Here is a 44,726-nt window from a genome sequence, read left to right on the forward strand (position 1 = left end):
CCTCGCTGACAGTCTGGATCGCGACGCGCCAGCCGCGCCCGAGCGAGCGCTCGACCAGACCCGGCAAGGCCTCGTCGAGTGTCGATTCCGTCAGATGGTAGAAGAGGATTTCCGCCATGCATTATCCGTTTCGGGAACGGGTGAAGAAATTGATTCCGCTTCTCCACCCATCCTGTTGTTTTAGCTTTCGAAATGATCCCGGACAAGACGGTCCAGCAGGCGCACGCCATAGCCGGAAGCCCATGTCTGGCTATATTCGCTGGCAGGCGACCCCATGGCCGTTCCCGCAACGTCGAGATGCGCCCAAGGAGTCTCACCGACGAAACGCTTGAGGAACTGCGCTGCCGTAATCGATCCGCCATAACGGCCAGAGCTGTTCTTCATATCGGCAAACTTCGAATCGATCATCTTGTCATATTCGGTGCCGAGCGGCAGGCGCCACAGCTTTTCGCCGGTCGACTGGCCCGCATCGTAAAGCTGGTCCGCAAGCTCGTCGTCATTGGAGAAGAGGCCTGCATGATACTGGCCAAGCGCGACCATGACCGCGCCCGTGAGCGTGGCCAGATTGATGATGAAGCGCGGCTTGAAACGGTCATTCGTGTAGTGCAGCGCATCGGCGAGAACGAGACGGCCTTCGGCATCGGTATTGATGACTTCAATCGTCTGACCGGACATGGATGTCACGATGTCGCCCGGACGCTGGGCATTGCCATCGGGCATGTTTTCGACAAGGCCGATCACGCCAATGGCGTTAACCTTCGCCTTGCGACCTGCCAGCGCGCGCATCAGGCCGGTGACAGCTGCCGCACCACCCATGTCGCCTTTCATGTCTTCCATGCCGCCAGCAGGCTTGATGGAGATGCCGCCCGTATCGAACACCACGCCCTTGCCGACGAAGGCAACCGGCTTTTCCTTGCTCTTCGCGCCCTGCCATTCCATGACGACCAACCGCGGGGGACGAACCGAGCCCTGCGCCACGCCCAGAAGCGCGCCCATGCCGAGCTTCTTCATTTCCTTTTCGCCCAGCACCTCGACCTTGACGCCAAGCTTTTCGAGCTTTTCAGCTTCCTGCGCGAACTCCACCGGACCAAGAATATTCGCAGGCTCATTGACGAGATTGCGCGCCTGGATCACACCGTCCGCGACCGCTTCTGCAACTTCGAAGGCACGCTTTGCCGTATGCGGGTCAGCAACGCAGATGCTGATCTTGGCCGCATGTTTCGGATCGCCGCCATTTTCCTCATTGTTCTTGCGCGTCTTGTAGCGTTCAAACTTGTAAGAGCGCAGGATCATGCCAAGCGCCAGATCTGCTGCTTCGTCACCGGCGATGGTGGTTTCAGGCAATGCCAGCGTTACAGTCGCGCGCTCCGCCTTGCCGATTCGCGAAAATGCAGCCCCACCGATCTTCAGCCAGTCGTCATTGCCAAGCTTGCCGGTTTCGCCAACGCCGACCAGAACGATCTTGTCCACGCCGCTGGAAGTTGTCTCAATCGCTTCCGCCGTCTTGCCGAGAGCGCCGGTAAAGCCGGAAATTTCGGCAATCCGCTTGATCTTTTCCGCACCGCCGACGGCCTCAGCCGCTTCATCCGCAAAACCACCGCCCTCGGCGACGAGAACGATGGATACGCCTTTTTCCGGTACTGCAAAATCGCTGAAAGAGATCGAAGGACGTTTAGACATGACAACTCCAAACTTGGTGTTGATTTGAGAATGACACGATTGTGTCGCGACTTTTCCCCACTCATGTGAGACGAATATGGCGAAACAGCAAGAGCAGATCCCAGATTGTTCCAGTTTTAGGTTGAGGAAAACCGTGCAATACACAATCGCAAATCCGTCTTCCCCACCGCTTGCAAAAACTGGTTGCCATCAGCCCACTCATCACCCATTAAGGGAAACAGCAGAGCTGGTGTCTTCATGATGCTTTTAGTAATCTGTTAACTGCGTTTATTGGGTCAATCTTAGCCAAGCGTCATTAAGTTTAGTGATTATCACGAGCATTGCAGCCTTTTCGGGCGCGTGCCCTTCAACGGAACCGGGATGTAGACTCCACCTATGCGATTGATCGAGTTATACATCTTGCGCCGGGTGGCGATCATGTTCCTCGCAGTGCTTGGGGCGGCAGTCGGTATTACCTGGACCGTGCAGGTGCTCCAGCGCATCGACTTTCTGACCACAAGCGGACAGACATTCCAGACCATCGTTCAGTTCAGTTCGCTGTTGATTCCATCGGCCATCCCGCTCGTGATGCCGTTTGCCCTGATTATTGCGATCACGCAGACGCTGTCCACCATGAACCAGGATTCCGAGTTGGTCGTCATCAATGCATCGGGCGCGCCGCGCAGCGCGGTGATGCGTCCCATCCTGATTCTTGCGGCCGTGATTTCCGTCGTCTCGTTTCTCGTCGCCAATTATGTCGATCCTTATGCGCGCATGAACATGCGCGCCATGATCGCCAATGCCAGCGCTGATCTGATGAATGTCATCGTTCAGGAAGGCAATTTCCGCAAGCTGGCGGATAATCTCTATATTCAGGTGGCGGAGCGGCGCGCCGACGGCAGCATTGGCGGGCTTTTCATCGCCGATTCCCGCGATCCGTCGCTCGATCTCATCTATTACGCTGCGGATGGCGCGATTGCGTCGACGCCGACCGGCGACATGCTGTTGATGCAGAATGGCGAAGTGCAGCGGCGTGATGTGTCCGATGGCACGGTTTCGATCATCAAGTTCAATTCCTATGCTTTCGATCTCAGCCAGTTCGCCTCAGCCGGTGACGATTTCGTCATCTATGCAAAAGACCGTCCGCTATCCTATCTGTTGAACCCGGACCCGAACGACCCGATCCTGCAAACCCGCCCGCTGCGCTACAAGGCCGAATTGCACCGGCGCCTGACACAATGGCTCTATCCGGTTGTCTTTGCGATGATTGCGCTGGCTTTTGCAGGCGATTCCCGTTCGCACCGCGAAGCACGTGTTTCGGCCTCCTTCTCGGCAATCAGTACTGCGCTTCTCGTCTATTGGGCGGGTTATTTCGCATCGGATCGCGCAGACAAGGACGCTGGCTATATCGTCGTCATGTACCTTGTCCCGCTCGCCGTCATTCTTGTGACGGGCTTTGCTCTCGCCACCGGGCGGCGGATCGGCCTGCCGGACAAATGGAACGACCGCATTCTCGACAATTTCGACAGTCTGAGAAACCGTGCCTCGGAACTTTATGCCCGTTTCACCGGGCGCTCGCGCAATAATGCCGGAGGCCAGGCATGATCGGTTGGACGCTCGGGCGCTATTTCTTCATCCGCTATGTGCAGATTACACTTTATTTTCTGCTCGGCATTTTTGCGTTGGCATTGCTTCTCGATTTCACCGAGAACGCCAGCAAGCTTTCCAATCTGCCGGACTATTCGGTGTGGGCGGCGCTTGCTCTTTCCGCCATGCGCGTGCCCTTCATCATGCAGCAGATGATCCCCTTCGTGGCATTGTTTTCCGCAATGGCAACGCTCATCTCGCTGAACCGGAAATACGAACTGGTCGTTGCGCGCTCCGTCGGCGTTTCGGCCTGGCAGTTCCTTTTGCCTGCCTGTTTCGGTGCTTTCCTGTTCGGTCTTGCCACGATCTTCATTCTCAATCCATTCGCCGCTTACGGCTTTGCCAAGGCTGATGAAATCGCGTCGACATGGAAGACCGGCAAGGTGACTGACGTTTCCGCCCTGCGCGATCCGTGGCTGCGCCAGAAGACCGATGAAGGCGAAACCATCATCGGCGCAAAAAGCATTCTGGATCAGGGTGCGACCCTTGCCGACGCGACATTCATTCAGTTCGATGAAAAGAAGAACATCAAGGAACGCTACGACGCCCGGACAGCACAGCTGAAGGACGGCTACTGGGAGCTTACCGATGTGACGCGATTCGCACGCGGCGAAGAACCCCAGAAAATGGCGAGTTTCCGGATAGAGACACAGTTGCGTCCCGAATATGTGGAAGAGAAGCTCGCAACGCCGGATACGATTCCGTTCACACAATTGCGCCACAAGATCGAAGTCGCGCGTTCCTTCGGTTACTCCGCAAACGCATTTGACATGCAATACCAGTCACTTCTGGCGTTGCCGGCATTGCTGATGGCAATGACTCTCATTGCTGCAACAGTATCGTTGAAATTTGTGCGATTTGGTCAGTCGGGAGCGATGATTCTGGGTGGCGTTATCGCAGGCTTCATGCTTTATGTCGTTTCGGTGCTGGTGAAGGCATTCGGGAATGCGGGATTCGTTCCGCCGTTCGTGGCTGCCTGGGTTCCGGTTGTTATCGCGACATTCTTTGGTGTCTCCTTTTTGTTGCATAAGGAGGATGGTTAGTGGGTTTGAGTAGCGCCCGCATGGTATTGCCCCATTCACTCTCGCGTCTTGCGCGCGGGACTGCCTTGGTGTGCGTCCTTGCTTCACCTTTCATTTCTGTCGCAGCCCTGCCCTCGCCTGCATTGGCACAGGACGCCCTGGCTTCCAATTACCAGAGTGATCCGAATGCGCGTATGCTTCTGCAAGCTGACGAGCTCGTCTATGACCGCGATGTGAATACCGTCACCGCGCAGGGCAAGGTGCGTATCGAATATGACGGCAATCGTCTCGTTGCCGACAAGGTCACCTATAATCAGCAAACGCGGCGCATGACCGCGACGGGGAATGTTGAAATCGTCGAGCGCGACGGCAACAAGATTTACTCCGACCATATGGACGTCACCGACAGTTTCCGCGACGGCTTTGTAAATGGCCTGCGCGTCGAGACGACGGACAACACCCGCTTCGCAGCCGAGAGCGCGGAGCGCAGCAATGGCGAGATAACGACGTTCAACAACGGCGTTTATACGGCCTGTGAACCCTGCGCGAAGAATCCGGACAAGCCGGTTCTCTGGCAGATCAAGGCACGCAAGATCATCTGGAACAGCACGACGAAAACGGTCCGCTTCGAACATGGCCGCTTCGAGTTATTCGGCATGCCGCTTGCCTGGTTCCCGGCATTCGAGATGGCCGACCCGACGGTGAAGCGCAAGAGCGGCTTCCTGTTTCCGGGTTTCGCCTACAAGGACGATCTCGGCTTCGGCATCAAGAACTCATATTTCTGGGCTCTCGCCCCGAATTATGATCTGACGCTATCCACGACTGCCTATACCAAGCAGGGCTTCCTGACCGAAGCCGAGTGGCGTCATCGCCTCGAAAACGGCACTTATAATCTTCGCATCGCGGGCATTCATCAAAGCAAGCCTGAAGAATTCAGCGCTGATTCCGTAGATCATTACGAAGACAATCGTGGCATGGTCGCCTCGAAAGGCGATTTCGATCTCAATTCGCGCTGGCGTTTTGGTTGGGATGTGATGGCACAGACCGACCGGAATTTCAGCCGCACCTACGGTCTTGAAGGCTATAGTGCCGAAACTCAGGTATCGAAAATATATCTTACGGGCATCAACAACCGTAATTATTTCGACCTGAATTTCTATCGCTTCAATGTGCAGGAATCTTTGCTCGCGAATAACCCGAACGAGATGCACTCGAAGCAGCCCTGGGTTTTCCCGAGCCTCGACTATTCTTACACATTGCCGGAACCGGTCTATGGCGGTGAACTGAACTTCAACGCCAATCTGCAGGTTCTATATCGACAGAATGCAAATTATACTCCAGCGATTAGAGATCTTAGCGGGAATCTTATTGGCCCACGATATCCCCGTGTTCCTGGCTTCGACGGAACCAATGCGCGCCTGACGACCGAAGCGGAATGGAAGCGTACCTTCATCACGCCTGCCGGTCTGGTCATCACGCCATTGCTGGCATTGCGTGGGGACGCCATCGGCGCCAATACGAACTTCAATCTGACAGATGCCGGCTATACGGATGCGCTTGTGCGTTCCGAAGCATTGCGGGCCATGGCAACCGCCGGGCTTGAACTGCGCTGGCCGATCCTGTTTTCGACCACGAGCTCGACCCATATCATCGAGCCGATCGCTCAGATTTATGTTCGCAACAACGAACGCTATGCAGGCGAATTGCCGAATGAAGACGCCCAGAGCTTTGTCTTCGACGCGACGAACCTGTTCTCGCGCGACAAGTTCTCCGGTTATGATCGTGTCGAAGGTGGCACTCGTGCCAATCTCGGACTGCGCTATTCGGGTAACTTCAATAATAGCGATTGGTCTCTGTACGCCCTCGGTGGTCAGTCGTTCCAGCTGGGTGGCGTAAACTCGTACGGCACGAGCGACTTCCTGAACATCGGCGCAGACTCCGGCCTGCAGGATGCGCGTTCCGACTATGTGGCTATGATTGGCACGTCCAACTCGACCGGTCTGGCCCTTGCAGCTCGCGGCCGCTTTGACAAGGACAGTTTCTCTGTTCAGCGCGGCGAACTTGAAGCCCAGCAGAGCTGGCAGAAGCTGACCGTCTCCGCGCAATATGCCTATATCGCCCCGCAACCGGCTTACGGTTATAATGATCTCCGTCAGGAAGTCACAGGGTCCGCTACGGCGCGTGTCAATACGAATTGGCGCGTATTTGGCTCGAGTACTTATGACATGGTATCGGAAACACTGGTTCGGGCCTCAGCCGGGCTTGCTTATGACGATGAATGCTTCACGTACTCGATGGCTTACGTGCAAACACGTAACCCGTCTCGCGATGGGATAGATGATAAGCCGTCCCATAGTATCGGCTTCAACATCTCGCTCCGCACTTTGGGTGACATTGGCAGCGGTAATCAGACTTTCTAAACTTGATGGACCGGAAGCATTGGAAATGCTTTCGGTCTTTCCATTACATTTGATAAAGAGATTTGCACCTCATAGCCTGATTTGGCTTCCTTTTTGCAGTATTCAAACGATACAAGCTTCCTAAAATAGCTTTAGGGTCATTGTTTCGCCGCACTGGGTCATCTATACAGGCAGCTTATGATCAGCCACTGATATGATTGCTTGCTGGGCTCAATAGTGGCAAAGACTATAACGGAATATGTCCGGTAAGGATTGTCGTTTGTCGGCCGGAAGGAATCGGGAAAGAAAGATGATGATTGCAAGACCTCTTTTCGCCTCCATGCTGAGCGCCGCAGTCTGCCTGACGACGCTTGGAACGGTTGCGGTTCCAGCATTTGCTGCGGGTGCAGGTTCCGAGGTTAAAGTCATCGTTTCCGGCAATGCCATCACGAACAGCGACATTCAGCACCGCGTTGCCTTTTTGAAGCTGCAGCGCAAGGGCGGCAATCTCAGCCAGATTGCCAGACAAGAGCTGACCGACGAAATGTTGAAGCGCATCGAAATGAAAACGCGCAGCATCAACATTTCCGATCAGCAGGTAGATGAGGCTTATGCCGGATTTGCCAGCCGCAACAAGATGAGCCTGGCACAGCTTAATCAGTTGATGAACCAGTCAGGCGTTACGCCGGATCATTTCAAGAAATACATCATGGTCCAAATGGGCTGGGGCCGCCTTGTCAGCGCCCGCTTCCGTGCAACCGGGATGGTCAGCGAACAGGAAGCGGTGCAGCGCATGTTGAAGGATGGCGGCAAAAAGCCTGTGGCAACCGAATATCGCCTCCAGCAGGTTATTTTCGTGGTGCCTGCCTCCAAGCGCTCTCCTGCCCTGCTTGCCAAGCGCAAGCAAGAAGCCAACGCACTCCGCTCGCGCTTCCAAAGCTGCGACACGACCCGCCAGCAGGCAAAAGGGATTCTGGACGTGACCGTTCGCGATCTCGGCCGCATCATCGAACAGCAGTTGCCGGGCGAATGGTCGAAGGCCGTCAAGGCAACCCCGGTCGGCCGCACGACCGCGCCGCAGGAAACCGAAAAGGGCGTGGAATTCCTGGCCGTCTGCTCCACCCGGCAGGTATCGGATGATCGCGTGGCCCAGCTCGTCTTTTCCATGGAAGGCGCGGATTCTCCTGGAGGCCAGGAGAAAAAGGCTGAACAGCTCAGCGAAAAATATCTGAAGGAACTGCGCGAAAAGGCGAAGATCGTAAATCGCTAAACCGATCTGACGGATTCATCCGCATTCATTGGAATATTGACGCGATGTCCGCAGCACCAGTTCCCCCTCTCGCCGTCAGCATTGGCGATCCATCCGGTATCGGCCCCGATGTTGCGCTCGCCGCCTGGTCGCGGCGCAATGAGCTTTCATTGCCGCCCTTCGCCTTGCTGGCAGACCCGGAACAACTTGCCGTCCGTGCGCGGCATCTCGGGCTTGATATCGAGATCGAGGCTGTTTCCGCGATTTCGGCGGCAGGCCATGTGTTTTCGCGAGCATTGCCGGTGCTTCCGCTCAACAACACATTGACGGAAAGTATCGGCACGCCCCTGGCGACCAATGCCGCAGGCATCATTGAAGCCGTTGAGCGAGCGGTCGAACTTACCCTGAATGGTGAGGCTTCGGCAGTTGTCACCAGTCCGATTTCAAAGAAGCCGCTTTATGAAGCCGGGTTCCGGCATCCGGGCCATACGGAGTTTCTGGCCGAACTGGCAAGCAAACACATCGGCAAGCCGGTCACGCCGGTCATGATGCTGGCCGGACCGCAGCTTCGCGCCGTTCCGGTCACGATACATATTCCGCTTGCCGAAGTGCCCGTCCGTTTGAGTACTGCCGATATCATCGAAGTTTCGCGGATCACCGCCGCCGAATTGCGGGAACGGTTCGGCATCCTGTCACCGCGTCTGGCCATATCGGGACTTAATCCGCACGCCGGTGAAGGCGGAGCCATGGGCAAAGAGGATGATACCATCATTCTGCCAGCAATCGAGGCGTTACGCCGTGAAGGAATAAACGCTCGCGGCCCCCTGCCCGCCGATACGATGTTTCATGCGACCGCCCGTGCGACCTACGACGCTGCAGTCTGCATGTATCACGATCAGGCTCTCATCCCCGCCAAGGCACTGGCTTTCGACGAGACTGTGAATGTGACTTTGGGGCTTCCTTTCATTCGCACATCGCCGGATCATGGTACGGCTTTCGACATTGCGGGCAAGGGCATCGCCCGCCCGGACAGTCTTGTCGCGGCCATTCGCCTCGCACAGGAACTGGCTGAGAACGCAGCCAACGGACATTAACGAGTATAGATGGCATGAGTATTGATGGCCTTCCCCCGCTGCGCGAGGTAATCGAACGGCACGATCTGATGCCGAAGAAATCACTTGGCCAGAACTTCCTTTTCGACCTCAACCTGACATCGAAGATCGCCCGACAGGCAGGCAATCTGCAGGATCAGCCCGTTATCGAAGTCGGTCCAGGCCCCGGTGGTCTGACCCGCGCACTTCTTGCGCAAGGCGCTCATGTTACGGCAATCGAGCGGGATGAGCGCTGCCTGGAGGCGCTCGCGGAAATCGAAGCGCATTATCCGGGTCGTCTGCGCATCATCTCCGGTGATGCACTTGAGCAGGACTTTTCGGCCTTGTTTCCAGATGGGCCGCAGCCGCGCATCGTTGCCAACCTGCCCTACAATGTCGGCACGCAGCTGCTGCTCAACTGGCTGCTTGTCGAGCCATGGCCACCCTTCTATTCGTCCATGACATTAATGTTTCAGCGGGAAGTCGCAGAACGTATCGTTGCGACACCGGATAGCGATCACTATGGGCGTCTCGGCGTGCTTGCCGGGTGGAGAACCGTGTCCAAGATCAGTTTCGATGTGCCGCCGCAAGCATTTACGCCGCCGCCGAAAGTCATGTCGTCGGTCGTCCATATCATTCCGCGTGAAGAGCCCCTGCCTTGCAATGCCGATGCTCTCGGACAGATCACACAGGCCGCTTTCGGGCAGCGCCGCAAGATGCTGCGCCAGAGCCTGAAGCCGGTTGGCGGAGCCGAACTTCTTGAAAAGACCGGCATTGACGGAACACGCCGCGCAGAAACACTCAGCGTCGAAGAATTTGTCGCGCTGGCAAACGCCTATCGCCCGATAAGGTAATTTTCAGCCCTTCGTCCGTCCCCGTCGATGTTCGACCAGCATCGACCACGTATAGAGCGCAAGCCCGGCCCAGATCAGCGCGAAAGCGCCGAGCTGTGCCGTTGAGAACGGTTCGTGGAAGATGAAGATCGCAAAGAAAAACAACATCGTCGGCGTCATATATTGCATGAGGCCCAGCGTCGTGTAGCGCAGAAGCTTCGCACCGCCTGCATAAAGGATCAGCGGAATGGCCGTGAAAGGCCCGGCCAAGAGCAGCATCGATACGTTAAAGGCGGGGCCGGTCGAGAAATGGTCCTGACCATTTGCCGCCAGCCAGAACACATAGCCCAGTGCCGGAATGCACAGGATGAGCACTTCAAGCGTAAATCCTTGCAGCGGCGGCATTGGCAGTGATTTGCGGAAGAAACCATAGAGGCCGAAGGTCAGCGGCAGCGCCAGCGATACCCATGGCAGACCGCCTGCATTGACAGTCAGCAATATCACTGCAGCGAAAGCCAGCCCCACGGCGACATATTGAACCCTGGTCAGCCTTTCCCCGAGGAACAGCCCGCCGAGAACGACATTGAACAGCGGATTGATGTAATAGCCGAGCGCTGCCCCCATCACCTGATCGTTGGCAACGGCCCAGACATAGATCGACCAGTTGATCGTGATAAGCCCGGCGGTCAGAGCAGCCATGGCCAACATGCGCGGCTGGCGCACGGCATTGAGAATATCCTTGAACTGCCCCAGCATCAGCAGGAGCAGCAGCGCGACCGGAACAGACCAGATCACGCGATGCGACACGACTTCCATGGCCGGGATATGGCCAAGCGCCTTGAGATAGAATGGCAGGGCACCCCAGAGCCCATAGGCTCCGATTGCCATCAGAAATCCGCGCGACCCGTCAGAAAGGCGCGTATCGGTGATGGTCTGATCGGACATGCCTCTCTCCTCGGCAAAACTAAAGAAGATGCCATGCGCCACTACAGCCGGCGAAGCATCCAACTTCACCTGCTATGCGCCCAACAATCCATAAAATCCATTCAATTAAACTGATCGAAGTATCAATTGCCGTGAACAGATGGGTTTATTCGGCAGCGGCCAGTCCGGTCATCGAACGGTTCTTCATCAGCTTGTAATTGACCGAATCCATCAGCGCCTGGAAGGATGCATCAATGATGTTGTCCGACACGCCGACCGTGCGCCAGCGAGCACCGGTCGCATCGCCGGATTCGATCAGGACGCGTGTGATTGCCGCCGTGCCGCCATTGAGGATACGCACCTTGAAATCGACCAGCTCAAGATCCTCGATCTCGGCCTGAAAGCGCCCCAGATCCTTGCGCAACGCGATATCGAGCGCGTTGACCGGACCATGCCCCTCAGCCACCGACATGCGAACCTCGCCATCGACCTCCACCTTAACCACGGCTTCGGAAACAGTCTTCAGCATGCCGTTGGCATCAAAGCGCCGCTCGACGAGACAGCGGAAGGATTCGACCTTGAAGAACTCAGGCTGCGGGTTCAGCATATTGCGCGCAAGAAGCTCGAAACTCGCATCCGCGCCTTCATAGGCATAGCCTTCGGCTTCGCGTTCCTTGACCACGGCAATCAACGTGTCGAGACGCACATCATCCTTCGCAACGCGGATGCCGCGGCGCTCCAGTTCGGCGATGAAATTGGACTTTCCGCCCTGATCCGACACCATGACACGGCGACTGTTGCCGACCGATTCCGGCGGAATATGCTCATAGGTCTGCGGCTCCTTGAGCAGCGCGGACGCATGAATGCCTGCCTTGGTTGCAAATGCAGAAGTGCCGGTATAGGGCGCCTGCTCCGTCGGCGGACGGTTCAGAATATCGTCGAAAGCGCGCGAGATTCGTGTGATCCCTTTCAGCGCGGCAGGTTTGATACCCAGTTCGAACCGCTCGGCCCAATAGGGTTTCAGCGCCAGCGTCGGGATCAGCGAAACGAGATTGGCATTGCCGCAGCGCTCGCCGATGCCGTTGAGCGTTCCCTGCACATGGCGAACACCCGCATCAATGGCTGCAAGCGAGACGGCAACGGCCTGCTCGGTATCGTTATGGGCGTGGATGCCAAGGCTCTCGCCTGGAACTACAGCCGTCACGGCGGCAACAATTTCGCCAATCTCCGACGGCTGCGTGCCGCCATTCGTGTCGCACAGCACGACCCAGCGTGCACCTGCGGAATAGGCTGCCCTGGCACAGGCGAGCGCATATTCTGGATTGGCCTTGTAACCGTCGAAGAAATGCTCGCAATCGACCAGCGCTTCCCGTCCTGCCATACGGGCTGCGGTGACGGAAGCCGTGATCGACTCCAGATTTTCCTCATTGGTGCAGCCAAGCGCCAGACGGACATGATAGTCCCAGCTTTTGGCAACAAAGCAAACAGCATCGGCAGAGGCTTGCAGCAGGCTGGAAAGGCCGGGATCGTTGGAGGCCGAAACGCCAGCGCGCTTCGTCATGCCGAAAGCCGCGAACTTTGCACGAGCGGTCTGGCGACGCTTGAAGAAGGCCGTATCGGTCGGATTAGCACCCGGATAGCCGCCTTCCACATAATCGACGCCCAGTTCTTCCAGCAGCGTGACAATCGACTTTTTGTCTTCTACGGAAAAATCAACGCCGGGAGTTTGTTGCCCATCCCGCAGGGTGGTGTCGTAGATATAGATGCGTTCGCGTGCCATTTTGCCTGCCTGTCGGTGGGTATGCAGTTCCGTCAACCTTGCTGTTGCGGCCAGCTTTCAGTGTCGTAATCGGGATGCTGATAGGAAATCATCGTTCTTACAAATTCGATGCTCTCCGGATCGCGTTCCGTTGCATAGCCGGGAAGGTTTGCAAGTCCGGCCACATAGGGAAGCTGCTTTTCGATGCCCCACTGAATCGTCGGCTCAATCTCCTCCGGCGCATCGAAAGCGCCGATGGCAAGCGCAATCCCGTCAGGCGCTTCATAAGTGAGAGGCGTGCCACACTCAGGACAAAAGCCCCGCTGCACATGATTGGACGAACGGAAACGCTTCGGCTCGTTGCGCGTCCATTCAAGCTTCGCATCACCCACCGACACCAGCGGCGCATAGAAATTGCCAAATGCTTTCTGGCACATGCGACAATGACAGATCGATGCGGAACCCATCGCGCCATCGACGCGAAAGCGCACCGCCCCGCACTGGCAACCGCCGGTATAGATCGGTTTGTTATCAAGCGTCATGTCGTCCTCCCTGCTCCAGAAGCTGGTTAACCTACCACATCCCAGGTCGTGATGCGCTCGCCTGTTGCCGGGTCCTTGCCATCCTTGAGTTGAACACCTTCGTGCAACAGTTCATCGCGAATGCGATCAGCCTCGGCCCAGTTCTTCTCGGCGATGAAGCGCAGACGCTCCGCAATCCGGGCTTCGATGGCTTTGCCATCCACCTCGACCTTGGCGAAAACCGGAATATCATCCGCCGAAACGAAATGTGGATCGAACAGGCCCATGAGCGCCATGCCCTCGCCCAATCCGGCGACATCGCGCGCCTTGAAAGCCTTGCGCAAAGCCGTGATCGCCGTCCAGCTGTTCAGATCGTCGGACAGGGCCTCCACGACCTCGCCCACGGCGGTCAGCGTTTGCGGCGCAGTGAAATTCCTGTCACGCAGCAGGCCATACCAGCGGTGCAGCTCGTCGGCGGATTCCGCCAGACGCTGCGCCGTCCAGTTGATCGGTTCGCGATAATGCGTCTGCAACATCGACAGGCGTGCCGCCAGGCCGACCCAGCGATCACGCGCATCGACGTCGTCCCACACGCCCAGTTGCGGCAGGCCTTCATTCAGCACATCGCGAATGGTGATGAAATTGCCGAGCGATTTCGACATCTTCTGCCCTTCGACCTGCAGGAAGCCATTGTGCATCCAGATGCTTGCCATCCGCTCGGTGCCGAATGCGCAGCATGATTGTGCAATTTCGTTCTCGTGATGCGGGAAGACGAGATCAATCCCGCCGCCATGAATGTCGAACTGGTTTTTCAGCGGATCGTCGCATTTCAAGCCACCGCCAAACGGCTCAAGCAGCTTGGCCATCGACATGGCCGAGCATTCGATATGCCAGCCCGGTCGGCCCAATACCGCGATCCCTGCCGGAGAGGCCCAGCCGGGTTCGCCCTCCTTCGACGGTTTCCACAGGACGAAATCCATTTCGTCGCGTTTATAGGATGCCACGTCGACGCGGGCGCCCGCCAGCATCTCGTCCAGCGAACGGCGGGCAAGCGCGCCATAGCGCGGTCCCTTCCGTTCATTCATGGCGGACGGCGAAAAGAGGACATGATCCTCCGCCACATAGGCCACACCGAGCTTCACGAGACGATCAATCATCGCCCGCATCTCGTCCATATGCTCGGTAGCACGCGGCTGGACGCTCGGGGCCAGATTGCCAAGCGCCGTCACGTCGGCCTGAAACTGCGCATTGGTGCTTTCCGTCACCCGGCGGATTGCTTCATTGAACGACAGGTCCGGGTAGTCGCGAGCAGCGCGGGCATTGATCTTGTCATCGACGTCCGTGATGTTGCGCGCATAGGTGACGTGCGCCGCGCCATAGACGTGGCGCAGCAAGCGGAACAGCACGTCGAAAACGATCACCGGACGGGCATTGCCGATATGCGCGAAGTCGTAAACCGTCGGTCCGCAGACATACATGCGCACATTGTCGGCATCGAGGGGAGAAAACTCCTCCTTCGTACGGGTCAGCGTGTTGTACAGACGCAAGTGCGGCGCATAAGCCATTGTAAATATTCCCCAAAGAGATCATTGAAATCAGTGCGCACCTGACCGCAGCCGACTGACCGGGGCGTTATCATCCAATTTTTATGAAAGGGAGACGAAAACGGCCGGGCCAGCAAGCTGCTAGCCAATAATAATCGCACAAATACAAATGATCGTGGTCGGCGTTTTCATGAGAGCACTTATCCTCAGCGGGAGTGCCCCCGTCAAGAACTTTCGCTAAGAGATTGATAGTTTAATCAGATCGCCGCTGATGTTGTATTTTTGCAACCTGCGGGCGCCCTCTTCAGCGTTAACCGGAAAACCGCAAAACCGGCTCCAAACAGCCTTCATTCGGTCTCAATCAATCACAAAATGGTGAGCAGGCATTATAGGAAGGAAGAACCAATGTCTAAGAGTGAACTGCAACCCCGCCAAGACCGACTGGTTGATAAATACCGCGAGATCGGGCCTGCCGTGCTTGTTGCAGCATTGCTGAACGCAACGCGGCGCACCAGCGACGGCCGGAACAACAATCGCCGACGTTCCATTCTCGCCAGCAAAAAGATCGGCTGAGAAAGCTTATCGGGTTTAGCGCCCGGATTCGGTGAAAGCGTAACAAATTGCGCCAGTCCGGCAAGACTGGCGGTCCCTGTCAGAACATCGAGAGCTGCCCGTCATTTCCGTCGTCGGATTCGGGCTTGGTCTTTCGCTTCGGCCCCGCCTTCTCCGAAGGTGCCTGTTCCTCGACACGCTCCTGCAAGTCGGGCGTCGTGTTGGCCACCTTGTTGACCTTGTCCGACACGGGAATCGCTTCAAAGAAATCATCCTGAACCGGGCGCATGATATCCGCCACTTCGCGCGGTAGAAAACGTTTGCAGTCCAGCCAGCGCGCAAAATCTTCCGGCTGTACGACGACCGGCATCCGTTCGTGGATCGGCCGCAACAGGCCGTTGGCGCTTGTCGTCAATATGCCTCCGGTGTCGATCTGCGATCCGTCCGCGCTGCTCCACGTCTCGATCAAGCCGCCAAAAGCGACAATGCCGCGTTCACGCGGGCGCACCCAGTAGGCTTGCACCTTGTTCTTGCCTTCACGGCGCCACTCATAAAAACCCGATGCCGGGATCAAGGCGCGCCGGTGATTCAAGGCAGCGCGAAACGAATTCTTCTCCGCAGCCGTCTCGGAGCGGATATTGAACATAAGCGGCCAGTCGTTCGGGTCTTTCACCCAGGATGGTACAAATCCCCATCGCACAAGCACACCGACCCGATCCGGCCTGTTGCTGCCCGGCGGCGGCGTTTCCCCGCCCAGAATGGTCAATATGGGCTGCGTTGGCGCAATATTATATCGTGGAGGAAAATCCTCTGCGATCAATGCGGCCACGAAGGCTTCCAGCTCTTCCCGGCTTGCGGTCAATGAAAAACGTCCACACATGGCAGCCATGTTCAAGCTTTTTGCCAAGCGGTCAAGGGGTGCTTTTCCACTGCCAACTGGTGTAGTTCTAGCATCATGAAAACAGTTCCCGTATTTCCGATTCCTGCGAAGGTTCATGGTGTTTCGTTGATCTGCCGACGCGAAGGGCGGTTTCTTCTGGTCGAGCGCGGAAAGGAGCCGTGGAAAGGCTGGCTTGCTTTTCCGGGGGGAAGTATCGAACCGGGTGAAACGCCGGAACAGGCCGCAATCCGTGAACTCAAGGAAGAAACGGCACTTGATGCAGAGGCCCTGTCGCACGTCATAACCGTCGACCTGGCGCTTGAAGGCAAGGCATATGACAGGAGCTATTACCTGTCCGTTTTCCGGGCCATCGAGGTGTCAGGTCAGGAAGTCGCCGGAGACGACGCTGCATCCATTCACTGGCTGACGATTGAGGAAATGGCATCGGCAAAGGTGACGGACAGCACCCTTGATGTCGCCCGCGCTGTGGCAGAGACAGAGGACGAGTATTCGGATATTAATCCTGTTTAGCGATCTGCCTTGAAGAGGCCTCGATTTATAGCAATAGCTCATTTTCAGGTAAGAGGTTTTCGATTGAATAACATTCCGTTCTTTCGACCGGCTGTCTGCTTCTCGATCGCTTTATGGGTCGGAACGGCATCTCCGGCTTTCGCTCAGGACGCGCCCTATGAAGGGAAGATGTTGCGGCTCGCCGAAGTTCTCGGCTCGCTTCATTATCTGCGCAATCTGTGCGGCGAAGCTGGCAGCGAATGGCGCGATCGGATGGATGCAATTGTGACGGCGGAAAAGCCTTCCGAAGCCGAACGGGTGCGGCTCATTTCGAGCTTCAACCATGGCTATCGCGTGTTCAACGACAATTATACCCGCTGCACCCCCTCGGCGCTTGCGGCGATTGATCGCTACATGAAGGAAGGCGAGGACTTGTCGAACGAGATTATCTCGCGCTATGGAAATTAACCAATCATTCACTCTTGTGCGGATTGACGGGATTAGTTCGTTCAAATCCGTGATAATCTGTTAACACTGCCTTAAGAAGGCAGTTACGTTGCAAGGTGGTAGAGCTCCCGCGAAACGGTGAGACGCCAGGACTGCAGCAGAAAGGCGAAAGCCAGGATGAAAGCTATGGAACATGCACCGGCCGATCTGGACGAAATGATTGCGCGCGAGAAGAAGCTCGTCGCAATCGAATATCATAACGAGGCCTGGGCAGACGGTATCTCTGAAGGTATCGAACCGGAAATCCTTGCTGAAGCAGCCTTTACGACCGCGCTTACCGAACTGATCCGCGAAGCAGGCGACGACTGTGCGCTGGAGCTGATTGAAAAAATGCGCGAACAGATCATCGCCGGAACCTTCCTGCCGCAGCGCATTCTTCAGTAACAGCAAAAGAGCGCCGGTCGCGGGACCAGACCGGCGCTGAAATTCCTTCCCCGGCGTCCCCTTCCAGCGCCAAATGCCATTCCCGATCCGGAACTCCGCCTCGCCCCGAACTCTATTGGCCGGGATAATCCTTGCCTGCGGCATCGTTTTGCCCGCAGGAGCCGTCAGCCCTTTTGAAGTCGCGCTGGCCGATCGGTCGGATTTCCCGCTGCGGCCCGGTGCCCGCGCTGTGGCGGATGAAGGCGACAGCTCTTCCCCCATTCCCCTGCCCCGCGCGCTTCCGCGCGCCGCGCCACGCGTATCGCCGGACAACGCGCCTGCCCCGGCTTCGGCGACCAAACCCATGCCGGAAATCCATCGCGATTTCGACATGCTGCCCGAACCTGTAAGGCTGACGCGTGAACGCATGCTGGAAGCAGCTCGTTCCGGTGACATCGAGAAACTGCGACCGCTCCTCGGCGTCGAGGACAAGGCCACCCAGCTCTCGCTGGAAGAACACGAGGAAGACGTCATCGATTTCCTCAAATCGCTTTCGGGCGATGAAGCTGGCCGCGAGGTGCTGGCGATCATCGTCGATCTGCTGGACACGGGCTATGTGCACCTGAATGCAGGCAAGGACGATGAAGTCTATGTTTGGCCCTATTTCTACGCCATGCCTCTCGATAAGCTGACGCCACCCCAGATCGTGGAACTTTTTGAAATCGTCACCGCCGGTGATTTCGAGGATATGAAGAAGGCGGGCGGCTATATCTTTTACAGTATCGGCATCGGGCCGGACGGTAGCTGGCGCTTCTTCACTGCGGGCGAATAGTCAGACGCCAAAACGTATCCGGCTCGGCGGCTCATTGTAGATGCGTTGCCAGACCCGGCGAAACTGCCGGGCGGAAGCAAAACCCGCCTGCACCGCAATATTCTCTATGTCGAGTTCGGAATGCAGAAGCATCTCGCGCGCAAGACTGATCTTGAGCCGATTGACATAGTCCGTCACCGTCATTCCGGCATATTCATTGAACAGACGCGAAAAGTTGCGCGGGCTTGCCCCGCCGATATCCGCCAGCCGTTCCACCGACCAATCCGCAGCCGGATCGTGCGCGATGGCATCCTGTGCGCGATGCACGACCGGATTCATATGGTTTCGCCCCTCAAGCCAGGGCGACAGCTGCGGATCATTGCCGCTGCGCCGCAAATAGACGACCAGATAACGCGCGACGGCCAGCGCCGTGGCGTGATCGGTCAGCCCGGCAACGATATGCAGCATCAGATCGATGCCTGCGGTGATTCCCGCGCTTGTCAGCCTTTCACCATCTTCAACGAACAGCCTGTTTTCATGGACACGCGCCGCGGGAGCCAGGCGTTGAAGTTCATTGATCGTCAAGTGATGGGTAGTACAGGAATAGCCGTCGAGAAGCCCTGCCCGCGCTGCGAGCAGCGCACCGGAACAGATCGTCACCAACCGTACGCCGGGACGCACCGCCCGGCGAAGCCATAGAACGATCTCTTTTTCCAGTGCCGCATCAGCGGATCGGTCAATCTCAGCATCTCCCAGCGGGACATCGGCGGCGCCCGAAACAATGACCAGCGCGTCATCTGGAAATGCTTCCGGCAAAGGCTCTACGCCCGCCACCGGCAAGCCAATGGAGCTCAGCGCAGTTGGCGCAGGCCCAATATAATGAACGTCGAACCGCACCTTATGCTGTTCAAGGTTCGCCTTGCGCAGGACCTCAAGCGGTCCCGCCACATCGAGTAAAAGCACGCGCGGCGGGATGACGACATAAACCGGAATTATCCGGACAATGTCCGCATGGTCACTCATGCTGCCTTCCGCTCTCCCGGTGCAGCCAGCGCCTGTTCCACGGTTACAATACGGGCAAAGCGATTGGCCAGAACAAGCTCGGTGCGCGACTTGATATCGGCAGCGCTCCACTCGCGACCGCTTGCGTCCGTCATAGGAAAGGTCAATGTCGCCTCACTGACGAAATCGACATCATATCCAAAATCCGATGCCTGCCGCGTTGTCGTCTCGCAGCATTGCTCGGTGCGAATGCCGGAAACCAGCACACGGCGAATACCGTTGGCAACCAGCCACACGTCAAGCCCGCTTCCGACCAGCGCGCTGTGGCGGCGCTTGCGGAACACCGCATCCGGTTCAATCGACAGCGGCGAGATTGCCTTCACCAGGCCCGATGCTTCCGAGAACGGGCCTTCATTCTCGACATGGAAAATCTGCACCACCGGAATACCGGCACGCTTGGCGCCATCAATCAGCGCCTGCTGGCGCTCGATATAGGCGCCCACCTCTTCGTCCCGGTAATAAGGCCGGTGGCGGAATGATTCCTGAGCATCGATAACCAGCAAAGCCGTATCTTGAGCGGACATTTTTGTTCTCCCTATCAAAAGACTATAGGGAGAAAATACGCCTTGCAACCAGAACTAAAAGCCGCCTCACGGACAAAGAGCGGACAGATTACGCCAATCCGTTACCAGCTCCTTATCTTAAAGAAGATCACCAAGAGGAGTTGCATATTTCGCGGGCGTAAACTCGATGACATCGTAAGTTGCCAGTTCGTATTGCCTGAAAGGATCGAGCTTCAGTATCGCGTCCAGCTCACTCTTGCTGACCTTGCCGCTTACGAGGATCACGCCGCCATCGCGTGGGTTTTTCGGTCCGGAAGCCAGAAAAACACCATCCGCATACTGCCGGTCCAGAAATTCCCGATGCGCTTCAAGATGCCTCCCGATCTCCTCAAGAGGCTTGGTGTAGGTCAGGTTGACAACAAACATGAGACGACCTTCAACGATGCGGCAATGCTTCGAGGAACTCCACCGGCTCGCCCTTGTTGGCGTTTACGATTTCCGCTTCCCACATCACCTTGATACCGCGCACGAAAGTGCCAATCGGCCATCCGGTGACGGTCTTGCCATGATAGGGCGTCCAGCCAGCTTTCGAACCGGCCTGCTCATGCGTGATCGTTTCTCGGCGCTTCATGTCCACAATGGTCAGATCGGCATCATAGCCGACCGCGATGCGCCCCTTGCGAGCCATGCCGAAAATGCGGTTCGGGCCATGGCTGGAAAGATCGACGAAGCGTTCCAGCGTGAGCCTGCCAGCATTGATATGGTCTAGCATGATCGGCACCAGCGTCTGTACGCCCGTCATGCCGGATGGGGAAGCCGGATAGGGTTTCTGCTTTTCTTCCAGCGTGTGCGGGGCATGGTCGGAGCCGAGCACGTCGACAATACCCTGATCGATCCCCTTCCAGACACCGTCGCGATGGCGCTTGTCGCGCACAGGCGGGTTCATCTGGATGAGATTGCCAAGCGTCTTGTAGTCGTCCGCCGACAAGGTGAGGTGATGCGGCGTTGCCTCACATGTCGCGACATCCTTGTGATCTTTCAGGAAGTCGATTTCCTCGGCAGTGGAGATGTGCAGCACGTGAATGCGCCCGCCCGTATCGCGCGCGATGCGCACAAGCCGTTCCGTGCACTGAAGCGCTGCTACTTTGTCGCGCCAGACCGGGTGGCTCGACGGATCGCCTTCAACGCGCAGGCCTTCACGTTCCTTGAGCCGGAATTCGTCTTCCGAATGGAAGGCGGCGCGACGGCGCGTGTTCTTGAGGATCGAGCGGACGCCGTCATCGTCTTCAACAAGCAGATCACCGGTGGACGAGCCCATGAAAACCTTGATGCCGGCAGCGCCCGGCAGGCGTTCCAGTTCGGCAACATCTTTCGCATTGTCACGCGTGCCGCCAACCCAGAAAGCGAAATCGCAATGCATGCGATGGCGGCCACGTCTCACCTTGTCTTCCAGCGTCTCGGCGGATGTGGTGAGCGGCTTGGTGTTGGGCATTTCGAAAACCGAGGTCACGCCGCCCAGTACGGCGGCAAGCGAACCGGTTTCGAGATCTTCCTTGTGTTCAAGGCCGGGCTCACGGAAATGGACCTGGCTATCCACCACGCCGGGCAGAATATGCAGGCCGGTGCAGTCGATCACCTCACCCGCCGCATGGGTGGAAAGAGAACCGATGGCAGCGATGCGACCATTGCGAATACCGATGTCGCGCTGGCCTGTACCATCGTGATTGACGATGGTTGCACCCTTCAAGATCGTATCGAATGTTTCGGCCATGGTTGTCTCCTGCCAGATTGATAGGACTTGCGAGCCTTTCCATTGGGGCTTACGTAACGAGGGCGCGAAAGGCAAGGACGAAGCGATGACGACGGCAGTTGAAACGGTAAATCTTTCAAACAGGGTTTTGGTTCACATCACGGGTGACGACGCGGAAAAATTTCTGCAAGCCGTGATTACAACCGATCTCGACAAGCTCGGACCGGACGACCTGAAACCGGGAGCATTGCTCGCTCCGCAAGGGAAAATCCTGTTCGACTTTGTCGTTTCACGCATTGATGGCGGCTTGCGTTTCGATCTCCCGGCAAGCATTGCCGCCGATTTCATCAAGCGTATCACCCTCTACAGACTGCGCGCGAAAGCCGAAATAAAGCAGTTGCCAGAATCGCTTGTCAGTGTTTCCTGGCACAATGAATCACATTCTTCACAGAATGATTCAATCAAGCGCGACAGCCGCTTTCCAGACGAACTGAATGTTCGTCGGATTTACGGGCCGGCAGATGGCACGACCGATGAAAGCGCGTGGACGAAGCTGCGCGCAGAATATGGCATAGCGGAAGGCGAAGCGGATTTCGCTTATAATGACGTCTTCCCGCATGACGTCAATTTCGACCAGACCGGCGGCGTCTCCTTCCCGAAAGGCTGTTTCATCGGACAGGAAGTCGTATCGCGCATGCAGCATCGCGGCACGGCGCGGCGGCGCGTTCTGGTGGCTCGTTCAGAAGGAGGCCTCCCCCCGATGGGTACGCCCATTACCGTGGACGGGCGCGAGATCGGCACGATGGGAAGCTCCGCTGACACAATCGGCATCGCGCTTGTGCGCATCGATCGTGTCAAGGATGCAATAGATGCAGGCAGTCCGATTCTGGCAGGTGAAACGCCCATAACGCTCACCTTGCCGCCGCATGTGCGGTTCGGGTTTCCAGAAACTGACGCAGGTAACGCCTGATGGCCAGCGCCGACCGATCTTCCGGCAAAACGCGTGCCTGGCAACGCATGTTGTCGGGGCGCCGCCTCGACCTGCTCGACCCCTCGCCGCTCGATATTGAGATCGAGGATATTGCTCACGGTCTTGCCCGTGTTGCGCGATGGAACGGTCAGACTATCGGTGAACATGCGTTTTCGGTCGCGCAGCATTCGCTGCTGGTGGATCAGATATTCATCCGTCTGGTGCCCGATGCCAGTATCGAGTGGCAGTTGCTTTCGCTCCTGCACGACGCACCGGAATATGTGATCGGCGACATGATCTCCCCCTTCAAGGCGGTGATGGGCGGCAATTACAAGATGATTGAAACGCGGCTGGAAAACGCCATTCACCTGCGTTTCTCATTGCCGGTCGCCGTGCCTACCAAGCTCAAGACACAGATCAAGCGCGCCGATCAGGTTGCCGCTTTCTTTGAAGCCACGCGGCTTGCCGGTTTCACCGAGGCCGAGGCCGTCAAATATTTCGGGCGCCCGCGTGGTTTCGATCCGACAGGGTTGGATATAGCACCGCGTCCCACGCAGGACGCGCAGACGGATTTCCTCGCACGGTTTGCGGCATTGGAAAAAGCACGGCAAAGCCGATGAGCCGGATCATCGTGACACCCTTGTCGCAACTGGCAATGCAACTTGCATTGCACCGGCCAAGCCATGTCGTAACGCTTGGAAGCGAAGACCCGGCGGCTCTGCCCGACGGTTTTGATGCCGTCCGTCTGGCGCTCACATTCAACGATATTGTTGAACCGCGCGCAGGATTGGTTGCGCCCGATGAAGGCCACGTGCAGGCGCTTCTGGACTTCGCGAAGGGCTGGTCCATGGATGCGCCTTTGCTCATCCATTGTTATGCCGGTATTTCCCGTTCCACGGCTGCGGCTTACATCATTGCATCCGCTTTGAACCCGGCATTCAATGAAAGCGAACTTGCCGGACTTGTTCGCAGCCTCTCGCCATCGGCAACGCCGAATATCAGGCTCATATCGCTCGCAGACGAAATTTTAGAGCGACAAGGGCGAATGGTTGCAGCCATACGCGCAATCGGACGTGGAGCGGAAGCCTTCGAAGGTGAGGTTTTCAGCTTGCCTGTGAGACATTGATCGCTCGCCCGAGGGCGTTCAGAAACCCGCCACGCGCATCAGGCGGGGTGACGGCACGTGGCTCCCATACATGCCGCATCAGAAAATAACCGGTCATCGTGAAAGCATGGTCGATATCGTCATAGGATGCAGCGCGAACAGCCGTATTATTGACGAAGCCCGGCAGCAGCAGAAGCTTGTCAGCCCATGGTGCACCCGCATCACGGCAGACCGCGCGCCCGGATTTCGGCGACACATAGATCAGGTCTTCCCTGACGCCTGTTGCGGCACATTCCTTGAGATCAAGACCGAAGCCAAGTTCCTCAAGCATCATCACTTCAAAGCGCAATACCAGTTCGCCAGAGGCCAGCGGATCGTCAAAATGTTCGATGATAAGCCGCAATGTCTCATAGAGGCCGCGATGCGGATCGCGTTCCGGCAGAAGACGCAAGTGCGAGGCTGCCAGCTGGATACCGTATAGGGCCACCGGCGTTTCGATGAGGCGGGCAGCAGCAAATTCCAGCGGTTCGATGGTAAAGCTGCCCATATGCTCATCCAGCCGCGCCCACCATGTCACATCCACATGATTGCCCGGCTGCAGCAAGGGCTGCATGCGGCGGGAACGCCCGCCGCGCACCATACCCATATGGCGGCCATGCTCACGGGTCATCACTTCCACGATGGCGCTTGTCTCGCCATGGCGTCGTGTCCCGAGAATTATGCCTTCATCGCGCCATTCCATGGCCGCCAGCTTTATGAATTAGGTTGGAAAATCAAGACCCATTTCGCGGTAACGTTCCGGGTCGTTGCCCCAGTTCTCACGTACTTTCACGAAAAGGAAGAGATGAACCGTCTGTTCCAGTATCTCGGAGATTTCCTTGCGTGCGGATTGCCCGATTGCCTTGATCGTCTCACCCTTGTGGCCGAGCACGATCTTCTTCTGGCTTTCACGCTCGACATAGATCACCTGCTCAATGCGGACTGATCCATCCTTGCGCTCTTCCCAGCGTTCGGTTTCGACCGTGGACGAGTAAGGCAGTTCTTCATGCAGGCGCAGATAGAGCTTTTCGCGGGTGATTTCGGCTGCAAGCTGGCGCATCGGCATGTCGGAAATCTGGTCTTCCGGATAATACCAGGGGCCGTTCGGCACGTTTTCAGCCAAATATTTTGCAAGATCCTTGCAGCCCGAGCCGTTCAGCGCTGAGATCATGAAGGTCTGGTCAAAAGCGACCAGCTCATTGGCCTTGCGCGCAAGGTCCAGCAAGACCGGCGGATCGACGCGATCAACCTTGTTGAGCACCAGAACCTTCTTCTGGCGCACATCCTTCATGCTCGCAAGCAGCGCTTCGGCGTTCTCATTCAGGCCGCCTTGCGAATCGAGAAGAACCAGAATGATGTCGGCATCCTTCGCGCCACCCCAGGCCGTCGTGACCATGGCGCGGTCTAGCCTGCGCTTCGGCCGGAAAATGCCCGGTGTGTCCACCAGGACAATCTGCGCCTGACCTTCGGTGAATATGCCGCGCACGAGGGCGCGCGTCGTCTGCACCTTGTGCGTGACGATGGAAACCTTCGTTCCCACAAGCTGGTTGACCAGCGTGGATTTCCCCGCATTCGGCGCCCCGATCAGCGCCACGAAGCCGGACCGGGTCTGACCTGCCTCGTTGTCGCCGTCAACCGGCGTCGTCCGATTATTCATTCTTTATCCTTCCAGACGATATTTCCTTGCAGAACGCCGCCGTCCCCCTGTGTACGGCATTCCAAGTACGACAAAACCGCTGATGAAAGCGACATATCGTATAAGACTAATTATAACCGATCTCGATTTAAAAAACGCCAATTCTTGCATCAAGCGGAATTGTCACGCTTCCAGACGCCTTCACGATAAAGCATCGCTTCCGCCGCGTTCTGTTCGGCTATTCTTTTCGAACGCCCCTCGCCCGTTTCCGTGGCAAAGCCCTTGACCGTCACCTCCACCATAAATAGCGGATCATGGTCTGGGCCAGTACGGCTGATGATGGAGTATGAAGGATGGACATTGCCCTGCTGGTGCGCCCATTCCTGCAGTTCGGTCTTGGCGTCGCGGCGGGCTGCACCCGTTTGCAGGGATCGCTTTTCCCAATAGCGCTTGACGAAAGGCCGTACGGCCTCCAGCCCGCCATCAAGATAGATCGTGGCGATCAGCGCCTCGACCACGTCTGCGCGCACGTTCAAAAGGCGCTTGTCATTCAGTGACTTGATATCGGAACCGGTGTGAATGAGATCGGCAAGCCCAATCTCGTCGGCAATCGCTGCACAGGTTTCTGCATTCACCAGCGCATTGAGGCGAACCGATAGTTCACCTTCGGATGCTTCAGGAAACTCGTCGAAAAGCATTTCCGCGACGGTCAGTCCCAGAACGCGATCGCCTAGAAATTCGAGACGTTCATAATTTGCGCGCGACGGCGCCTGCACACTTGAGTGGGTAAGCGCACGATCCAGCCGTTTCAGATTGAGAAAACGGTGTCCGGTGCGCTGCTCCAGAATTGCTGCTGCCTGATTTGCCGAAGCCATTTCAGTTTCCGGTTACGGCCGTATGCGGCGCGGCATTGACTGAACTGAACAGTCGACCAAAGCGTACATCAGTCGGCCATTTCCAGATTTCCAGCGGGCTTGCCTTGTCGGCAATGGAGAAGAAGATGATGTTCGCGCGACCGACCAGATTTTCAAACGGCACATATCCGACGCCGAAACGGCTATCGAGCGAATTGTCGCGATTGTCGCCCATCATGAAGTAATGACCGGCCGGAACCTCGAAGACGCGCGTGTCGTCACCGATGGAATTCGGCGCGAGATCGAGCGTGTCGTAGGTCACGCCGTCCGGCAAGGTTTCGCGATAGACCTCAACGGGGCGGTTCACTTCCGTCACGTCGGGATTGTCGATCGTGCCGACACGTTCGCGCTTGACCGCCTGATCGTTGATATAGAGCACGCCGCCGCGCATCTGCACGCGGTCGCCCGGCAGGCCGATCACGCGCTTGATGTAATCGACGGAAGGATCACTCGGCAGTTTGAACACCACCACGTCACCGCGCTTCGGCTCCGCACTCCAGATGCGGCCTGAAAACAGATCGAGGCCGAACGGCAGCGAATAGCGCGAATAACCATAGGCATATTTCGAAACGAACAGATAATCGCCTTCCAGCAGCGTGGGGCGCATCGAGCCCGACGGTATGCTGAAAGGCTGAAAAAGCAGGGTGCGGATGACCAGTGCCAGCAGCAGCGCCTGCACGATAACGCTGATGGTTTCGCCAAGGCCGCCGGATTTTTTTGTCTCACTCTTGCTGGACACGCTCATTGTATCTCCGCTTCCGATAACGCGATCTAATAACGACTATGAATGCATGACGCAATCAGGCCGCCGGCAGAACGCCGGTTTATCGCACGATTATGAGCAGGAGTTACCTGTCACAATCGCAATTATTTTGTCTCAGGCAGGGCTTCGATGATAACGAACGCCTGTGCGAGAGGAAAATCATCGGTAATTGTCAGATGTATGGCGGCACGCGTTCCAGCGGGCAAGAGTTTCTGCAGCTGTTTCGCGGCACCGCCGGTCAGATGCATGGTGGGCTTTCCGGAAGGTGCATTGACCACCCCCATGTCTCGCCAGAAAACGCCCTTTGCTATGCCGGTTCCAAGCGCCTTCGCACAGGCTTCCTTCGCCGCGAAACGCTTTGCATAAGATGCAGCACGCTGCTTGCGTCCGTCCGATTTTTTCTGCTCGATCTCGGTAAAGACCCGGTTGCGGAAACGGTCGCCATGGCGCTCAAGAGTACTTTCGACACGACGAATATCGATAAGATCGCTTCCTATACCGACGATCATACTTTTTGAAGCTCCTGTTCGCGGTGCAGACGATGCTTTTCGGCAAGGCGCTCGATACGGCGACGACGGAAAGCCGAAACGGCAAATCGGGTAACGAAATAGACCACGACAGCGAAGGCCGCGCCCAGAATCGTCGAGCCGAACAGCATCGGCTTTAGAAGCGGTGTCCAGATTTCATCGAAATGCATGGTCTCGAGCGCCCGCCCGAGATGAATCGGTGGAGCATTATCGATACTGCCATTCATGATGAAACGGCCAAGCTCGAACGTACTGCCCCAGATGAAGGGCAGCGTCAGCGGATTGGCAAGTGTCGTGCCAAGCGCTGCGGCGGCAATATTTCCGGCAAGGAAATAGGCCAGCACGATTGCGATGATGAGATGGAAGCCGAAGAAAGGTGTAAATGCCGAAAACACGCCAACGGCGAGACCTGCTGCGACGGCGTGAGGCGAGGCAGTGATGCGCAGAATCCGCTTTCCACCGTAGCGGAAGGAACGGGAGAAGGAGCGGCGCGGCCAGACCAGAAGCCTTAGACGCTCTTTTCTGGTCGGAGGATGTCGGCGTTGAAACAACATGCGCTTCTATTAATGCTCTCCCATCGCGGACACAATTGTTATTATTCAGCCAGAGCCGAGGCACTATCACTGCGTTCGAAAGGAACAGTGTCCAGCCTCGGCAAATAAAACCGCGGCGAAACACCAAGCATCCTGCGGAACATCGTCGTGAAAGCGGAAACGCTGTCATAACCCAGATCCAGCGCCACGCTCGTCACCGCCTCCCCTTCCGCAAGCCGGGGAACCGCAGCAAACAGACATGCCTGCTGGCGCCAGACTGAAAGACTTACGCCGGTCTCCCGCTGGAAATGCCGGGTGAATGAGCGTCGGCTCATCGCCATCTTGTCAGCCCAGTCATCAATTGTGGCGCGCGAAGAAGGCTTTTTCACGAATTCACGACATAGCTTCTGCAAGCGTGGATCGGATGGAAAGGGCAGGCCCAGAGAACGTTGCGGTAATGTGTGGAGGTCCCGCAGGATCAGCTCGATCACCAGCGCATCGCGACTATCCGGCTCCGGCGTGCTGTCCTGCGCTGTCGCATCGGTGATGAGGCACCGCATGAGGTCGGTCAGCCCGACCACGTGCAGATAATCCGGCACACCAGATACCGCGTCGACGCAGATATAGATCGAGCGCATGTAGACTTCGCCGAGGATTTCGACCGAATGCTCCACGCCGGCCGGTATCCACATGGCATGGTCGCTTGGTATCATCCAGCGTCCGGCATCCGTCGTCACCAGAACCACCCCTTGAGAGGCGCAGAGAAGCTGTGCCCGGCTGTGACGATGGCGCGGCACGAAATAGCCGTCAGGATAGCGCGTCGGCAGAGCAATCACCGGTCCGCTCATGCCTTCCAGCATGGCGATACGTTGCTCGTGGAACTTCCGCAGTTCCTCACTTCCCGGCAATAAAAGCCCTGGTGGAGACTTCGGTTTCATTGCAGCTCTGCCCTGTGTTTGGCCCACTCTCGAAACTATTGGACCAAAACACGAAAGCGGGCGAGAGGCAATAGTCCTATTAATAGCTTGCTGAGAATGGGTCGCGACATTCGCTGGCGGAATGATTTTGACGTTCGAGCAGGACAAGCGCCTGTTCAAACGTCAAATTCGTGAATTTTCGCTGGCTTCTCATCAACACCCCGCAATTTCCTTGAGTGCCTTATTTCCTGTGGTCGGAAAATATCTGCAGGAAATACGCCTGAAGACCGACTTTCATCTTCGGAGTAATAGTATGAGCATGAGTGCTGCACAGCAGCCATCAAACAGCGGCGCGGACAATACTGTCCTGGCCATTATTCTGGCCACAAGCATGGGCCATTTCCTGAACGACATGATGCAGTCGCTCCTTCCGGCCATCTATCCGATGCTGAAGGACAACTATAGTCTGTCATTCTGGCAGATCGGCCTCCTGACCTTCACCTTCCAGATGACGGCATCGATACTGCAGCCGCTCGTGGGTATCTATACCGACCGCAAGCCAATGCCTTATTCCCTGCCTTTCGGCATGGGGTGCACGCTTGTCGGACTCGTCTTTCTGGCGACAGCGCATCACTATTCGATCCTGCTTCTTGGAGCGGCCTTTGTCGGCTTCGGCTCGTCCGTCTTCCATCCGGAAGCGGCCCGTGTGGCACGTCTTGCCTCCGGCGGACGTCATGGCTTTGCGCAATCCCTGTTTCAGGTAGGCGGCAATTTCGGCTCATCGATCGGCCCTCTTCTGGCAGCGTTCATCGTTCTGCCTTTCGGCCAGATCAGCGTGTCGTGGTTCTCTGTCGCCGCACTCATCGGGATGATGCTGCTCTGGTATGTCAGCAACTGGTATAATCGCTACCGGATTGCCAATGCCAGCAAGGCCAAGCCCGACAAAACCCTTCCGCTTCCACGCAACAAGGTTCTGGTGTCCGTTGGTGTCCTGGCGATGCTGGTCTTTACCAAGTACATCTACATGGCCAGCCTAACCAGCTACTACACCTTCTATACCATCAGCCATTTCGGCGTGACGGTGCAGGCATCGCAGCTGCTTCTGTTCCTGTTCCTCGGTGCAGTAGCCGCGGGAACGATCATCGGCGGTCCGATCGGCGACAAGATCGGTGCGCGCAAGGTGATCTGGGCATCGATCCTCGGCGTCCTGCCGTTCACGCTGGCCCTGCCCTATGCGAACCTGGAAATGACGGCTGTGCTGACGGTGATCATCGGCCTGATCCTCGCCTCTGCCTTCCCGGCAATCGTGGTGTTTGCACAGGAACTGCTGCCGGGCCGTGTCGGTATGGTATCGGGCTTGTTCTTCGGCTTTGCTTTCGGCATGGCCGGTATCGCGGCCGCCGTCCTCGGCATCGTCGCGGATCACAAGGGCATCGAGTATGTTTACAATATCTGTTCGTATCTGCCGCTGCTCGGTCTGCTGACGATTTTCCTGCCCAAGCTGGAGAGCCGTAAGGCTTAAGCCATATGCAAAACGCACAACCCGAAAGCCGGTTAGGCTTTCGGGTTGTGCTCAAAATAGTGGAGCACCGCACGTCCCCCAACGGCGGTGCTCCCATGCTACTGACCTTTTGACGGCCCGGTGCAGCAGCATTTTCTTGATAGAGCATCTCAGGCTCTATCTCTTTGTTCCAACGCAAGTTCAGACGGCGAAACTGAAGCCGTGCATCGTCTCCCTGCGAAATTCATCGAAAGCAGCCGCGACCAGACGGATCAGCGGTTTACCGTCGTTCGTTGCGCTGATGACCCCATTGCGAACTTCCACCAGCCCGTCAGCCACCAGAGGGCGCAGCAAGGCCAGTTCGTCGGAGAACTCCACGCCCGGCGCCGTCGTATTCAGATCAACCCGAAAGTTGCACATCAGGGCCGTGATGATACCGGCCCGGATACGGTCGCTCTCGCGCATCGCATAGCCGCGAACCGTTGCAAGGTCACCCGCTTCAACACGCTTGGAATATTGCTTCACATCCGAGATATTTTGGGCATAACCGCCGGGGAACTGCGAGATGGATGAGGGTCCGAGACCGATCAATGTTTGGCAGCGGTCGTCCGTGTAGCCCTGGAAATTGCGATGCAGTGTTCCGTTGCGCGCAGCAATGGCCAGATTGTCGTCCGGCAATGCGTAGTGATCGATCCCGACCGACTCATAGCCGAAACCGATGAAACTGTCCGCAACCACGCGCGCCTGAGCAAAGCGTTCGTCAGCATCCGGCAAAAGACTTGCATCAATCAGGCGCTGATTGGCGCGCCGCTGTGGAAGATGTGCATAGCCATAGCAGGCAACGCGGTCAGGTTCGAGTGCGGCGACCTTTTCGCATGTCTCGCGCAGTGTCTCGACGGTCTGTAACGGCAGGCCATAGATGAGATCGAAGTTCAGACGATCAATACCGACTTCCCGCAGAAGGCTGGCAGCCTTAGCAACTGTCTCTATCGGTTGAATGCGACCGATGGCTTTCTGCACTTCACCGTCGACATCCTGTACGCCGAGGCTGGCACGATTGACCCCCATGAGCGCAAGCGTGCGCGCCAATTGCGGCGTGACCGTGCGCGGGTCAAGCTCGATGGCATGTTCCATCTCGGGCGCAAAATCGAACGCAACGCGCAGAGCAGCCAGAATGCTTGTAAACTGGCGCGGATTGAGAATGGAAGGCGTCCCCCCACCCCAATGGAGATGGACCACGCTGGGCCGCGCTGTCAGGCTCTTGCTGACAGTTTCGATTTCGCTGAGCAAAGAGATGCAGAAATTCTCAACCACATCGTTGCGAACTGCCATTTTTGCATGGCAACCACAGTAGTGGCAGAGCTGCCGACAATAAGGCACATGGATATAAAGGGAGACGCTTTCTTCCGGTCCAATCTGGCGCAGCCAGCGATGCGTCGTCTCAACACCGACAGGCATAAAATCTGCGGCAGTCGGAAAAGACGTATATCTGGGCACAGCCAGTGCGGCGTAACGTCTTATCGCTTCTTCATGCATAGCGCATCCACCTTAAGCGTCGGGCGCTCCGGTGAAGCCCTGCCGGATATGCGCGCACCGGAACCGGGGCGACATTCTGCGGGGCAAGACGGCATGATGCGGCAAGGAAGCCCGCATGCATGACAGCCGATATTGCAATTCCCAGCCACAACAGCACCTGTTTTCCCCATTTTGAACGGCGCGATCCCACAGCATCGGCCCGGAAATCGATTACGATTTTCGGAAAGCACGACGCCTGAGTTCAACAGGCTAGAGCGTCCTTTGTGTATCCGAATGGACGCACGGCGCTCTAATGCGGATCGCATCAATCTCTATGGTCAGGAATAGGCTGTTCTGCCGGGTGCTGCATTGATTTGAATCAACGGAAATGCACCTGCTTATAGGACGGCAGCTCGAATTCAGAGGCTTTCCAGGTCCATTCCGGCAACAGCGGCCAGTGACCGGCGGGACAGGATTTCCACCGTATTGGCATCGGGCAGCTGGATCAGCCCCTGGGTCTTGAGCTTCGTGAAGCTGCGGCTGACGGTTTCAATCGTCAGGCCGAGATAATCGGCAATATCGGTGCGGTTCATCGACAGATGAACCGGGTTTGGCTTCTCACCCCGCTTTTCCGCCCGGGCGGACAGGACCAAAAGAAAGCTCGCAAGCTTTTCCACCGGCGCGAGGCGTCCGAGAACAAGCTGGTTGTCGCGTGCGGTTCGAAGTGCTGCCCGCGTCATTTGATGCAGACGCTCCTTCAGCTTCGGAAAGCGCTCCATCAAATCGTCCATCTCTCTGGTGGAGAAGGCACACAAAACCGATGGCACGACAGCTTCAGCCGACTGAGAGTATGTCTCGTCATCGGCAAGACCGAGATAATCGCCGGGAAACAGGAAGCCGGCAATCTGCCGGCGCCCGTCGGGAAGCGATGTATAAATACGAAGCATACCAGATGTCAGGCTGAACACCCGGCGCTTCAGCTCTCCTTCTTCCACCAGCTGCTCGTTGGCATCGAGACGCTTGGAGCTCATGATTGCTTCAAGAGCGCCTAGATCGCCGTCGTCAAGCGCAGCACAGACCGCCGTCCGTCGAACATCGCAATCCACGCATACCCCACATGGCGCGCGATAAGGCGATCTGGGATCGAAAATGATGGGCGCTACACTCACGATGGAATCCTGTTTGTGGAAGCCGGAAGAACGTCTTTGCGGTTACCCTTAAATAGGTAACTATAACGCGTTCCGCAAAGCGGAATTTCGCCGCAGGGGTGTATTCCCTTGCAGCGTGTCAAAAGCTGTCGGCTTGTTTCCTTAAATGTTTCGGCTACCGGGTTTCACAGCCGGAATTGCAGCGAGTTCCGGCGGCAGTTTATCCACGGAATAAGCTGGAACTTCATATTCGGCGAGAGAAATCAGCTTCGTACCGACGTCCGCCTTCCCGGCAGAGCGGTCAACGATGCAGGCTGCAGCCACGACTTCAATACCGAGGTCCTTCATGCAGTCGATAGTTTCACGGATGGAAAGTCCGGTCGTAACGATATCTTCCACGATAACGACCCGTGCACCTTTCGGCACATCGAAACGGCGCAGACGGAAAATACCATTCTCGCGCTCCACCCAAACCGATGGCACATGGAGATGGCGCGAGGTTTCGTAGGAAGGGATCAGACCGCCAATAGCCGGTCCGACCACGTAATCGATGGTCCCCAGATTTGCCGCCTCGATCTTCTTTGCGAGCGCTTTACAAAGCTTTTCCGTCTTGTCGGCGTGCATGAAAACACGCGCCTTCTGCAGGAAAATGGGGCTACGCAGGCCTGACGTCAGAATAAAGTGGCCTTCAAGGATCGCTCCCGCTTCGCGGAAGACGGCAAGCACATCTTCGGTATTCATCTTAGTCCTATCCGTTCACGCGTTTAGCGCCGCTGACGCTCGCGCTTTCTTTCAATTGGGAAATGATACGGTTGAGATGCTTGAGGTCCCAAACCTCGACATCAATAATCATCTCGGTGAAATCCGGTGCTGTGCGCACCATGGAGAGATTGTGAATATTCGCATCATTGGCAGCTGCGATCTGCGCAATTTCGGCCAAGGATCCCGGCGAGTTGATCGCCGAAACACTGATGCGCGCCGGGAAACGCTCACTCATCTGCTCGTCGATATCCCAACGCACATCAATCCAGCGTTCCGGCTGATCGTCATAAGCCGTCAGAGCGGGCGACTGGATCGGATAGATCGTTATACCAGCGCCGGGCTGGAGAATACCGACGATACGATCTCCAGGTACAGCGCCTTCCGGGGCAAAGCGCACCGGCAAGTCCGAATTGGTGCCGCGAATCGGGAGCGCCTTTTTCCCAGGCTTCGGCGCAGCATCGGGACCTGTCTTCGCAGCCTCTTCGCTACCTTCAGGCACCTTGAAGATCATGCCGGCAGCATTCTGGATGTTAAACCAGCCCTTTTCGCCTGTCTTCGCCGGGCTGTTCTGAGACGTTACGCGTGTGTCCTGATAGTCAGGATAGACTGCCTTGACCACATCAGTGGACGGCAACTCACCGCGTCCGACTGCGGCCAGAACGTCCTCCACATCCTTGCGCGCAAGCCGCGGAAGCCCCGGCTTCAGAATATCCTTGCTGAACGGCTTTCCGGCACGCTCGAATGCGCGCTCCAGAATGCGCATACCCAACCCTGAATACTGCTTGCGGACAGCTGAGCGGGTTGCGCGGCGGATGGCGGCGCGTGCCTTGCCGGTTGCCACAAGCGACTCCCAGGCTGCGGGCGGCACCTGTGCCTTGGAACGGATGATATCCACTTCATCACCGTTCTTCAGCTCCGTCATCAACGGCATGATGCGACCATTAACTTTGGCGCCAACGCAGCTGTCACCGATATCGGTATGAACGGCATAGGCGAAATCGATGGGCGTCGCCCCGCGTGGCAGAGCGATGAGACGGCCTTTGGGCGTGAAGCAGAAGACCTGATCCTGAAAGAGTTCAAGCTTGGTATGTTCGAGAAACTCTTCCGGATTATCGCCTTCGGAAAGCTGCTCGATCGTCTGGCGCAACCATGCATAGGCATTGGTCTCGGTGGAAATCTTGTGCGGATTATTGGCGCTGCCGCGATCCTTGTAGATCGAGTGGGCCGCGACGCCGAATTCCGCAATCTCATCCATTTCGCGTGTACGGATCTGCAGCTCGACACGTTGCCGCGACGGGCCGATGATGGTGGTGTGGATCGACCGGTAGTCGTTCTGCTTGGGCGTGGAAATATAATCCTTGAACCGGCCCGGAACCATCGACCATGTCGTATGAATGAGACCAAGCGCCCGATAGCAATCCTGCGTCGTGTCGACCATGACACGGAAACCGAAAATATCGGAGAGCTGCTCGAATGACAGGCCCTTGGTTTCCATCTTGCGGAAAACCGACCATGCCTTTTTCTGGCGGCTCTTCACGCTGGCCTTGATGCCGTGCTTCTCGAAAATCTCCGACAGGTCCTTTTCGATCTTTTGAAGCAGGCCGCGATTCTTTTCCAGAAGTTCGGCCAGACGATCCGTGACGGCGCGCCAAGCATCCGGATTGATATAGCGGAACGCCAGCTCTTCGAGCTCTTCGCGCATATCCTGCATACCCATGCGGCCAGCGAGCGGCGCATAGATATCCATCGTTTCTTCCGCGATGCGCAGGCGCTTGTCTTCCCGCATCACGCCCAGCGTGCGCATATTGTGCAGACGGTCCGCCAGTTTGACGAGAAGTACGCGGACGTCCTCGGAAATAGCCAGAAGAAGCTTGCGAAGATTTTCGGCCTGCACTGCCTTCTTCGAAACAAGGTCGAGCTTCTTGAGCTTGGTCAGTCCTTCTACGAGCTTGCCGATCTCGGGGCCGAACAGCTGATCGATCTCTTGCCGCGTGGCTGTCGTGTCTTCGATCGTATCGTGCAGCAGCGCGATGGCAATCGTCGCCTCGTCCAGATGCATATCAGTAAGGATTGCAGCGACTTCGAGCGGATGGGAAAAATAGGGGTCGCCGGAAGCGCGCTTCTGACTGCCATGCTTTTGCATGGCATAGACATATGCCTTGTTGAGAAGCGCCTCGTTCACGTCAGGCTTGTATCGCTGAACACGCTCCACAAGCTCATATTGGCGCATCATCTACGAGAACTCCCTTTCGAAACCGATGCCTCGAACCATATCGGCCCAGCACACCGGGTATTGTGACCCAAAATCACCGAAAATCGAATGGTTCTCGACGTTTAGGTTTAATTTTCTGCCGACAATATTAATTTCCGACAGAAATTGCTCGTCATTTAAGCGCGTCGCGTTTTCCCAACAAGCATTCAAAATTTCAGCGGCGGACTAGTCTGCACAACTGTCCGCGCATAAAAACATGCGCCACGACGGGAAAGTCGCAGCGCATGCAAAAGAAAATAATTCGAACGACGATTAAAAATCGTCGTTCTTTTCTGGCGCAACGAGGCCCTCGATACCGGCGAGCAGTTCTTCTTCTGACATACGGTCGAAAGTAACCACATCCTCTTCCGCAGCTTCTGCAATGCCTTCCGTGACCTCTTCAGAAGAAGAAGTGATCTGTGCAGGCGCAGCCGCTTCCGGCTCGTCGACTTCCACATGCTTCTGCAGCGAATGGATGAGATCTTCCTTCAGATCATCCGGCGAGAGGGTTTCGTCGGCGATTTCACGCAGGGCAACGACGGGGTTCTTGTCGTTGTCGCGGTCAATGGTGATCTGCGCACCCTGGGAAATTTGGCGAGCACGGTGACCAGCCAGCAGAACCAGTTCAAAACGGTTCTCGACCTTATCTACGCAGTCCTCAACAGTGACGCGGGCCATGCGCGGTCCCTTTCATTTCTCGAACTTTAATGGATTTTTCTCCACATAACGCTTGTGGAACCAAATTACAAGCAAAAGCGGAATTGCTCATACCGCTCCTCAAGGTATCTGTCAAAAGAACGTCAATTTCATGGATTCGCCGCATAAAACACGGCGACGCGGCAAAACGGCACAATATTTTATAAGCCTGCCAGGGATTATTGATACAGGACTCCCTTATAGGTAATTTAGTGGGGGCAAATAACAACCCATGATTGCTTGTTTTTCTGTAATATGTCCTTAGAAGGCAATAAACGCATTGGTAAAATTTAATACCTTCGCCGTTTAGAAAACAAACTGAATAAGCGGTCGTCGGTCCACTCCCGTCCGGCCGTAGAGTGGATATATTGCACGATGTTCGATTCTCGTGAAAAGATTGCGCTTTTTATTGACGGCGCCAATTTATACGCTGCCTCAAAAACTCTGGGGTTCGATATTGATTATCGGAAGCTTTTGAAGGCATTTCAAAAGCGCGGCTATCTGCTCCGCGCTTATTATTACACGGCGTTGGTTGAAGATCAGGAGTATTCCTCGATCCGCCCACTGATCGACTGGCTGGATTATAACGGCTACAAGGTCGTCACCAAGGCTGCCAAGGAATTCACGGATTCAACCGGGCGTCGCAAGGTGAAGGGCAATATGGATATCGAGTTGACCGTCGACGCCATGCAGCTCACCGACACAGTCGACCATTTTGTGATTTTCTCTGGCGATGGCGATTTCCGTTCGCTCGCCGAAGCCCTTCAGCGCAAGGGCCGCAAGGTTTCGGTCGTCTCGACCCTCACCACCCAGCCCGCCATGATTTCGGATGAACTGCGCCGTCAGGCGGACCATTTCATCGATCTGGTCTCGCTGAAGGCTGAGATTGGCCGCGATCCGTCGGAGCGTGCGCCTCGTCGCCCGGACGATGATCTCGACGATAGCTATTGACGCCATCGTTGAGCCGGTTCATGCAAAGGGATGATTTCCGAACCATCTCCCAACTGTGATATCTGTCCAAGGTTGCACGCATTCCTGCAAGAATGGCGGCGCAAGGAGCCGTCGTGGCACAATGCTCCGGTTCCGCCGTTTCTACCTGCACATGATACCGATGTCCGCCTCCTGATTGTGGGCTTGGCGCCAGGCGTACGCGGCGCCAACCGAACCGGCCGCCCCTTTACCGGCGATTACGCCGGCGACTTGCTCTATAGCACGCTATGTGAATTCGGATTTGCTGCCGGCAAGTTCGAAGCGCGTCCCGACGACAGCCTGCACCTACTGGATGCCAGCATCGTCAATGCGGTGCGGTGCGTGCCACCGGAAAACAAGCCCATCGGCTCCGAAATCAACAATTGCCGCCAGTTCCTATCTCCGATGTTCAGCCGGTTTCCGAACCTGCAGGCCGTCGTTACACTCGGAACAATTGCACATCAGTCAACGGTTCGAGCACTTGGAGCGCCCGTTGCACGACATCCCTTCGGCCATGACAGAGCAAGTGATATCGGCAATCTACGCATTTTTTCCAGCTATCATTGCTCCCGCTACAACACGAATACCGGGCGGCTGACGGATGCCATGTTCCGAACCGTATTCCGGAATGTACGCAGCTACCTGAATCAAAAGAGCGCCTGAGGCGCTCTTCAGACTGCTGACAAACCTCCGGCAGGGTCAAAATGACCTCAGATTCACGGAACGTCCCAGATTCAGAACGTGAACAAATCGGAATCAAAACCCCTCGTTCTTGACTGCTTCCAAAAATCGAGGGGTTTGTAATCAATCTGAAGAGCGCCTGAAGCGCTCTTTTTTACTTTGCCGGTTTTAGCCGCGATCCCGTAACAAACGGGCCTTTTCGCGATTCCAGTCGCGTTTCTTTTCAGTCTCGCGCTTGTCATGAGTCTTTTTGCCTCGCGCCAGTGCCAGTTCCAGCTTCGCCCGGCCCCGGTCATTGAAGTAAAGCTTCAATGGCACCACGGTCATCCCGTCTCGTGATACGGAGTTGAACAAGCGAGACATTTCTCGCTTGCTGACAAGCAGTTTGCGAAGACGCCGCGGCTCGTGGTTAAAGCGATTTCCCTGCGTGTATTCCGGAATATAGGAATTGATGAGCCAGAACTCGCCGTTTTCAAAGCTGGCATAGCTTTCCGCTATGTTCGATTGATTGGCGCGCAGCGACTTGACCTCCGTGCCTGTCAGGACGAGACCGGCTTCGAGCGTATCAAGAATTTCAAAATTGAAGCGCGCCTTGCGGTTTTCCGCGATGATCTTGCGCACAGGAGAATTCTTAGGCTTGTTCATGATGGCACCATATAATGTGCAATGCCTGAAATGAAAACGCTCCCGAAGCTACGGGAGCGTAAAAATCAGCGAAAGCGGTAAATTTAGCAGGTCAGTTGACCAAACCTGCATGCTTCATAGCCTGATCGATCTTCTCCGCCGTCGCCGCTTCTACAGTCACCATCGGCGACCGCAGCGCGTTTTCCACACGGCCAAGACGCGACAGCGCATATTTCGGGCCCGATGGATTCGGCTCGATGAAGAGCGCCTTGTGCAGCGGCATGAGGCGGTCCTGCAATTCGAGTGCCTTGCTGAAATCACCAGCCTGACATGCATCCTGGAATTCGGCGCATAGACGCGGCGCGATATTCGACGTCACCGAAATGCACCCTACCCCGCCATGAGCATTAAAACCGAGGGCGGTGGCATCTTCGCCCGATAGCTGGATGAAATCCTTGCCGCAGGTTGCACGTTGTTCCGACACGCGCTCGATCTTTCCGGTCGCATCCTTGACGCCCACGATGTTCTTGTGGTCGCGAACGAGAGCGCCCATCGTTTCCGGCGTCATGTCGATGATCGAACGACCGGGAATATTGTAGATGATGAGTGGGATCGAGATGGAGCGAGCCACACGCGAGAAATGTTCGTAAAGACCACGCTGGTTCGGCTTGTTGTAATAGGGTGTGACAACGAGAACAGCATCGGCGCCAGCCTGTTCGGCATGCTGTGCCAGTTCGATCGCTTCCACCGTATTATTGGAGCCTGCACCGGCAATCACCGGAACGCGACCGGCAGCAACCTCGATGCAGACCTCAATGACGCGCTTGTGCTCATCATGCGACAGGGTTGGCGTTTCGCCGGTCGTCCCGACCGGGACGAGCCCTTTGGTGCCTTCTTCGATCTGCCAGTTTACAAATGCGCGAAAGGCTTTCTCGTCGAACGCTCCTTCGGAATCGAATGGCGTGACAAGCGCGGTAATTGAGCCCTTCAGCATTAGTGAACTCCTGAAAAAGAAAGACTGAACCTCTGTCCGCCAGTCATTTCAAAGGTGACCGAATACGGACGAGGCGTTGCACAATAGTCTTGCCACACGAGTGGGGCAAGCGGGGTATACAGGCAAAACAAGGGCAATAAGGCAGTTTTGCGACAAAAAATACGGGATTGAGCAACCCCACCCGCTATTCATCCATCTGCCTCAAGCAATGTCACCTGCCCGAGACAATCAAATCACAGCCGCACCTTGATGATAACGCTTTATTAAGGATAGATTCATTCCTTGAGCCTATCCTCCCAATTGAAATCGGCGGTCAAGAACCGGGCTCAGAAAAGCCGGATTTCAACAACATATTGCCCGTCAACCAAGTCTCTGTTCTAGTTAGCCAATGTCAAAAAACGCCGCAGCAATATCCTTGAAAAGAAAAGCACTCCTCGCGAGCTGCTTTGTTGCGGTTGCCCTGCAGCCGGTGATTTCACCCGCACAGACCTCACTGCCGCCAGACATTCCAACCCCGCTTGCACGCCCGTTCGCGCCGACGACGACTCACCAGTCGCCAATGAATCTGGTGACGCCCAAGCCACGCCCGAACACACCCGACCCGGTCGTGACTTCAGCGGTCAGCCGCATGGAAAACCCGGCGGTGATCGGCGGAACACTCAAGAGCGGCCTTGATGCCCTTTCCTCCCGTGATGCGGCGAGTGCGATTGCATTCCGCAACGGACTGCCGCGTGGATCGCTCGATCGTCAGATTTTGACCTGGGCCATAGCCACATCCGGCCTTGATGGCGTTTCGAGCACCGAAATCGCAGCAGCGGCAGAGGAACTGCGCGGCTGGCCCGGAACGTCGGTTCTGCGGCGCAATTCTGAGCGAGCTTTATTCAAGGAAAACCCAGCAGCCTCGACAATAATCGCGACATTTGGCAATGCAAAGCCACAGACCACTGAAGGTATGATCCTTCTCGCCCGTGCCTATGTCAGCACTGGAAATGCCGGCAAAGCACGTGGACTGCTTTCGCCATGGTGGGCCACACAGCGCCTTTCCGCTGATGACGAACAAAAGATTCTGAAAGAGTTTTCAAACGTTCTGACGCGCGAGGACCATCAGCGCCGTATTCTGCGCTCTTTATATAATGGCCGCATGCAGTCCGCCAAACTTCTCGCAGGCCCCGCGCAAGCCCAATCGCTCTACAACGCCTTTGCTGCGGTCGCGCAAAAATCTCAGAATGCAGCCAAGACGATAGCGGATGTTGATCGTACATGGCAGGGTAACGCAGCTTTTCAGTTCCTGAAGATTCGCTACCTGCGTCGCGCCGAACGCTATAATGAAGCGGCAGAACTCATGTTGAAGGCACCACGCCAGGCATCGGCACTTGTCGACCCGGATGCCTGGTGGGTCGAACGTCGCATCCTGTCACGGGAACTGCTCGATCTTGGCAAGCCGGAGCTCGCCTATAAGCTTGTCTCAGCCCACGCAGCCGAATCGCCCACCATGGCCGCAGAGGCGGAATTCCATGCCGGATGGTATGCACTTCGCGCCCTGAACCAACCGAAGACGGCTGCACCACATTTTGCGAAGATCGCAGAAATCTCGTCGCGTCCAATTTCGGCGTCTCGCGCCTTTTACTGGCTCGGACGGTCGGCAGAAGCCGGCGCCGGTGGCGATGCGCGCGATTATTACCGCCACTCCGCCCATTTCGGCACAACATTCTACGGACAACTTTCAGCTGCCAAACTGAGTGAGAAAGCGCCGGAGCTTATCTATCCACGGCCAACCGAAGCGGACCGCACACGTTTTGCAGGCCGTCCCGCCGTACAGGCAATCAAGCGGCTGGAACAGGTCGGCTACAGCAATCGCGCAACGACGCTTTACAACCAGCTTTCGCGGGAGCTCAACAGTGTCGGTGAACTGGCTCTGCTGGCAGTTATGGCTGAGCGCAACGAAAATCACTATCTGGCATTGCGCGTCGGCAAAACCGCAGCATTACGCGGTCTTGACGTTGGTGCTCTGTCGCACCCGCTCGGCGCAATTCCTGCCAATGCGAATATAAGCGGATCGGGCAAAGCCCTCGCCTATGCCATTGCACGACAGGAAAGCGAGTTCAACGTCGGTGCGGTTTCAAAAGCAGGCGCGCGCGGCTTGCTGCAACTTATGCCGGCAACCGCAAAAAGCGTAGCAACTCGAAACGGCATGAGCTTCTCCGCACCGCGCCTCACAACGGATGCTGGATATAATGCGACTCTAGGTGCACATTTTCTGGGGGAGCAGCTTGACCGCTTCAACGGATCTTACGTTCTTACCTTTGCCGGCTACAACGCCGGGCCCCGTCGAGCCTCCGAGTGGGTTGAGAAATATGGCGACCCGCGCGGTAAGCCAATCGATCAGGTCGTGGACTGGATCGAACGTATCCCTTATTCCGAGACGCGGAACTATGTTCAGCGCGTAATGGAAAATTACGAAGTCTATAAGGCGCGTCTGACGGGCACCGCCGATATCAAGGCCGATCTGATTTACGGCCGACGTTAAGCTGTCCAAATTGCAAGAAAACAAAAAAGCAGGCGAATAGCCTGCTCAGACTGCTGACAAACCTCCGGCAGGGTCAAAATGACCTCAGATTCACGGAACGTCCCAGATTCAGAACGTGAACAAATCGGAATCAAAACCCCTCGTTCTTGACTGCTTCCAAAAATCGAGGGGTTTGTAATCAATCTGAGCAGGCTATTCGCCTGCTTTTTTTGCCCGTCGTGATTTTGGTTTGGCAGCCGTTTTTTGGGATTTTGCCGCTTTCTTGGCCCCGGTCTTGTTCGCCGCATTCGCCAGCCTGGCAGCTTGCCCGATCCAGCCTTCACGCTCCACACGCCGCGGAAAACCCATATTCCGCTCGATCCAGCGCGATTCGTCATCACTCCAATTGGCAATCTGGTCATAGTGAAACACGCCAATTTCGTTGAGCAATCCCTGAACTGCCTTGCCGATACCTTTAATAACAGTGAGGTCATCAGGCTTTCCAAGGCGCGCAGCTTCCAGAAGCTCAGGACGCCCCGGATCGCGCACAGGCTCCGCATCCGCCCCTGCTTTTTCCGTTGGCAAAGACCAATTCCCAACGACTTCAGCATCGGGTACAGACTCCAACTGAAGCTTTTCCGGCTCAGTCGGTTGGTATGAAGTGCTGGATTCTTCAATTTTTGCCGGTGTTTCGGCCCGCCCGGTCTCTTCCCGCTTTTCGTCGACAGGCAATGTGGCGTGTGCCGCAGCGATGATTGTGCGCTCATGGTCCGGCATCGACCCACTTCTGCGCCGTATGAAACGGCCCAGAAGACAGCCGATAACAAACGCGATGGCGACAAGAACAGCCAGTTGAACAATCAGCAACGGCATATGGTTTCCTCGTACTCCAGATTACTCAAGCTCGACGAACATATTCGCCGTCAATTTTTCTCCGCCCCAAATTCGCTGCCGCTATTTTGAAGCGGTCAGCCAGCCCACGCCCGCGCCGATCAGAACGGCCAAAACGAGAACCGGCCAAAACGATACGGCTAAATAAAGCATTGTCAGGTCCGCTTTCTGTTCCGGAAACGCAACATATGATCCGCTATGCCTATTCATAGAGGGAAAGGAAAGGCCCGAACAGGCGGGCTGTCAATTCCGAACAGAAAACTAACGGGGGACGACGCTACGGACCCGGTTACCTTTCGCAACAATGGAATTTACGGCTTGCTGATCTCGGCTTGCCCCAGTTTCAAATCGAAGGGAAGCGGCGGATTCAATTGCGATTGTATCTTTCGATAGCTGGCATCGTCAGTCGCCTTACCTTTAATCGAGATACTGGAATCAGAGATATCGATTTCCCCTTCCCTCAAGCTCGACACGAGCCGCAAGGCAAACTCCACCGATTCTGCAAAATTTGCCGGACTCCCGCGACTTACCGCCATTTCATCGTCAAGAGGTATATCCGGAGCCACACTTTCCGCCATAGTCATAATGCGGTCTCTAACGTCATTATCCGGGACCGAACCAGACAGGACAATTCCGTCTGCATTCTTCTTTATCTGTAAAAGATAAGGCGATACGAGCGGGAGAACCCCCGTCAGATCGGTAATCTCCCGAATGCCTCTTACCTGCTCCAGTGCGATTTTTGCGGCGGATTGATTTTCTGGATTGGGTGCTATGCCTTTAAGTGTCACATCACGACCGTCCACATCAAAGCCCGCCCATGTGTATGGAGCAAGTGCCTCGCCGGTACGCGCCGCGATGTCCGTCTCGACCCGGTCGGCACCAAACCAGAGGGCAAGCGCTGTTAGCGCTGCGGTCCACGTTACACCGGGCCAAAACCATTTGAACATGTCGCGACGTCTCCACGCTGGAAATTATCGGATACGAAACAGCGAAGCAGATGCCGCTTTCTCATTCGTACAAAGACTGAGTTTTCGGTGAAAGCAAGATCGCAACCTTGAAAATCTGCAAACAAAAAAACCCGGCAGCGATGCTGCCGGGTTCTTTTTGAACAATCCCAGAGGGATTAGAACGAGCGCTGGAAGCGGACCATACCCTGCCAAGCGTCTTCGCCCTTCAGGACGGAGTTCTTGTCGTCCCA

The 44,726-nt window shown here is 56.3% G+C and carries 46 protein-coding genes (1 of these 46 running past the window's edge); 18 read left to right on the forward strand and 28 right to left on the reverse strand.

Translation table 11 applies throughout. From position 1 onward, the window contains the following. On the reverse strand, positions 1 to 118 hold the 5' portion of the coding sequence (locus JNC70_RS10105; protein WP_104753780.1) for a DNA polymerase III subunit chi. 332 nt of this gene lie to the left of the window's left edge; 118 of the gene's 450 nt are visible here — the first part of the coding sequence; it begins with the start codon at positions 116 to 118; the stop codon falls past the left edge of the window. 62 nt (positions 119 to 180) lie between these two features. Further along, positions 181 to 1,680, reverse strand: coding sequence for a leucyl aminopeptidase (locus JNC70_RS10110; RefSeq protein ID WP_104753779.1), 1,500 nt, complete (start codon positions 1,678 to 1,680; stop codon positions 181 to 183). Positions 1,681 to 2,055: 375 nt separating this feature from the next. On the opposite strand from JNC70_RS10110, the gene lptF reads away from it, so the two are divergent. The 6 genes from lptF (at position 2,056) to rsmA (ending at position 9,921) form a co-directional block, all read left to right on the forward strand. Then, positions 2,056 to 3,264: an LPS export ABC transporter permease LptF gene (gene lptF / locus JNC70_RS10115; RefSeq protein WP_104753778.1), complete on the forward strand. Its 1,209-nt coding sequence runs from the start codon at positions 2,056 to 2,058 to the stop codon at positions 3,262 to 3,264. Then, the gene (lptG, locus tag JNC70_RS10120; RefSeq protein ID WP_104753777.1) at positions 3,261 to 4,349 is read left to right on the forward strand and encodes an LPS export ABC transporter permease LptG; all 1,089 of its coding nucleotides are present in this window, start codon (positions 3,261 to 3,263) and stop codon (positions 4,347 to 4,349) included. The genes lptF and lptG overlap by 4 nt, the downstream gene beginning before the upstream one ends. 20 nt (positions 4,350 to 4,369) lie before the next feature. Continuing rightward, on the forward strand, positions 4,370 to 6,748 hold the full coding sequence (locus tag JNC70_RS10125; protein WP_104753776.1) for an LPS-assembly protein LptD: 2,379 nt from the start codon (positions 4,370 to 4,372) through the stop codon (positions 6,746 to 6,748). A gap of 289 nt (positions 6,749 to 7,037) precedes the next feature. After that, positions 7,038 to 7,997, forward strand: coding sequence for a peptidylprolyl isomerase (locus JNC70_RS10130; RefSeq protein ID WP_104753775.1), 960 nt, complete (start codon positions 7,038 to 7,040; stop codon positions 7,995 to 7,997). Between the two features lie 44 nt (positions 7,998 to 8,041). Further along, positions 8,042 to 9,070, forward strand: coding sequence for a 4-hydroxythreonine-4-phosphate dehydrogenase PdxA (gene pdxA / locus JNC70_RS10135; protein ID WP_104753774.1), 1,029 nt, complete (start codon positions 8,042 to 8,044; stop codon positions 9,068 to 9,070). Positions 9,071 to 9,084: 14 nt separating this feature from the next. Then, positions 9,085 to 9,921: a 16S rRNA (adenine(1518)-N(6)/adenine(1519)-N(6))-dimethyltransferase RsmA gene (rsmA, locus tag JNC70_RS10140; protein ID WP_104753773.1), complete on the forward strand. Its 837-nt coding sequence runs from the start codon at positions 9,085 to 9,087 to the stop codon at positions 9,919 to 9,921. Between the two features lie 3 nt (positions 9,922 to 9,924). On the opposite strand, the gene rarD is transcribed toward rsmA, so the two are convergent. The 4 genes from rarD to cysS form a co-directional block, all read right to left on the reverse strand. Further along, on the reverse strand, positions 9,925 to 10,845 hold the full coding sequence (rarD, locus tag JNC70_RS10145; protein ID WP_104753772.1) for an EamA family transporter RarD: 921 nt from the start codon (positions 10,843 to 10,845) through the stop codon (positions 9,925 to 9,927). Positions 10,846 to 10,990: 145 nt separating this feature from the next. Beyond that, a complete protein-coding gene (gene cimA, locus JNC70_RS10150; protein WP_104753771.1) occupies positions 10,991 to 12,604 on the reverse strand; it encodes a citramalate synthase in 1,614 nt (537 codons plus the stop codon). 32 nt (positions 12,605 to 12,636) lie between these two features. Further along, complete coding sequence (locus tag JNC70_RS10155) at positions 12,637 to 13,125, reverse strand: GFA family protein (RefSeq protein WP_104753770.1); 489 nt, start codon at positions 13,123 to 13,125, stop codon at positions 12,637 to 12,639. A gap of 26 nt (positions 13,126 to 13,151) precedes the next feature. Next, on the reverse strand, positions 13,152 to 14,669 hold the full coding sequence (gene cysS, locus JNC70_RS10160; protein ID WP_104753769.1) for a cysteine--tRNA ligase: 1,518 nt from the start codon (positions 14,667 to 14,669) through the stop codon (positions 13,152 to 13,154). Positions 14,670 to 15,053: 384 nt separating this feature from the next. Between cysS and JNC70_RS10165 the strand changes: the two genes are divergently transcribed. Then, positions 15,054 to 15,221, forward strand: coding sequence for a hydrolase (locus JNC70_RS10165; RefSeq protein WP_104753768.1), 168 nt, complete (start codon positions 15,054 to 15,056; stop codon positions 15,219 to 15,221). 79 nt (positions 15,222 to 15,300) lie between these two features. On the opposite strand, the gene JNC70_RS10170 is transcribed toward JNC70_RS10165, so the two are convergent. Then, positions 15,301 to 16,080 carry an SOS response-associated peptidase gene (locus tag JNC70_RS10170; RefSeq protein ID WP_104753807.1) on the reverse strand — a complete coding sequence of 260 codons (780 nt, stop codon included), beginning with the start codon at positions 16,078 to 16,080 and terminating at the stop codon, positions 15,301 to 15,303. Between the two features lie 75 nt (positions 16,081 to 16,155). Here JNC70_RS10170 and JNC70_RS10175 point away from each other — a divergent pair, with 75 nt between their 5' ends. The 4 genes from JNC70_RS10175 (at position 16,156) to JNC70_RS10190 (ending at position 18,292) form a co-directional block, all read left to right on the forward strand. Then, on the forward strand, positions 16,156 to 16,611 hold the full coding sequence (locus JNC70_RS10175; RefSeq protein ID WP_167393997.1) for an NUDIX hydrolase: 456 nt from the start codon (positions 16,156 to 16,158) through the stop codon (positions 16,609 to 16,611). A gap of 72 nt (positions 16,612 to 16,683) precedes the next feature. After that, positions 16,684 to 17,058: a TIGR02301 family protein gene (locus tag JNC70_RS10180; RefSeq protein ID WP_374788588.1), complete on the forward strand. Its 375-nt coding sequence runs from the start codon at positions 16,684 to 16,686 to the stop codon at positions 17,056 to 17,058. Between the two features lie 165 nt (positions 17,059 to 17,223). After that, entirely contained in the window at positions 17,224 to 17,481 is a 258-nt protein-coding gene (locus tag JNC70_RS10185) for a hypothetical protein (protein WP_208623402.1), read from the forward strand. Positions 17,482 to 17,554: 73 nt separating this feature from the next. Continuing rightward, positions 17,555 to 18,292: a hypothetical protein gene (locus JNC70_RS10190; protein ID WP_374788586.1), complete on the forward strand. Its 738-nt coding sequence runs from the start codon at positions 17,555 to 17,557 to the stop codon at positions 18,290 to 18,292. Here the strand turns inward: JNC70_RS10190 and JNC70_RS10195 are convergent, their stop codons facing one another. The 4 genes from JNC70_RS10195 to JNC70_RS10210 form a co-directional block, all read right to left on the reverse strand. Further along, the gene (locus tag JNC70_RS10195; RefSeq protein WP_104753763.1) at positions 18,293 to 19,294 is read right to left on the reverse strand and encodes a GlxA family transcriptional regulator; all 1,002 of its coding nucleotides are present in this window, start codon (positions 19,292 to 19,294) and stop codon (positions 18,293 to 18,295) included. Further along, positions 19,291 to 19,857, reverse strand: coding sequence for an isochorismatase family protein (locus tag JNC70_RS10200; RefSeq protein WP_104753762.1), 567 nt, complete (start codon positions 19,855 to 19,857; stop codon positions 19,291 to 19,293). Before JNC70_RS10200 ends, JNC70_RS10195 begins: the two co-directional genes overlap by 4 nt. A 117-nt stretch (positions 19,858 to 19,974) precedes the next feature. Further along, on the reverse strand, positions 19,975 to 20,262 hold the full coding sequence (locus tag JNC70_RS10205; protein WP_104753761.1) for a YciI family protein: 288 nt from the start codon (positions 20,260 to 20,262) through the stop codon (positions 19,975 to 19,977). Between the two features lie 10 nt (positions 20,263 to 20,272). After that, positions 20,273 to 21,607 (reverse strand): dihydroorotase, encoded by a 1,335-nt coding sequence (locus tag JNC70_RS10210; protein WP_104753760.1) that lies wholly within the window; start codon positions 21,605 to 21,607, stop codon positions 20,273 to 20,275. An 85-nt stretch (positions 21,608 to 21,692) separates the two neighbouring features. On the opposite strand from JNC70_RS10210, the gene ygfZ reads away from it, so the two are divergent. From ygfZ to JNC70_RS10225, 3 genes are read left to right on the forward strand one after another with little or no spacing between them, the layout of a single operon-like run. Next, positions 21,693 to 22,556, forward strand: coding sequence for a CAF17-like 4Fe-4S cluster assembly/insertion protein YgfZ (gene ygfZ, locus JNC70_RS10215; protein ID WP_245414687.1), 864 nt, complete (start codon positions 21,693 to 21,695; stop codon positions 22,554 to 22,556). After that, positions 22,556 to 23,176 carry an HD domain-containing protein gene (locus tag JNC70_RS10220; RefSeq protein ID WP_104753758.1) on the forward strand — a complete coding sequence of 207 codons (621 nt, stop codon included), beginning with the start codon at positions 22,556 to 22,558 and terminating at the stop codon, positions 23,174 to 23,176. The genes ygfZ and JNC70_RS10220 overlap by 1 nt, the downstream gene beginning before the upstream one ends. Next, the gene (locus JNC70_RS10225) at positions 23,173 to 23,682 is read left to right on the forward strand and encodes a tyrosine phosphatase family protein (RefSeq protein WP_104753757.1); all 510 of its coding nucleotides are present in this window, start codon (positions 23,173 to 23,175) and stop codon (positions 23,680 to 23,682) included. Before JNC70_RS10220 ends, JNC70_RS10225 begins: the two co-directional genes overlap by 4 nt. On the opposite strand, the gene recO is transcribed toward JNC70_RS10225, so the two are convergent. The 7 genes from recO to JNC70_RS10260 form a co-directional block, all read right to left on the reverse strand. After that, positions 23,660 to 24,403, reverse strand: a complete 744-nt coding sequence (gene recO / locus JNC70_RS10230; protein ID WP_104753756.1) for a DNA repair protein RecO — start codon at positions 24,401 to 24,403, stop codon at positions 23,660 to 23,662. The genes JNC70_RS10225 and recO overlap by 23 nt on opposite strands. Positions 24,404 to 24,421: 18 nt before the next feature. After that, positions 24,422 to 25,357: a GTPase Era gene (era, locus tag JNC70_RS10235; RefSeq protein ID WP_104753755.1), complete on the reverse strand. Its 936-nt coding sequence runs from the start codon at positions 25,355 to 25,357 to the stop codon at positions 24,422 to 24,424. A 149-nt stretch (positions 25,358 to 25,506) separates the two neighbouring features. Beyond that, positions 25,507 to 26,211, reverse strand: coding sequence for a ribonuclease III (rnc, locus tag JNC70_RS10240; protein WP_104753754.1), 705 nt, complete (start codon positions 26,209 to 26,211; stop codon positions 25,507 to 25,509). Between the two features lies 1 nt (position 26,212). Continuing rightward, positions 26,213 to 26,995, reverse strand: coding sequence for a signal peptidase I (gene lepB, locus JNC70_RS10245; protein WP_104753753.1), 783 nt, complete (start codon positions 26,993 to 26,995; stop codon positions 26,213 to 26,215). Between the two features lie 122 nt (positions 26,996 to 27,117). After that, the gene (gene acpS / locus JNC70_RS10250) at positions 27,118 to 27,522 is read right to left on the reverse strand and encodes a holo-ACP synthase (RefSeq protein ID WP_104753752.1); all 405 of its coding nucleotides are present in this window, start codon (positions 27,520 to 27,522) and stop codon (positions 27,118 to 27,120) included. After that, on the reverse strand, positions 27,519 to 28,094 hold the full coding sequence (gene bspA / locus JNC70_RS10255) for a type IV secretion system effector BspA (protein WP_104753751.1): 576 nt from the start codon (positions 28,092 to 28,094) through the stop codon (positions 27,519 to 27,521). The genes acpS and bspA overlap by 4 nt, the downstream gene beginning before the upstream one ends. Positions 28,095 to 28,135: 41 nt before the next feature. Beyond that, entirely contained in the window at positions 28,136 to 29,011 is an 876-nt protein-coding gene (locus JNC70_RS10260; protein ID WP_104753750.1) for an AraC family transcriptional regulator, read from the reverse strand. A 292-nt stretch (positions 29,012 to 29,303) separates the two neighbouring features. On the opposite strand from JNC70_RS10260, the gene JNC70_RS10265 reads away from it, so the two are divergent. After that, entirely contained in the window at positions 29,304 to 30,512 is a 1,209-nt protein-coding gene (locus JNC70_RS10265; RefSeq protein ID WP_104753806.1) for an MFS transporter, read from the forward strand. A 180-nt stretch (positions 30,513 to 30,692) separates the two neighbouring features. On the opposite strand, the gene hemN is transcribed toward JNC70_RS10265, so the two are convergent. The 5 genes from hemN to rpoZ form a co-directional block, all read right to left on the reverse strand. Continuing rightward, on the reverse strand, positions 30,693 to 32,027 hold the full coding sequence (gene hemN / locus JNC70_RS10270; protein ID WP_104753749.1) for an oxygen-independent coproporphyrinogen III oxidase: 1,335 nt from the start codon (positions 32,025 to 32,027) through the stop codon (positions 30,693 to 30,695). 398 nt (positions 32,028 to 32,425) lie between these two features. Continuing rightward, the gene (locus JNC70_RS10275) at positions 32,426 to 33,175 is read right to left on the reverse strand and encodes a helix-turn-helix domain-containing protein (RefSeq protein ID WP_104753748.1); all 750 of its coding nucleotides are present in this window, start codon (positions 33,173 to 33,175) and stop codon (positions 32,426 to 32,428) included. Between the two features lie 141 nt (positions 33,176 to 33,316). Next, positions 33,317 to 33,895, reverse strand: coding sequence for an orotate phosphoribosyltransferase (gene pyrE / locus JNC70_RS10280; RefSeq protein WP_104753747.1), 579 nt, complete (start codon positions 33,893 to 33,895; stop codon positions 33,317 to 33,319). Positions 33,896 to 33,902: 7 nt separating this feature from the next. Continuing rightward, positions 33,903 to 36,149 carry a RelA/SpoT family protein gene (locus tag JNC70_RS10285; RefSeq protein WP_104753746.1) on the reverse strand — a complete coding sequence of 749 codons (2,247 nt, stop codon included), beginning with the start codon at positions 36,147 to 36,149 and terminating at the stop codon, positions 33,903 to 33,905. A gap of 291 nt (positions 36,150 to 36,440) precedes the next feature. After that, positions 36,441 to 36,845, reverse strand: coding sequence for a DNA-directed RNA polymerase subunit omega (rpoZ, locus tag JNC70_RS10290; RefSeq protein WP_104753745.1), 405 nt, complete (start codon positions 36,843 to 36,845; stop codon positions 36,441 to 36,443). 393 nt (positions 36,846 to 37,238) lie between these two features. Between rpoZ and JNC70_RS10295 the strand changes: the two genes are divergently transcribed. Then, positions 37,239 to 37,814: a LabA-like NYN domain-containing protein gene (locus JNC70_RS10295; protein WP_104753744.1), complete on the forward strand. Its 576-nt coding sequence runs from the start codon at positions 37,239 to 37,241 to the stop codon at positions 37,812 to 37,814. A gap of 30 nt (positions 37,815 to 37,844) precedes the next feature. Then, positions 37,845 to 38,495 (forward strand): uracil-DNA glycosylase, encoded by a 651-nt coding sequence (locus JNC70_RS10300; RefSeq protein ID WP_104753743.1) that lies wholly within the window; start codon positions 37,845 to 37,847, stop codon positions 38,493 to 38,495. A gap of 186 nt (positions 38,496 to 38,681) precedes the next feature. Here JNC70_RS10300 and smpB read toward each other — a convergent pair whose 3' ends face one another. Then, positions 38,682 to 39,158 carry an SsrA-binding protein SmpB gene (gene smpB, locus JNC70_RS10305; RefSeq protein WP_104753742.1) on the reverse strand — a complete coding sequence of 159 codons (477 nt, stop codon included), beginning with the start codon at positions 39,156 to 39,158 and terminating at the stop codon, positions 38,682 to 38,684. Between the two features lie 91 nt (positions 39,159 to 39,249). Continuing rightward, on the reverse strand, positions 39,250 to 40,131 hold the full coding sequence (gene dapA, locus JNC70_RS10310) for a 4-hydroxy-tetrahydrodipicolinate synthase (protein WP_104753741.1): 882 nt from the start codon (positions 40,129 to 40,131) through the stop codon (positions 39,250 to 39,252). Between the two features lie 388 nt (positions 40,132 to 40,519). On the opposite strand from dapA, the gene JNC70_RS10315 reads away from it, so the two are divergent. Continuing rightward, positions 40,520 to 42,658, forward strand: coding sequence for a lytic transglycosylase domain-containing protein (locus JNC70_RS10315; protein ID WP_208623401.1), 2,139 nt, complete (start codon positions 40,520 to 40,522; stop codon positions 42,656 to 42,658). Here the strand turns inward: JNC70_RS10315 and JNC70_RS10320 are convergent. From JNC70_RS10320 to JNC70_RS10330, 3 genes are all read right to left on the reverse strand, one after another. Next, a complete protein-coding gene (locus JNC70_RS10320) occupies positions 42,655 to 42,837 on the reverse strand; it encodes a hypothetical protein (RefSeq protein ID WP_374788589.1) in 183 nt (60 codons plus the stop codon). The two genes, JNC70_RS10315 and JNC70_RS10320, sit on opposite strands and share 4 nt — an antisense overlap. Positions 42,838 to 42,850: 13 nt before the next feature. After that, positions 42,851 to 43,510 carry a helix-hairpin-helix domain-containing protein gene (locus JNC70_RS10325; RefSeq protein ID WP_104753739.1) on the reverse strand — a complete coding sequence of 220 codons (660 nt, stop codon included), beginning with the start codon at positions 43,508 to 43,510 and terminating at the stop codon, positions 42,851 to 42,853. Between the two features lie 329 nt (positions 43,511 to 43,839). Then, positions 43,840 to 44,475, reverse strand: a complete 636-nt coding sequence (locus tag JNC70_RS10330; protein ID WP_104753738.1) for a BON domain-containing protein — start codon at positions 44,473 to 44,475, stop codon at positions 43,840 to 43,842. Positions 44,476 to 44,726 lie beyond the last annotated feature (251 nt).

The sequence above is a fragment of the Brucella oryzae genome (genome assembly GCF_041929965.1).
Taxonomy (GTDB): domain Bacteria; phylum Pseudomonadota; class Alphaproteobacteria; order Rhizobiales; family Rhizobiaceae; genus Brucella; species Brucella oryzae.

Coding starts and splice junctions, on each gene's coding strand:
- JNC70_RS10110 (WP_104753779.1), bottom strand. CDS start 1,680: ATGTCTAAACGTCCTTCGATCTCTTTCAGCGATTTTGCAGTACCGGAA.
- lptF (WP_104753778.1), top strand. CDS start 2,056: ATGCGATTGATCGAGTTATACATCTTGCGCCGGGTGGCGATCATGTTC.
- lptG (WP_104753777.1), top strand. CDS start 3,261: ATGATCGGTTGGACGCTCGGGCGCTATTTCTTCATCCGCTATGTGCAG.
- JNC70_RS10125 (WP_104753776.1), top strand. CDS start 4,370: ATGGTATTGCCCCATTCACTCTCGCGTCTTGCGCGCGGGACTGCCTTG.
- JNC70_RS10130 (WP_104753775.1), top strand. CDS start 7,038: ATGATGATTGCAAGACCTCTTTTCGCCTCCATGCTGAGCGCCGCAGTC.
- pdxA (WP_104753774.1), top strand. CDS start 8,042: ATGTCCGCAGCACCAGTTCCCCCTCTCGCCGTCAGCATTGGCGATCCA.
- rsmA (WP_104753773.1), top strand. CDS start 9,085: ATGAGTATTGATGGCCTTCCCCCGCTGCGCGAGGTAATCGAACGGCAC.
- rarD (WP_104753772.1), bottom strand. CDS start 10,845: ATGTCCGATCAGACCATCACCGATACGCGCCTTTCTGACGGGTCGCGC.
- cimA (WP_104753771.1), bottom strand. CDS start 12,604: ATGGCACGCGAACGCATCTATATCTACGACACCACCCTGCGGGATGGG.
- JNC70_RS10155 (WP_104753770.1), bottom strand. CDS start 13,125: ATGACGCTTGATAACAAACCGATCTATACCGGCGGTTGCCAGTGCGGG.
- cysS (WP_104753769.1), bottom strand. CDS start 14,669: ATGGCTTATGCGCCGCACTTGCGTCTGTACAACACGCTGACCCGTACG.
- JNC70_RS10165 (WP_104753768.1), top strand. CDS start 15,054: ATGTCTAAGAGTGAACTGCAACCCCGCCAAGACCGACTGGTTGATAAA.
- JNC70_RS10170 (WP_104753807.1), bottom strand. CDS start 16,080: ATGTGTGGACGTTTTTCATTGACCGCAAGCCGGGAAGAGCTGGAAGCC.
- JNC70_RS10175 (WP_167393997.1), top strand. CDS start 16,156: ATGAAAACAGTTCCCGTATTTCCGATTCCTGCGAAGGTTCATGGTGTT.
- JNC70_RS10185 (WP_208623402.1), top strand. CDS start 17,224: ATGGAACATGCACCGGCCGATCTGGACGAAATGATTGCGCGCGAGAAG.
- JNC70_RS10190 (WP_374788586.1), top strand. CDS start 17,555: ATGCCATTCCCGATCCGGAACTCCGCCTCGCCCCGAACTCTATTGGCC.
- JNC70_RS10195 (WP_104753763.1), bottom strand. CDS start 19,294: ATGAGTGACCATGCGGACATTGTCCGGATAATTCCGGTTTATGTCGTC.
- JNC70_RS10200 (WP_104753762.1), bottom strand. CDS start 19,857: ATGTCCGCTCAAGATACGGCTTTGCTGGTTATCGATGCTCAGGAATCA.
- JNC70_RS10205 (WP_104753761.1), bottom strand. CDS start 20,262: ATGTTTGTTGTCAACCTGACCTACACCAAGCCTCTTGAGGAGATCGGG.
- JNC70_RS10210 (WP_104753760.1), bottom strand. CDS start 21,607: ATGGCCGAAACATTCGATACGATCTTGAAGGGTGCAACCATCGTCAAT.
- ygfZ (WP_245414687.1), top strand. CDS start 21,693: ATGACGACGGCAGTTGAAACGGTAAATCTTTCAAACAGGGTTTTGGTT.
- JNC70_RS10220 (WP_104753758.1), top strand. CDS start 22,556: ATGGCCAGCGCCGACCGATCTTCCGGCAAAACGCGTGCCTGGCAACGC.
- JNC70_RS10225 (WP_104753757.1), top strand. CDS start 23,173: ATGAGCCGGATCATCGTGACACCCTTGTCGCAACTGGCAATGCAACTT.
- recO (WP_104753756.1), bottom strand. CDS start 24,403: ATGGAATGGCGCGATGAAGGCATAATTCTCGGGACACGACGCCATGGC.
- era (WP_104753755.1), bottom strand. CDS start 25,357: ATGAATAATCGGACGACGCCGGTTGACGGCGACAACGAGGCAGGTCAG.
- rnc (WP_104753754.1), bottom strand. CDS start 26,211: ATGGCTTCGGCAAATCAGGCAGCAGCAATTCTGGAGCAGCGCACCGGA.
- lepB (WP_104753753.1), bottom strand. CDS start 26,995: ATGAGCGTGTCCAGCAAGAGTGAGACAAAAAAATCCGGCGGCCTTGGC.
- acpS (WP_104753752.1), bottom strand. CDS start 27,522: ATGATCGTCGGTATAGGAAGCGATCTTATCGATATTCGTCGTGTCGAA.
- bspA (WP_104753751.1), bottom strand. CDS start 28,094: ATGTTGTTTCAACGCCGACATCCTCCGACCAGAAAAGAGCGTCTAAGG.
- JNC70_RS10260 (WP_104753750.1), bottom strand. CDS start 29,011: ATGAAACCGAAGTCTCCACCAGGGCTTTTATTGCCGGGAAGTGAGGAA.
- JNC70_RS10265 (WP_104753806.1), top strand. CDS start 29,304: ATGAGCATGAGTGCTGCACAGCAGCCATCAAACAGCGGCGCGGACAAT.
- hemN (WP_104753749.1), bottom strand. CDS start 32,027: ATGCATGAAGAAGCGATAAGACGTTACGCCGCACTGGCTGTGCCCAGA.
- pyrE (WP_104753747.1), bottom strand. CDS start 33,895: ATGAATACCGAAGATGTGCTTGCCGTCTTCCGCGAAGCGGGAGCGATC.
- JNC70_RS10285 (WP_104753746.1), bottom strand. CDS start 36,149: ATGATGCGCCAATATGAGCTTGTGGAGCGTGTTCAGCGATACAAGCCT.
- rpoZ (WP_104753745.1), bottom strand. CDS start 36,845: ATGGCCCGCGTCACTGTTGAGGACTGCGTAGATAAGGTCGAGAACCGT.
- JNC70_RS10295 (WP_104753744.1), top strand. CDS start 37,239: ATGTTCGATTCTCGTGAAAAGATTGCGCTTTTTATTGACGGCGCCAAT.
- JNC70_RS10300 (WP_104753743.1), top strand. CDS start 37,845: ATGATTTCCGAACCATCTCCCAACTGTGATATCTGTCCAAGGTTGCAC.
- smpB (WP_104753742.1), bottom strand. CDS start 39,158: ATGAACAAGCCTAAGAATTCTCCTGTGCGCAAGATCATCGCGGAAAAC.
- dapA (WP_104753741.1), bottom strand. CDS start 40,131: ATGCTGAAGGGCTCAATTACCGCGCTTGTCACGCCATTCGATTCCGAA.
- JNC70_RS10315 (WP_208623401.1), top strand. CDS start 40,520: ATGTCAAAAAACGCCGCAGCAATATCCTTGAAAAGAAAAGCACTCCTC.
- JNC70_RS10325 (WP_104753739.1), bottom strand. CDS start 43,510: ATGCCGTTGCTGATTGTTCAACTGGCTGTTCTTGTCGCCATCGCGTTT.
- JNC70_RS10330 (WP_104753738.1), bottom strand. CDS start 44,475: ATGTTCAAATGGTTTTGGCCCGGTGTAACGTGGACCGCAGCGCTAACA.